Annotated in this window: 50 protein-coding genes (2 of these 50 cut by a window edge); 38 read left to right on the top strand and 12 right to left on the bottom strand. The window is 34.4% G+C overall.

The features are described from left to right. The 3 genes from infB to D9R05_RS08540 form a co-directional block, all read left to right on the top strand. Positions 1-160: the 3' portion of a translation initiation factor IF-2 gene (infB, locus tag D9R05_RS08550; protein WP_121666811.1), read on the top strand. Its footprint begins 2,627 nt before the window's first position; 160 of the gene's 2,787 nt are visible here — the last part of the coding sequence; its start codon lies off the left edge, out of view; its stop codon occupies positions 158-160. Between the two features lie 144 nt (positions 161-304). After that, on the top strand, positions 305-1,141 hold the full coding sequence (locus D9R05_RS08545; RefSeq protein WP_121666810.1) for a hypothetical protein: 837 nt from the start codon (positions 305-307) through the stop codon (positions 1,139-1,141). Positions 1,142-1,433: 292 nt separating this feature from the next. Then, the gene (locus tag D9R05_RS08540; protein WP_162984930.1) at positions 1,434-2,081 is read left to right on the top strand and encodes a hypothetical protein; all 648 of its coding nucleotides are present in this window, start codon (positions 1,434-1,436) and stop codon (positions 2,079-2,081) included. Positions 2,082-2,173: 92 nt separating this feature from the next. On the opposite strand, the gene D9R05_RS08535 is transcribed toward D9R05_RS08540, so the two are convergent. Then, positions 2,174-2,563 (bottom strand): SPOR domain-containing protein, encoded by a 390-nt coding sequence (locus D9R05_RS08535; protein ID WP_121666808.1) that lies wholly within the window; start codon positions 2,561-2,563, stop codon positions 2,174-2,176. Between the two features lie 224 nt (positions 2,564-2,787). Here D9R05_RS08535 and D9R05_RS08530 point away from each other — a divergent pair, with 224 nt between their 5' ends. The 33 genes from D9R05_RS08530 (at position 2,788) to tsaB (ending at position 42,685) form a co-directional block, all read left to right on the top strand. Continuing rightward, positions 2,788-4,176 carry a c-type cytochrome gene (locus tag D9R05_RS08530; protein ID WP_121666807.1) on the top strand — a complete coding sequence of 463 codons (1,389 nt, stop codon included), beginning with the start codon at positions 2,788-2,790 and terminating at the stop codon, positions 4,174-4,176. 32 nt (positions 4,177-4,208) lie between these two features. Continuing rightward, entirely contained in the window at positions 4,209-7,289 is a 3,081-nt protein-coding gene (locus D9R05_RS08525; protein WP_121666806.1) for a TAT-variant-translocated molybdopterin oxidoreductase, read from the top strand. A 35-nt stretch (positions 7,290-7,324) separates the two neighbouring features. Next, on the top strand, positions 7,325-8,812 hold the full coding sequence (gene nrfD / locus D9R05_RS08520; RefSeq protein ID WP_121666805.1) for an NrfD/PsrC family molybdoenzyme membrane anchor subunit: 1,488 nt from the start codon (positions 7,325-7,327) through the stop codon (positions 8,810-8,812). Positions 8,813-8,836: 24 nt separating this feature from the next. Next, a complete protein-coding gene (locus D9R05_RS08515; RefSeq protein WP_121666804.1) occupies positions 8,837-9,361 on the top strand; it encodes a DUF3341 domain-containing protein in 525 nt (174 codons plus the stop codon). A 5-nt stretch (positions 9,362-9,366) separates the two neighbouring features. Continuing rightward, on the top strand, positions 9,367-10,053 hold the full coding sequence (locus D9R05_RS08510; protein WP_121666803.1) for a c-type cytochrome: 687 nt from the start codon (positions 9,367-9,369) through the stop codon (positions 10,051-10,053). Positions 10,054-10,074: 21 nt separating this feature from the next. After that, on the top strand, positions 10,075-11,454 hold the full coding sequence (locus D9R05_RS08505) for a quinol:cytochrome C oxidoreductase (RefSeq protein ID WP_121666802.1): 1,380 nt from the start codon (positions 10,075-10,077) through the stop codon (positions 11,452-11,454). A gap of 31 nt (positions 11,455-11,485) precedes the next feature. Next, a complete protein-coding gene (locus tag D9R05_RS08500) occupies positions 11,486-12,562 on the top strand; it encodes a cytochrome c oxidase subunit II (protein WP_121666801.1) in 1,077 nt (358 codons plus the stop codon). Between the two features lie 36 nt (positions 12,563-12,598). Next, positions 12,599-14,434, top strand: coding sequence for a cytochrome c oxidase subunit I (locus tag D9R05_RS08495; protein WP_121666800.1), 1,836 nt, complete (start codon positions 12,599-12,601; stop codon positions 14,432-14,434). Between the two features lie 73 nt (positions 14,435-14,507). Beyond that, complete coding sequence (gene ruvB, locus D9R05_RS08490) at positions 14,508-15,530, top strand: Holliday junction branch migration DNA helicase RuvB (RefSeq protein WP_121666799.1); 1,023 nt, start codon at positions 14,508-14,510, stop codon at positions 15,528-15,530. A gap of 8 nt (positions 15,531-15,538) precedes the next feature. Further along, entirely contained in the window at positions 15,539-16,462 is a 924-nt protein-coding gene (gene queG, locus D9R05_RS08485) for a tRNA epoxyqueuosine(34) reductase QueG (protein WP_121666798.1), read from the top strand. Positions 16,463-16,517: 55 nt separating this feature from the next. Beyond that, positions 16,518-18,815 (top strand): NADP-dependent malic enzyme, encoded by a 2,298-nt coding sequence (locus tag D9R05_RS08480; protein WP_121666797.1) that lies wholly within the window; start codon positions 16,518-16,520, stop codon positions 18,813-18,815. An 82-nt stretch (positions 18,816-18,897) separates the two neighbouring features. Continuing rightward, on the top strand, positions 18,898-19,488 hold the full coding sequence (ruvA, locus tag D9R05_RS08475; RefSeq protein WP_121666796.1) for a Holliday junction branch migration protein RuvA: 591 nt from the start codon (positions 18,898-18,900) through the stop codon (positions 19,486-19,488). Positions 19,489-19,492: 4 nt separating this feature from the next. Further along, positions 19,493-26,734 carry a T9SS outer membrane translocon Sov/SprA gene (sov, locus tag D9R05_RS08470; RefSeq protein WP_121666795.1) on the top strand — a complete coding sequence of 2,414 codons (7,242 nt, stop codon included), beginning with the start codon at positions 19,493-19,495 and terminating at the stop codon, positions 26,732-26,734. A gap of 32 nt (positions 26,735-26,766) precedes the next feature. Then, on the top strand, positions 26,767-27,147 hold the full coding sequence (gene gcvH, locus D9R05_RS08465) for a glycine cleavage system protein GcvH (protein ID WP_121666794.1): 381 nt from the start codon (positions 26,767-26,769) through the stop codon (positions 27,145-27,147). 55 nt (positions 27,148-27,202) lie between these two features. Beyond that, complete coding sequence (locus D9R05_RS08460) at positions 27,203-27,529, top strand: VanZ family protein (protein ID WP_162984929.1); 327 nt, start codon at positions 27,203-27,205, stop codon at positions 27,527-27,529. A 51-nt stretch (positions 27,530-27,580) separates the two neighbouring features. Beyond that, positions 27,581-28,306: an energy transducer TonB gene (locus D9R05_RS08455; RefSeq protein WP_121666792.1), complete on the top strand. Its 726-nt coding sequence runs from the start codon at positions 27,581-27,583 to the stop codon at positions 28,304-28,306. A 108-nt stretch (positions 28,307-28,414) separates the two neighbouring features. After that, positions 28,415-29,152 carry an energy transducer TonB gene (locus tag D9R05_RS08450; RefSeq protein WP_121666791.1) on the top strand — a complete coding sequence of 246 codons (738 nt, stop codon included), beginning with the start codon at positions 28,415-28,417 and terminating at the stop codon, positions 29,150-29,152. 80 nt (positions 29,153-29,232) lie between these two features. After that, the gene (gene cyoE / locus D9R05_RS08445) at positions 29,233-30,135 is read left to right on the top strand and encodes a heme o synthase (protein WP_262696568.1); all 903 of its coding nucleotides are present in this window, start codon (positions 29,233-29,235) and stop codon (positions 30,133-30,135) included. Further along, entirely contained in the window at positions 30,126-30,707 is a 582-nt protein-coding gene (locus D9R05_RS08440) for a cytochrome c oxidase subunit 3 (RefSeq protein WP_121666789.1), read from the top strand. Before cyoE ends, D9R05_RS08440 begins: the two co-directional genes overlap by 10 nt. Positions 30,708-30,752: 45 nt before the next feature. Further along, positions 30,753-31,739 (top strand): cytochrome c oxidase subunit 3, encoded by a 987-nt coding sequence (locus D9R05_RS08435; protein ID WP_121666788.1) that lies wholly within the window; start codon positions 30,753-30,755, stop codon positions 31,737-31,739. Between the two features lie 20 nt (positions 31,740-31,759). Then, positions 31,760-32,122: a cytochrome C oxidase subunit IV family protein gene (locus D9R05_RS08430; RefSeq protein ID WP_121666787.1), complete on the top strand. Its 363-nt coding sequence runs from the start codon at positions 31,760-31,762 to the stop codon at positions 32,120-32,122. Between the two features lie 79 nt (positions 32,123-32,201). Beyond that, positions 32,202-32,864 carry a TlpA family protein disulfide reductase gene (locus D9R05_RS08425; protein ID WP_121666786.1) on the top strand — a complete coding sequence of 221 codons (663 nt, stop codon included), beginning with the start codon at positions 32,202-32,204 and terminating at the stop codon, positions 32,862-32,864. Beyond that, a complete protein-coding gene (locus tag D9R05_RS08420) occupies positions 32,854-33,570 on the top strand; it encodes an SCO family protein (RefSeq protein WP_121666785.1) in 717 nt (238 codons plus the stop codon). Before D9R05_RS08425 ends, D9R05_RS08420 begins: the two co-directional genes overlap by 11 nt. Next, positions 33,567-34,103, top strand: coding sequence for a DUF420 domain-containing protein (locus D9R05_RS08415; RefSeq protein ID WP_121666784.1), 537 nt, complete (start codon positions 33,567-33,569; stop codon positions 34,101-34,103). The genes D9R05_RS08420 and D9R05_RS08415 overlap by 4 nt, the downstream gene beginning before the upstream one ends. A 10-nt stretch (positions 34,104-34,113) precedes the next feature. Then, positions 34,114-34,335 carry a hypothetical protein gene (locus D9R05_RS08410; protein ID WP_121666783.1) on the top strand — a complete coding sequence of 74 codons (222 nt, stop codon included), beginning with the start codon at positions 34,114-34,116 and terminating at the stop codon, positions 34,333-34,335. A gap of 5 nt (positions 34,336-34,340) precedes the next feature. After that, positions 34,341-34,886 carry a hypothetical protein gene (locus tag D9R05_RS08405; RefSeq protein WP_121666782.1) on the top strand — a complete coding sequence of 182 codons (546 nt, stop codon included), beginning with the start codon at positions 34,341-34,343 and terminating at the stop codon, positions 34,884-34,886. 111 nt (positions 34,887-34,997) lie between these two features. Beyond that, complete coding sequence (locus D9R05_RS08400; protein ID WP_121666781.1) at positions 34,998-35,699, top strand: ABC transporter ATP-binding protein; 702 nt, start codon at positions 34,998-35,000, stop codon at positions 35,697-35,699. Further along, positions 35,692-36,939: an ABC transporter permease gene (locus D9R05_RS08395; protein ID WP_121666780.1), complete on the top strand. Its 1,248-nt coding sequence runs from the start codon at positions 35,692-35,694 to the stop codon at positions 36,937-36,939. Before D9R05_RS08400 ends, D9R05_RS08395 begins: the two co-directional genes overlap by 8 nt. Before the next feature lies 1 nt (position 36,940). Next, positions 36,941-38,206 carry an ABC transporter permease gene (locus tag D9R05_RS08390; protein WP_121666779.1) on the top strand — a complete coding sequence of 422 codons (1,266 nt, stop codon included), beginning with the start codon at positions 36,941-36,943 and terminating at the stop codon, positions 38,204-38,206. 25 nt (positions 38,207-38,231) lie between these two features. Beyond that, on the top strand, positions 38,232-39,350 hold the full coding sequence (locus tag D9R05_RS08385) for an efflux RND transporter periplasmic adaptor subunit (RefSeq protein ID WP_121666778.1): 1,119 nt from the start codon (positions 38,232-38,234) through the stop codon (positions 39,348-39,350). Positions 39,351-39,400: 50 nt separating this feature from the next. Next, positions 39,401-40,735, top strand: coding sequence for a TolC family protein (locus D9R05_RS08380; protein WP_121666777.1), 1,335 nt, complete (start codon positions 39,401-39,403; stop codon positions 40,733-40,735). A 3-nt stretch (positions 40,736-40,738) separates the two neighbouring features. Continuing rightward, the gene (locus tag D9R05_RS08375) at positions 40,739-42,004 is read left to right on the top strand and encodes an efflux RND transporter periplasmic adaptor subunit (RefSeq protein ID WP_121666776.1); all 1,266 of its coding nucleotides are present in this window, start codon (positions 40,739-40,741) and stop codon (positions 42,002-42,004) included. A 3-nt stretch (positions 42,005-42,007) separates the two neighbouring features. Further along, positions 42,008-42,685 carry a tRNA (adenosine(37)-N6)-threonylcarbamoyltransferase complex dimerization subunit type 1 TsaB gene (gene tsaB / locus D9R05_RS08370; protein ID WP_121666775.1) on the top strand — a complete coding sequence of 226 codons (678 nt, stop codon included), beginning with the start codon at positions 42,008-42,010 and terminating at the stop codon, positions 42,683-42,685. Here the strand turns inward: tsaB and D9R05_RS08365 are convergent, their stop codons facing one another. The 3 genes from D9R05_RS08365 to D9R05_RS08355 all read right to left on the bottom strand — a co-directional run bounded on the left by D9R05_RS08365 (position 42,686) and on the right by D9R05_RS08355 (position 46,383). After that, positions 42,686-43,426, bottom strand: a complete 741-nt coding sequence (locus D9R05_RS08365) for a hypothetical protein (RefSeq protein WP_121666774.1) — start codon at positions 43,424-43,426, stop codon at positions 42,686-42,688. Between the two features lie 17 nt (positions 43,427-43,443). Then, complete coding sequence (locus tag D9R05_RS08360; RefSeq protein WP_121666773.1) at positions 43,444-44,277, bottom strand: mechanosensitive ion channel family protein; 834 nt, start codon at positions 44,275-44,277, stop codon at positions 43,444-43,446. Between the two features lie 69 nt (positions 44,278-44,346). Then, on the bottom strand, positions 44,347-46,383 hold the full coding sequence (locus tag D9R05_RS08355; RefSeq protein ID WP_121666772.1) for a thioredoxin domain-containing protein: 2,037 nt from the start codon (positions 46,381-46,383) through the stop codon (positions 44,347-44,349). A gap of 174 nt (positions 46,384-46,557) precedes the next feature. On the opposite strand from D9R05_RS08355, the gene D9R05_RS08350 reads away from it, so the two are divergent. Beyond that, positions 46,558-48,810 (top strand): inorganic phosphate transporter, encoded by a 2,253-nt coding sequence (locus D9R05_RS08350; protein ID WP_121666771.1) that lies wholly within the window; start codon positions 46,558-46,560, stop codon positions 48,808-48,810. A gap of 75 nt (positions 48,811-48,885) precedes the next feature. On the opposite strand, the gene D9R05_RS08345 is transcribed toward D9R05_RS08350, so the two are convergent. Continuing rightward, on the bottom strand, positions 48,886-49,794 hold the full coding sequence (locus D9R05_RS08345) for a NifU family protein (RefSeq protein WP_121666770.1): 909 nt from the start codon (positions 49,792-49,794) through the stop codon (positions 48,886-48,888). A 224-nt stretch (positions 49,795-50,018) separates the two neighbouring features. On the opposite strand from D9R05_RS08345, the gene D9R05_RS08340 reads away from it, so the two are divergent. Further along, the gene (locus D9R05_RS08340) at positions 50,019-51,023 is read left to right on the top strand and encodes a PorP/SprF family type IX secretion system membrane protein (protein ID WP_121666769.1); all 1,005 of its coding nucleotides are present in this window, start codon (positions 50,019-50,021) and stop codon (positions 51,021-51,023) included. A 9-nt stretch (positions 51,024-51,032) separates the two neighbouring features. On the opposite strand, the gene murI is transcribed toward D9R05_RS08340, so the two are convergent. The 7 genes from murI to D9R05_RS08305 form a co-directional block, all read right to left on the bottom strand. After that, a complete protein-coding gene (gene murI, locus D9R05_RS08335) occupies positions 51,033-51,824 on the bottom strand; it encodes a glutamate racemase (RefSeq protein ID WP_121666768.1) in 792 nt (263 codons plus the stop codon). Between the two features lie 79 nt (positions 51,825-51,903). Beyond that, on the bottom strand, positions 51,904-52,413 hold the full coding sequence (locus tag D9R05_RS08330; RefSeq protein ID WP_121666767.1) for an OmpH family outer membrane protein: 510 nt from the start codon (positions 52,411-52,413) through the stop codon (positions 51,904-51,906). Between the two features lie 45 nt (positions 52,414-52,458). Beyond that, the gene (locus tag D9R05_RS08325; protein WP_121666766.1) at positions 52,459-53,286 is read right to left on the bottom strand and encodes an OmpH family outer membrane protein; all 828 of its coding nucleotides are present in this window, start codon (positions 53,284-53,286) and stop codon (positions 52,459-52,461) included. A gap of 38 nt (positions 53,287-53,324) precedes the next feature. Next, complete coding sequence (bamA, locus tag D9R05_RS08320; protein ID WP_121666765.1) at positions 53,325-55,901, bottom strand: outer membrane protein assembly factor BamA; 2,577 nt, start codon at positions 55,899-55,901, stop codon at positions 53,325-53,327. Between the two features lie 7 nt (positions 55,902-55,908). Further along, entirely contained in the window at positions 55,909-56,649 is a 741-nt protein-coding gene (locus D9R05_RS08315; protein ID WP_121666764.1) for an isoprenyl transferase, read from the bottom strand. Then, positions 56,649-57,341, bottom strand: a complete 693-nt coding sequence (gene porG / locus D9R05_RS08310) for a type IX secretion system protein PorG (RefSeq protein ID WP_121666763.1) — start codon at positions 57,339-57,341, stop codon at positions 56,649-56,651. Before porG ends, D9R05_RS08315 begins: the two co-directional genes overlap by 1 nt. Positions 57,342-57,446: 105 nt before the next feature. Then, on the bottom strand, positions 57,447-57,671 hold the 3' portion of the coding sequence (locus D9R05_RS08305) for an NAD kinase (protein ID WP_121666762.1). 660 nt of this gene lie beyond the right edge of the window; only the last 225 of its 885 coding nucleotides appear in the window; its start codon lies beyond the right edge, outside the window; the stop codon is at positions 57,447-57,449.

Here is a 57,671-nt window from a genome sequence, read left to right as displayed (position 1 = left end):
CACTGGAGAGCTTGCTTCTTTGAAGCGATTCAAAGATGATGCTAAAGAAGTAGCAAAAGGATACGAATGTGGTCTACAGGTGAAAAATTACAACGATATTAGAGAGGGAGACGTTGTAGAGTGCTTCAGAGAGGTTGCTGTTAAAAAGAAGCTTAAATAAGAATAAATTTCATTATATAAATTTGAGAAAAGCAGAAGAAATATCTTCTGCTTTTTTTATAATATTACTTTTTTCGACTTACTTTGTCATTCTTAATTATACCGCTTATGAAAAAGTTGAACATTTACAGCATTTTTTTGTTTTTTGTTTTTTGTTTTTGTTTCTTGTAGTAATGATGATAATGCAGAAGCAACTTTAAATGAGCCAAAATTGATTGTGAAGTTTGAGTTTGATGAAAACCAAATTCGATTAGATAATCTTGGTCAGCCAACCGGAATAGTAGAAGGAAATGCAGCGCAGACTCCTGTTTTTAATAAAATGAGTGCGCATTATATAGAGCTGTCTCCTAACGCTGCAACATTATTAGGTGATGGAGAAGTCATTTATAAAGGTGAAGAAACTACAAAAGGGGGAGAACGCGCTATTGATTTTAGTCAAGCTAAATTAATTAGTGATGGAGAAACATTTCTGGAAATACCATTATCTAGAGTTCAACCCGGGCGTTATACTTGGGTTCGTATATCTGCTTCTTATCAAAATGCAAGTATTAATATTTTAAATAATGGCAATGAGTTTGAGGGGACGATAGCTGCATTTTTGGGATACAACACTTATATAAAATCATTTGATATTAAAGGCAATACTATTGAGCTCAATCAAAATAAATTACAAGGGTATTGGGCTTTTGAAGCACAAGACTTTGTTGTTGAAGGGCAAGCTCCAGAAGGTGCTGTAACTGTACCTAATCCATTATTCGAAACCTCACCCATACCACAGGGTTCTTGTGTATTAACCGGAAGATTTGATGATGAATTTGTGATTTCTGGAAGCGAAAAAGAAGATCTTGTCGTAACCTTATCTTTTTCGGTGAATAATAGTTTTGAATGGCAAGAAGTAAACCAAGATGGGAAGTATGAGCCTTCTGCAGGGGAAACTCTTGTAGATATGGGTTTACGAGGGGTGGTTCCTAAGCAGGATTAAATTGTTTTTTTTATCAACATTTCATGACATTTTGATTGCATAGAGTTAATGCGATCATTGAATTAAATAAGTAAATTATACGCTTTATCGATAATTCTTGCCTTCTGGTAGATATTTTAGATCTTTCTTTTTCAGACAACTAACTTCCCTTTATTTTTGAAGTGTTAAAAGAGGTCAACTTAATTTGAAGCTAATTGCGGTCTAAACATTTATAATTTTAAGCTTCTTTTTTTGATTTCTTCTAACTAACCTTTTGTGGGGTTAATTGTTTTAATTTTTAAATGATTGCATGATGAAGAAAGTGATTTTTTGCGCTACGTTTTTTTGTTTTGGTTGCTATGCTTTTGCTCAAAATAACGATTCACAAGTTGAGCAGATTGGAGAAGATAATGATGTGATGGTACAGCAAGCTGGGTCTTCTAACGAAGTTAGAGCCTTTCAGTTGGGTGATGAAAATAGTGTGATTCAAAATCAGACTGGAAATACCAATGAAGCTGAAGCTAAACAAGGGAGTACATTTGCAACTTTTCTTAATAACATTGAGCAAGTTCAATTGGGAGATGATAATTCTGTTGAAGTCATTCAAGAGGGAACCTCCAATATTGCAAAACAATTTCAAACCGGAGATTTCAATGAAGCTTATATAGAGCAAAATGATTTATCGCTGAGTGAAGATAATGAAGCGTTACAAGAACAAGTTGGTAATCAAAATAAAACCAATTCTTCACAAAAAGGAGTGGGTAACTATTCTTCAGAGTTTCAAACCGGAGATGAAAATACTAGTGGAGTGATTCAACAAGGAACAGCACACGAAAGTATGGTGAGTCAAACCGGAAATTTAAATAAAAGTAATGTTAGTCAAACAGGTCAAAACCATAAGAGTAATGTGTTTCAATCTGGAAACACTAATCGAGTGATGATATCGCAAGGAAATAATTAGGTTTAAATATAATTTGTTTTTGTTCGTAAAAATCCGGTTAAAATTTTTTAACCGGATTTTTTAATTTAATTCTAAATTTATAGGAAATAATATTAACCTTTCGGTTTAAAAATAAACGCACTTTTAAAATCTTCTTTTAATTTAATGTAAGCACGTTCAGCTTCTAATTTATTTCTAAAATCGCCTACCCAAACTTTGTAATTTGGTGTTTCAAACTCTATGCTGACAGGCCAGTTTTTATAATTATTTTCAAACTCTTTTTTAACCTTGTTTGCTTCAGAAAGCGTAGATCCGTAAAAAAGTTGAATTTTATAACGATCTCCTAATTCGTTACTTTCAGTCATTTTTGATTGTAATACTAGCAATTCTGGAATCAAAGGGTCTTGTTCAATATTTTTAGTATTGTCTTGCGCTACTGCGTTTAAAGAGAAAACGATGCAAAAGACTAGGAGTAAATTATTTAGAGAAAAATTTGACGTCATGAGATATATGTGTTTCCTGCAAAAGTAAAACTAAATAACTAAACTTCTGGATAGTTTATTATTTAGAAGGAATATAAATTAAGCATTAACAGTTCCCTAACATTCCTAAAATCATCTTTAAGTATTACTTTTGTGCTTGAATTTTTATGATGAAATGGGTTAGAAAATGCTAATGTATTCATTGTAAAAATCATACCAATTAAAGATGTTAATTCAGCTGTAATATGAAAAAGGTGAGTATCCGCCATTCAATTTCAAGAATACTACTTTTCGCGGTAGTACTTTTATTATCATTTTCGCATAATGCAATAGCGCAAGAGGAAACTGCGGCTAAACAAGCTGACGCAGAAAAAACTAGTGAAGCAAAAGCAGAAGCTAGTGAAGCGTCTTCGGGTGATGCGGCGGCTTCGATGGAAGGTGATCCTGCAAAAGGAAAAGAACTCTTCAATTCTCTTTGTGCTGCTTGTCATAAGCGTTACAAGAGATCAACAGGTCCTGCTTTAAATGGGGTTACAGGGCGTCATGAAAAACAGTGGTTGTATCAATGGATTAAAAATAGTTCGGAGATGATTGCTGCTGGAGATCCTGAAGCGGTTGCGATTTATGAAGAATATAATCAAACAGCGATGACTGCATTTCCGCAGTTGTCTAATGCTGATATTGATAATATTTTGGCTTATGTGGAGCAACCGAAGCCTGAGCCGACAACACCTGTTGCTCAAGCTGGAGCTCAAGCCGGTGGTGGATCCGGAGGCGGCTTATCTACAGAAGTGGTTCTAGCGGTTCTTGCTTTTGTTTTGTTGTTGTTGATTGTAGTGTTGGTGTTGGTGAATAAAACCCTAAATCGATTTGCTGAAGCGAACGGAATTGAGGTGGTTAAAACACCTGCGCGTAAACCGATCTGGAAAGCCTTTGTAGAGAATCAATTTTTAGTGTTGGTTTCTTCGATATTTTTATTGTTAGTTTCAGCTTATTTTGCTTACGGATATTTAATGCAGGTGGGAGTTGATCAAGGGTATCAGCCGGTTCAGCCAATTCATTTTTCGCATAGAATTCATGCCGGAGATAATCAAATAGAGTGTAAATACTGTCACTCATCTGCTCGAGTAAGTAAGACCTCAGGTATTCCTTCGCTAAATGTTTGTATGAACTGTCATAAGTCAATCGGTGAGGTTGCAGACGCTTCAAATAAAAACACGTCGGTAACCGAAGAATATTCGAAAGAATTTTATGATGGAGAGATTGCTAAGCTTTACGATGCGGTAGGTTGGGATCCTTCAACACAATCTTATAATGGAGAAGAAAAACCGGTAAAATGGGTTAGGATACACAATTTACCTGATTTTGCATATTTCAATCACAGTCAGCACGTAAGTGTTGCTGGAATTGCTTGTCAGAAATGTCACGGACCTGTAGAAGAAATGGAGGTGATGAAGCAGTTTGCTCCGTTAACGATGGGTTGGTGTATCAATTGTCACAGAGAAACAAATGTTAAAGTTGAAGGCAATAAGTATTATGAGAAAATTCATGAAGAATTGTCTAAAAAATATGGCGTAGAACAATTAACAGCGGCTCAGATGGGTGCGTTGGAATGCGGAAAATGTCATTACTAAAATTAATTTAAGAAGCTAATTCTATATTATATATGTCATCAAACAAGAAATACTGGAAAAGTGTTGAGGAGCTAAAAAATGATAGCCCTATTGTTGAGACGCTTCAGCAAAAGGAATTTGCAGAGGAAATTCCTACAGATGAATTCTTGGGAAATAAGGAGTCTTTGGAGAGTTCGCAAACTTCTCGTAGAGATTTCTTAAAGTTTGTCGGTTTTAGTACTGCAGCAGCTTCTTTAGCTGCTTGTGAGGGGCCGGTTGTGAAATCTATTCCTTATGTAGTTCAGCCGGAACGTATTGTTCCTGGGGTTGCTAATTATTACGCGACAACAATAGCAGACGGATTTGATTTTTCAAGTGTATTGGTGAAAACTCGTGAGGGTAGACCTATAAAAATTGAAAATAATAAATTGGGGAAAGTTAATTCTGGTGCTAATGCTAGAGTTCACGCTTCGGTACTGTCATTATATGATAACCAGCGTGTAAAACGTCCAATGATAAAAGGAGAATCTGTTTCTTGGGAGAAATTCGATAGAGAGATTTCTTCAAGGCTAAATGCTTTAGGAGGAAAAGAGATTGTTTTGTTAACGCAAACATTCGCTAGTCCTTCTACTGATAAGTTGATAGAGGAGTTCTCTGCGAAGTACTCTAATGTGAAGCATGTCGTTTATGATGCTGTTTCTGAAGATGCTGCTTTAAGTGCTTTTGAAGCGAAGTATGGAATGAGAGCTTTGCCAAATTATGATTTTTCTAAAGCGGAAACAATTGTATCTGTTGGTGCTGATTTCTTGGGAGATTGGCAAGGCGGTGGTTACGATGGTGGATATGCAAAGGGTAGAATTCCTAAGAACGGAAAGATGTCCCGTCATATTCAGTTTGAATCGAATATGACTTTATCTGGAGCAAATGCAGATAAGCGTGTGCCGGTAACACCATCAAAACAAAAAGAAATTTTATCGGCTATTTATGGTTATGTCGTTGGTGGGGGTTCTAATAATCTTTCACCGGAATTAGATGATATAGTTGTAAAAGCTGTAGAGCAATTGCGAAGAGCTAGAAGAGGAGCTGTAGTGGTTTCTGGAATTGATGATGTAGATGCGCAATTAGTAGTTCTAGCAATTAATGAAGCTTTGAGTAGTGAGGTGATGAATGTGCAAGATGCGCGTATGATTCGCCAAGGAAATGCAGATGATGTTAATCAGTTTGTTCAACGATTAAATGCTGGTTCAGTTGGGGCGGTAATTATGGCAGGAGTTAATCCTTCGTATAGTTTACCTAATGCTGACCAATTTAATAAAGGTTTAGCTGAAGTGGATTTAGCTGTTGATTTTACAATGAAAGCTGATGAAACGGCTACAAACTGTGAATTTGTTGCTGCAACACCGCATTATCTAGAATCTTGGGGAGATGTGCAATTAACTAAAAATCATTTTAGTTTAATGCAGCCTACTATAAAACCTCTTTTTGATACGAGACAATTTCAAGATGCATTATTAAAATGGACAGGAAATGATATTTCGTATTATGAGTATATCAAAAATAATACAAAAGCGAATTTAGGTATAGGCGGCTGGAACGATGCGCTTCACGATGGTGTTTTTGTAGCTAATGACACAAATGTGCAGTCTACATTTGCAACTACTGCAAATATTGCGTCTTCTGCTAGAAAACTAGCCCAAAGCTCAAAAAGCAATGGTTTAGAATTGAGTTTATATACTAAAACTGCTTTAGGAGATGGTCAGCAAGCTAATAACCCTTGGTTGCAGGAAATGCCTGACCCAATTACAAGAGCTTCTTGGGATAATTACATAACTGTTTCAAAAGCTGATGCAGAGCGTTTAGAGTTAATGAATGAAAACGTAGCTAACGGTGCTTTAAACGGTAGTTATGTAAATGTGAAATTAGGTGATACCGTTGTGAAAAACGTTCCTGTGATTATTCAGCCTGGTCAGGCTAAAGGATCAGTTGGTTTGTCACTTGGTTATGGCAGAAAAGAAGCTATTCAAAAGGAAATGCAAGTAGGGGTGAATGCTTACCCTTTATATAAAGGATTCAATAAAGTTCAAGAGGTTAGTTTAGAGAAAGCTGCGGGAGTACATGAATTTGCTTGTGTGCAGTTGCATAATACGTTAATGGGGCGTGGAGATGTTGTTAAAGAAACTACCTTAGAAATATTTAATACAAAAGACAAGCATGTCTGGAACCATACACCAGAGGTTTCGTTAAATCACGAAGCTACTCCAGTGACATCTCCAGAGGTTGATATTTGGGATGAATTTGATAGAGAGATAGGACATCATTTTAATCTTTCTATAGACTTAAATGCCTGTACGGGTTGTGGAGCTTGTGTTATAGCTTGTCATAGTGAGAACAATGTACCTGTTGTTGGTAAGTCGGAAGTGAGAAGAAGTAGAGATATGCACTGGTTACGTGTAGACCGTTACTATTCTTCTGAAGAAACTTTTGCTGAAGACAACGAAAAGAAGGATAATTTTTCTGGCCTGTGGGGAGAAGATGGATCTCTGGGAGGTTTTTCTGAATTAGAAGAAGCTTCAACTGAAAATGTACAGGTTGTTTTCCAGCCGGTAATGTGTCAACATTGTAATCACGCACCTTGTGAAACAGTTTGTCCTGTTGCGGCAACTTCGCATGGTCGTCAAGGGCAAAACCATATGGCGTATAACCGTTGTGTAGGTACGCGCTACTGTGCAAACAACTGTCCTTATAAGGTTCGTCGTTTTAACTGGTTCTTGTATAATAAAAATGATGAGTTTGACTATCATATGAATAATGATCTTGGACGAATGGTGTTAAATCCTGATGTTACAGTAAGATCCCGTGGAGTAATGGAAAAATGCTCTATGTGTATTCAGATGACGCAAAAAGCAATTTTAGATGCTAAGCGTGAGGGTAGAGAAGTTAAAGACGATGAATTCCAAACAGCTTGTTCTAGTGCCTGTAGCTCTGGTGCAATAGTATTTGGAGATATCAATGATAAAGAAAGTGAAGTAAATGAACTTAAGAAAAGTGATCGTATGTATCATTTGCTTGAGCACGTAGGTACAAAGCCAAATGTTTTCTACCATACTAAAGTTAGAAATACTTCAGAAGTTTAAAAATAGTAGTTTAAAGAATCAATTATAAAAGGATTATGTCTCATTACGAAGCACCTATACGAAAGCCTCTAGTTACCGGAGAAAAATCTTACCACGATGTAACCGTAGATGTTGCAGCTCCGGTTGAAGGTAAGGCAAATAAATCTTGGTGGATTGTTTTCTCAATTGCCTTAGTGGCTTTTCTTTGGGGAGTAGGGTGTATAACTTATACAATCTCAACCGGTATTGGAACTTGGGGTCTTAATAAAACTGTAGGCTGGGCCTGGGATATCACCAACTTTGTTTGGTGGGTAGGTATTGGTCACGCAGGAACGCTTATTTCTGCAGTACTTTTATTATTTAGACAGAAGTGGAGAATGGCAATTAACCGTTCTGCAGAGGCTATGACTATTTTTTCTGTAGTTCAGGCAGGTTTATTTCCGCTGATTCACATGGGAAGACCTTGGTTAGGTTATTGGGTTGTGCCAATTCCAAACCAGTTTGGTTCTTTATGGGTGAACTTTAATTCACCTTTACTATGGGATGTATTTGCAATTTCAACATATTTATCTGTTTCATTGGTATTCTGGTGGACCGGATTACTTCCTGATTTTGCGATGATACGTGATCGCGCTATTAAGCCTTTTCAAAAAAGAATTTATTCTATCCTTTCATTTGGGTGGAGCGGTAGAGCAAAAGATTGGCAACGATTTGAAGAAGTATCTTTAGTATTAGCCGGTTTAGCAACACCTTTAGTACTTTCTGTACACACTATTGTATCTTTTGATTTTGCTACCTCTGTTATTCCTGGTTGGCATACAACAATTTTCCCTCCTTATTTTGTTGCAGGAGCAATTTTCTCTGGATTTGCTATGGTGAATACCTTATTAATTATAATGAGAAAGGTATCTAATCTAGAAAATTATATTACTGTTCAGCATATCGAGTTGATGAATATTGTAATAATGATTACTGGTTCTATTGTAGGGGTTGCCTATATCACAGAGCTTGTTATTGCTTGGTATTCTGGAGTTGAGTTTGAACAGTATGCGTTCTTAAACAGAGCCACTGGACCTTATTGGTGGGCTTATTGGTCAATGATGACTTGTAATGTTTTCTCTCCGCAGTTTATGTGGTTCCCTAAATTGAGAAGAAGTATTATGTTCTCTTTCTTTATTTCAATAGTCGTAAATATAGGAATGTGGTTTGAGCGTTTTGTAATTATTGTAACATCATTGCACCGTGATTACTTACCTTCATCTTGGACAATGTTTTCTCCTACTTTTGTAGATATCGGGATATTTGTGGGTACGATCGGTTTCTTTTTTGTGCTGTTCTTATTATATGCGCGTACTTTCCCTGTGATTGCCCAAGCAGAGGTGAAAACAATATTAAAATCATCAGGAGAAAAATATAAGAAGTTAAGAGCTAAGCACGGCGATGATGTGAAGCTTTACGACGAAACGCTTATACGTAAGCCAAAAAGTAATATTTCAGAAGAGAAAGATTCGGCAGATGATGCTAATAAAGAATCAAATAACTAATAAAATTAAATAATTAAGTAGATAATGTCTTCAAAAGTTATACACGCTATTTATACGGATGACGACTTGCTTATGCAGGCTGTTAAGCAGACCAAAGAGGCTCATTACCGTATTGAAGAAATATATACGCCATTTCCTGTACACGGATTAGATAAGGCAATGGGGTTAGCGCCAACACGAATTGCGATCACTTCTTTCTTATATGGTTTAGTGGGGTTAAGTGTAGCCATTTCTATGATGAATTTTATCATGATTGAAGATTGGCCTCAAAATATAGGTGGAAAACCTAGTTTTAGCTTTTTAGAGAATCTGCCCGCTTTTGTGCCGATTATGTTTGAGCTTACAGTCTTTTTTGCTGCTCACTTAATGGTGATAACATTTTACTTAAGAAGTAAAATCTGGCCTTTTAAAAAAGCTGAAAATCCGGATCCTAGGACTACAGATGATCACTTTTTAATGGAAGTGGATGTAGCAAATCATAAAATTGAAGATTTATCACAATTCCTAAGCAATACTGGCGCGGTGGAAATTAAACTTATAAACAAATAAACCACATGAAAAGTTTATTTAAAATAGCACTTTTGACGATTCTTGTATTTTCAATGGCTTCTTGTTTTGATAAAGACCATAGAAATTATCAGTTCTTCCCAAATATGTATGAATCTGTAGGTTATGAAGCTTACGGAAGTTACGAGGTTTTTGAAAATACTCAAGAAGCTAAAATTCCAGTGGAGGGTAGTATTTCCAGAGGGTGGAAACCATATGCATTTGAGGACACGAATGAAGGCTATGATTCAGCAAAAGCTACACTGGGAAACCCGCTACCTTATACCGAAGATAACGTAAATAAAGGGAAAGAGCTTTATACTATTTATTGTGCAATTTGTCATGGTGATAAAGGGGATGGAAAAGGAACGCTCGCGCAACGAGAAAAAATATTAGGTATTCCAGCTTATAACGATGCCGGTAGAGCAATTACGGAAGGAAGTGTTTACCACGTTATGTACTATGGCTTGAATACAATGGGGTCTTATGCAGCACAGACAAATGAAAAAGAGCGTTGGCAAATAGATCACTATGTAATGGATTTAAAAAGAAAACTTGATGGTGCTCCAAAACGAGAGTTTGAAAAAGAGTCTAGTGTAGTAAATGAGAATGCTATGGTTAATGAGCATAATACACAGCAAGAGCATCATGATGATATGACTGCGAGCCACGATAAAGAAGAAACGAAAGAATAAACAGTTTTTAGAGATTTTAATATGTATACGCTATCTAGTAAATTAAAATTAACGGCAATAATCTTTATGGTTGTTGGAGCTATCGGACTAATATTTAGTTTTGTTACAGCCCCTTCTTCTATACAGGAGGTTAAAGATATTATCGCTTCTCAGGAAGCCCATCACGGAGGTGGACATGGTGAAAGTCATGCTGAAAACACGCATCAGGTAACAGCAGATGCTCACGATAATAAAGCAGGTGGAAACGAACACGGAATGACAGCAGATGCGCATAATGCAGAGGAGGGTCATGACGATGCTCACGCGGAGCATATGCTGCATCAATTACAGAATAAACCTTGGGCAGCCGTTTATGTAGCAGCTTTCTTTTTCTTTATGATTGCCTTGGGAGCTTTAGCTTTTTATGCTGTGCAATATGCAGCCCAAGCGGGTTGGTCCCCTGTTTTGTTTAGAGTAATGGAAGCCGTTACCGCTTATTTATTACCAGGAAGTTTAATTGTGTTTGCATTGTTATTGCTTTCCGGTTTGCATATTAATCACTTATTTGTTTGGATGGATCCGGAAGTGGTAGCTGAAGATGAATTACTTCAAGGAAAATCGAGTTACTTAAATGTTCCTTTCTTTTTAATAAGAGCAGCTTTATATATTATTGGATGGAATGTCTTCCGTTATTTATTGAGAAGAAACTCTCTTAGACATGATGAAGTGGATCATAATCGATTCTTTAGACAAAGCTTTAAGCTTTCGGCTGGATTTTTAGTTTTCTTTATTGTTACTGAATCTATGATGTCTTGGGATTGGATTATGAGTTTAGACCCGCATTGGTTTAGTACTTTATTTGGTTGGTACGTTTTTGCAAGTTTATTTGTATCGGCAATTACAGTAATAGCCTTAATTACTATTTTCTTAAAAGCAAGAGGTTACCTAGACTTTGTAAATGATAGTCATATTCATGATTTGGCTAAGTTTATGTTTGGTATTAGTATTTTCTGGACTTATTTATGGTTCTCTCAATTTATGTTGATTTGGTATTCTAATATTCCTGAAGAGGTAACTTATTTTATAACTAGAATTGAAGATTATAAATTACCATTCTTTGGTATGTTAGCGCTTAATTTTATATTCCCAGTATTGGTTCTTATGAATAGTGATTATAAACGTGTAAACTGGTTTGTAGTAATGTCTGGAATAATAATTTTAATAGGACATTATTTAGATATATATAATATGGTAATGCCAGCCACAGTAGGAGAATCTTGGTTTATTGGTATTGCAGAGATAGCAGCATTATTATTCTTTGGAGGGTTGTTTATTTTTATTGTGTTTAACGCTTTAACAAAAGCACCATTATTGGCAAAACGAAACCCTTATATCAAAGAAAGTAAGCACTTTCACTATTAATTAAATTTGTTTTAAAGAAGATATTATCACGATGACTGTATTTTTAATCATAGTAGTTATAGCACTTTTAGGGATTACTTTTTGGCAAATGTCAAAAATATTAAAACTATCCAAGTCTAGCAGTTCAGACGATTCACAAGTTGCTACAGATAAAGACAATAAGAATCAAGCTTACATTATGTTGGGCTTCGTTATTTTCTTTTACGTCTTTATGTTTTATAACTTTTGGAACTATTCTAAATTCTACTTACCCGAAGCGGCTTCGGCTCATGGATCTGAATATGATACGTTAATGTTCATTTCTATTGGTCTAATTATGGTAGTGCAAGTTATAACACAATTTTTACTTCATTATTTTGCCTATAAATACAAAGGCGAAAAAGGTAAAAAGGCTTTGTTTTTTGCCGATAATGATAAACTAGAATTTATTTGGACAATTATTCCGGTAATTGTTTTAGCCGGATTAATAATCTATGGTTTGTTTACTTGGTCTGATATTATGAATGTTGATGAAGATGAGGATGTAATGGTTGTGGAGATTTATGCTTATCAATTTGGTTGGAAGGCACGTTATTCAGGTCAAGATAATACACTAGGAAAAGCAAACGTTCGTTTTATTGAAGGTGTGAATACACTGGGTATAGATAAAAGTGACAGTTATGCGAAAGATGATAAAATTGCAAGTGAGCTTCATTTACCTGTAGATAAAACTGTATTATTTAAGTTTAGATCTCAAGACGTACTTCACTCTGCTTATTTTCCTTTCTTTAGAGCACAAATGAATGTGGTTCCTGGAATGATTACTCAGTTTAGCTTTACTCCAACGATTACCTCTAAGGACATGAAGAATAGCGAGTACATGGTTGATAAAGTTCGTGAAATTAATGAAATTAGAAAAGATAAGAGTAAGGAATTAATGGCGAAAGGAGATCTTGCTTTAGATCCTTATGAATTTGAATATTATCTTTTATGTAATAAAATTTGTGGTGTTTCTCACTACAATATGCAAATGAAGATTGTTGTTGAAGAAGAAGAAGACTTCAATAAGTGGATAACAGAGCAAGAAAGCTTTGGGGAGACCATGGCGAAGCAAGAAGAAAATAAGTAACATAGAATTAGTTTAAAGCAATATATAGTTTAAGATATGTCAGCAATAGCAAATGCAACAGTAGCGGAAGGTCATCACGGGCACGATGATCATGGACATCATCACAAAGAAACCTTTATAACCAAGTATATCTTTAGTCAAGATCATAAAATGATCGCTAAACAATTCTTGATTACAGGGTTAATTATGGGTACTATCGGTATTCTAATGTCAATTTTATTTAGAATCCAAATCGCTTGGCCGGAAGAATCTTTTAAAGTATTTGAATTTTTCTTAGGAGAAAAATATGCTACAGATGGAGTGATGAATCCAGATGCGTATTTAGCATTAGTTACCATTCATGGTACTATTATGGTTTTCTTTGTTCTAACTGCAGGCTTAAGTGGTACTTTCAGTAACCTTTTAATTCCACTACAGATAGGAGCTCGCGATATGGCTTCTGGTTTTTTAAACATGGTTTCATACTGGTTATTCTTTATTTCGAGTGTAATCATGCTGAGTTCTTTATTTGTTGAATCAGGACCGGCATCAGCAGGTTGGACAATATACCCTCCATTAAGTGCACTTCCTGAAGCTATTCCAGGTTCAGGAACAGGTATGACATTATGGTTAGTTTCTATGGCAATCTTCATTGCCCAGTCACTTATCGGATCCTTAAATTATATTGTTACCGTATTAAATCTGAGAACAAATGGAATGTCTATGACGAGACTTCCACTTACTATCTGGGCTCTTTTTGTTACTGCTATTATTGGGGTGGTTTCTTTCCCTGTTTTATTATCTGCGGCTTTAATGCTGATTATGGATAGAAGTTTTGGAACCTCTTTCTTTTTAAGTGATATTTATATTAAAGGAGAAGTTTTAGCGCACCAAGGAGGTTCTCCTGTTTTATTTGAGCACCTATTTTGGTTCTTAGGACACCCTGAAGTTTATATTGTAATTTTACCAGCATTAGGTATTACATCAGAAATAATTGCTACAAATTCTAGAAAACCAATTTTTGGATACCGTGCCATGGTTGCTTCAATTTTAGCAATTGCATTCTTATCTACCATTGTATGGGGGCACCATATGTTCGTATCCGGAATGAATCCGTTTTTAGGTTCTGTATTTACCTTTACTACATTATTAATTGCTATTCCATCAGCTGTAAAAGCATTTAATTATATTACGACACTTTGGAAAGGTAATTTGCAAATGAATCCCGGAATGTTATTTTCTATTGGATTGGTTTCAACATTTATTACCGGTGGTTTAACAGGAATTATTCTTGGAGACAGTACGTTAGATATTAATGTTCACGATACTTACTTTGTAATTGCTCACTTCCACTTGGTAATGGGTATATCTGCCTTGTATGGTTTATTTGCCGGGGTTTATCATTGGTTCCCTAAAATGTTTGGAAGAATGATGAATAAAAACTTAGGTTATATTCATTTCTGGGTTACAGCAATTGGAGCCTATGGAGTATTCTTCCCGATGCACTTTATTGGGATGGCTGGACTTCCAAGACGTTATTACACTAATACTAATTTTCCATATTTTGATGATTTAGCTGATACAAATGTTTTAATAACTGTATTTGCCATTATAACTGCGTGTGTACAATTGGTATTTATTTATAACTTTATTAGTTCTATTTTCTACGGAAAAAAGGCAACACAGAATCCTTGGAGCTCAAATACTTTAGAATGGACTACTCCGGTAGAGCATATTCACGGAAACTGGCCTGGCGAAATCCCATCAGTATACCGTTGGTCTTATGATTACAGTAAATTAAATGAAGATGAAACAGATTATGTGATTCCTGGTCAAGATTTTGTTCCGCAAAATGTACCACTTCAAAAAAATGAAGAGGAATTAAATCACTAAGTATATAATTCCTTCAACAATACTAAAAGCCTTTTCTCATTCAAGAAAAGGCTTTTTCTTTATCTTTGCTTCTATGAATGAAAACCTAGATCCTACCGGAGAAAATTTTTCTCCTGAAGAAGTTGATGTGGAAAGAGCTCTGCGGCCACTTTCTTTTAATGATTTTGCAGGCCAAGATCAAGTATTGGAGAATTTGCAGATTTTTGTAAAGGCGGCAAACTTAAGAGGAGAAGCTTTAGATCATACTTTATTTCATGGTCCTCCGGGATTAGGAAAAACCACTTTGGCTCATATTTTAGCAAATGAATTGAACGCCGGAATTAAAGTCACTTCGGGTCCTGTACTGGATAAACCGGGAGATTTAGCCGGCTTGTTAACCAATTTAGATGATCGGGATGTTTTATTTATTGATGAAATTCATCGGTTAAGTCCAGTGATTGAAGAATATTTATATTCAGCAATGGAAGACTTCAAAATCGATATCATGATTGAAACAGGTCCAAATGCAAGAACTGTCCAAATAGATTTGAATCAATTTACTTTGGTGGGAGCAACAACCCGTTCAGGTCTGTTAACTGCGCCTATGCGTGCACGTTTTGGTATTTCTAGTCGTTTACAATATTATACTACAGAATTGTTATCTGATATCATTCAACGAAGCGCCGAGATTTTAAAGATGCCTATCAGTTTAGATGCTGCCATAGAGATTGCAGGAAGAAGTCGTGGAACGCCCAGAATTGCAAATGCGTTGTTGCGAAGAATACGAGATTTTGCCCAAATAAAAGGAAACGGAAAAATAGATCTCGATATTTCTAAATTCGGTTTAAATGCTTTGAATGTAGATGCGAATGGTTTAGATGAAATGGATAATAAAATTTTAGCTACGATAATTGATAAATTTAAAGGGGGTCCTGTAGGTATCACAACATTAGCAACAGCGGTAAGTGAAAGTGCAGAAACCATAGAAGAAGTTTACGAGCCATTTTTAATTCAACAAGGCTTTATCATTAGAACGCCGCGAGGTAGAGAGGTTACTGAAGCTGCTTACAGGCATTTAGGAAGAACAAAAGGGGGAAACCAAGGCGGATTATTTTAATTTATATCATGACAAGGCTTGAAAAAAATACAGAGTTTATAAAAGCCGAAGCTAAGCGCCTCGGTTTTTTGTCTTGTGGAATTAGTAAAGCTGAATTCTTAGAAGAAGAAGCACCTCGTTTAGAGCAATGGTTAAAAGAGAATCGCCATGGAGAGATGCGCTATATGGAAAATCATTTTGATAAGCGCTTAGATCCAACAAAATTGGTAGAAGGAGCTAAAAGTGTTGTTTCTTTACTATACAATTATTATCCGTCAGCGACTCAAAATCTAGAAAGTTATAACATCAGTAAATATGCTTATGGTCGCGATTATCATTTTGTTATCAAGGATAAATTAAAAGAATTCATGCAATGTATTCATGATGAAATTGGTGAAGTCGGCGGTCGTGTATTTGTAGATTCTGCTCCGGTTCTCGATAAAGCGTGGGCCGCAAAAAGTGGTTTAGGTTGGATTGGGAAAAACACTAATTTGTTATCCAAAAAAACCGGATCTTTTTTCTTTATAGCAGAGTTAATAATCGATCTTGAATTAGAATGTGATACACCTGTTACCGACCATTGTGGAACTTGTACCGCTTGTATTGATGCCTGCCCTACCGATGCAATTTATGAACCGTATAAAGTTGATGGTAGTAAATGTATTTCCTACTATACAATCGAGTTAAAAAATGAAATTCCAAAAAGTGAACAGGGTAAATTTGAAGATTGGATGTTCGGTTGTGATATTTGCCAAGATGTTTGTCCATGGAATCGATTTTCAAAGCCGCATAATGAACCCCTTTTTAATCCGCATCCCGATCTACTGCATATGACAAAAAGTGATTGGGAAGAATTAACAAAAGAAACTTTTGGGCAAATTTTTAAAAAATCTGCTGTAAAGCGAACCAAATTTTCTGGCCTAAAAAGAAATATTGATTTTTTGAAAAACTAAGTTTTTTCCCTAAAAAGTTCCATGTTACCTTTGTTAGACCTCAAAATAAAAATTTATGAGTAACGAGCGGAAAAGAAGAGAAGCATTAGTTTACCATGCCAAGCCTAAACCAGGTAAAATAGAAGTTAATCCTACTAAAAAATATTCAACTCAAAGAGATTTGGCTTTAGCTTATTCTCCAGGTGTTGCAGAACCATGCTTAGAAATAGCGAAGGATAAAAAGAACGTTTATAAATATACTACTAAAGGGAATTTAGTAGCTGTTATTTCTAACGGAACTGCTGTTTTAGGTTTGGGAGATATTGGTCCTGAAGCCTCAAAACCGGTGATGGAGGGAAAAGCCTTGTTGTTTAAAATTTTTGCTGATATAGATGTTTTCGATATTGAGGTTGATACCAAAGACGTAGATGCTTTTGTGGAAACAGTTAAAAATATTGCGCCTACTTTTGGAGGTATCAATTTAGAAGATTTAAAAGCGCCCGAAGCTTTTGAAATAGAGCGTCGCTTAAAGGAAGAATTAGATATTCCTGTAATGCATGACGATCAACATGGGACCGCGATTATTTCTTCAGCAGCATTGTTGAATGCCTTAGAAATTGCTGATAAAAAAATACAGGATATAAAAATTGTTGTTTCAGGTGCAGGTTCTGCCGCTGTTGCTTGTACCAATTTATACCTATCCTTAGGAGTGAAAAAAGAAAATATTTTCATGTTTGATGTTAACGGCTTGTTACATAACAGCAGAGAAGATTTATCGCCAGTGCAACAAAAATTTACAACAACAAAAAATTACAATTCAATTGCAGATGCAGTTAAAGGAGCAGATGTTTTCCTAGGACTTTCGGTAGGGAATATCCTCAGTCCCGAAATGCTTAAAACGATGAGTCAAAACCCTATTGTTTTTGCAATGGCAAATCCACATCCGGAGATTGAATATGATGTAGCAATAAAAACCCGAGCGGATGTAATTATGGCTACCGGAAGAAGTGATAATCCAAATCAAGTAAATAATGTCTTAGGATTTCCGTTTATTTTTAGAGGCGCTTTAGATGTACGTGCTACAAAGATTAATGAGGAAATGAAAATGGCTGCCGTTAAAGCATTAGCCAATTTAGCAAAAGAGCCGGTTCCCGAACAAGTGAATATTGCGTATGGAGAGACTAAATTAAATTTTGGTAAGGACTATATCATTCCCAAGCCATTTGATTCTCGTTTATTAACAGAAGTGCCCCCCGCTGTCGCTAAAGCAGCGATGGATAGTGGCGTTGCGCAAGAGCCAATTTTAGATTGGAAAAGATATGAAGATGAGTTGTATGAACGTATGGGCAGTGATAACAAAATAACCCGATTGCTATTAAATCGGGCTAAAACAAATCCAAAGCGTGTGGTTTTTGCAGAAGCAGATCATTTAGATGTAATAAAAGCGGCTCAAATTGTTAATGATGAAGGAATAGCAATTCCTATTTTGTTGGGAAGAAAAGAGGTTATTTTAGAGTTGATGCAAGAGCTAGATTTTGATGATAAAAATGTAATCATCATCGATCCAAAATCTGATGAGGAAAAGGATAGGGTAGAAGAATATGCCGATAAGTTTTGGAAAGCCCGATCTAGAAACGGAATCACGCTTTATGAAGCCGTAAAGTTGATAAGAGAGCGTAATTATTTTGCAGCAATGATGGTAAAAGAAGGTGATGCCGATGCTTTGCTTTCAGGATATTCAAGAGCATATCCTACTGTAGTAAGACCAATGTTAGACATTTTAGGAATGGCAAAAGGGGTTTCTAGAATTGCAGCAACTAACTTAATGAATACTTCTCGTGGTCCCATTTTTATCAGTGATACGTCTATTAATATTGATCCAGATGCAAAAGATTTAGCAAGAATTGCTCAAATGACGGCACATACGGTAAAAATGTTTGGGCTAGAGCCTGTCATCGGAATGATTTCTTATGCAAACTTTGGCTCCTCAAAAGACCCTAATGCAAGAAAAGTAAAAGATGCTGTAGCCTTATTGCATGAAAAATCTCCCGAAACAATTGTGGATGGAGAGTTACAAGTAGATTTTGCGTTGAATAAGCAAATGCTTCAAGGTAAATTTCCGTTTTCTAAGTTAGCCGGCAGAAAAGTAAATACACTTATTTATCCGAATTTAGATTCCGCAAACAGTACGTATAAGTTAATTAAGGAATTGAATAATACGGATTCTATTGGTCCTATAATGATGGGCTTGGCTAAACCGGCTCATGTTCTTCAGCTTGGTGCAAGTGTAGAAGAAATGGTTAATATGACTGCTGTAGCGGTCGTAGATGCTCAAGAAAAGGATAAGAAAAAACAGCAATTGATTGAAGTTTAGATAAAGGTGTTAAACTCAATATTTAAAGTTTTTCTATCTTGATAATTTTCCTACATTTGAGGCTTTAACTTTTGATTAACGTATGATAACTCATTTACGAGGAAAATTAGTAGAGAAAAATCCCACAGACCTTATTGTAGAATGCAATGGTGTAGGTTATTTTCTTAATATTTCTCTGCATACATTTGCTCAAATATCCGACAAAGAAGATATTTTTATCTATACTTATTTGCAAGTTAGAGAAGATGCGCAAACATTATTTGGTTTTGCAGATAAAGTAGAACGAGCATTGTTTAAAAAATTGATTTCTGTTTCAGGGATAGGGGCAAGTACCGCAAGAACTATGCTTTCTTCCTTAACCCCAGATCAAGTGGTGAGTGCAATTCATTCAGAAGATGTAGAAGAAATTAAAAGTGTTAAAGGAATTGGTGCAAAAACCGCGCAACGGGTTATCATCGATTTAAAAGATAAGCTTTCTGATATCGGTCAGACAGATGATGTAAACAAAATATTAACATCTAAAGACAATACCCATAAAGAAGAAGCGTTATCAGCTTTAGAAACCTTGGGCTATACCCGTAAACAATCAGAAAAAGTTGTAAAGAAAATATTGTCTAATAACCCTGAAGCTACCGTAGAAGCCTTAATCAAGCTTTCCTTAAAAAACCTGTAAACCCTTGGGAAAAATTAATTGCCTTACTTTTAATAAAAAATCTCTTTTTGCCTTTTTGGCAATTTTCTTGGTTTTTGCTAATACTTTTGCTCAAGAAGATGGAGAAGAAGGCACTGAAACAGAACAAGACTCTACCAAAACAGGATATTATATCGGAGAAATCGAAATGAAAGATCCGTCAAGTATTGTATCAAAATATACATACGACGAAGTTTTGGATCGTTATATTTATACAGAAAAAATTGGGAGTGTAGATGTATCTTATCCATTAGTTCTTACTCCTGAAGAATATCAAGAACGTGTTCTTGAAGAGCAGATGAAAGCTTATTTTAAGCAAAAGTCTGATGCCGTTAATGGAAGAGGTCAAAATTCTGATGAACAGAAAAATATTCTACCGATTTTTTATGTAAATAATAGTTTTTTCGAATCTATTTTTGGAGGAAATGAAATAGAAGTGATACCGCAAGGTTCGGTAGAGTTGGACTTGGGTTTGCTTTATACAAAACAGGATAATCCTTCGCTTTCGCCTAGAAACCGTAGTAATTTAACTTTTGACTTTAATCAGCGAATAAGTTTGAGTTTGCTGGGTAATATAGGAAAGCGATTAAAAATTACGGCTAATTACGATACAGAATCTACATTTGATTTTCAGAACCAGATAAAATTAGAATATACTCCTACTGAAGATGATATTGTGCGAAAAATTGAAGTCGGTAATGTTAGTATGCCTTTAAATAGTTCACTTATTCAAGGAGCGCAAAGTTTGTTTGGGGTAAAAGCTGAGTTACAGTTCGGTAAAACAACGATTACCGGAGTTTTTTCTGAGCAAAATTCAGAGCGACAAACAGTAAACGTACAAGGCGGAGGTGCCGTTCAAGATTTTGAAAAGTTTATTCTAGATTATGATGAAAACCGTCATTTCTTTTTAGCACATTACTTTAGGGATAATTATGATGATGCTTTAGCTAATTACCCTTATATCACCAGTAATATACAGGTGACGCGTATGGAAGTTTGGGTCACGAATCGTACAAATAATACGCAAAGTCTTACCGGTACAAGAAATATTGTTGCTATTCAAGATATAGGAGAGGCTGATCCTGAGAATGTAGGTCTGTTTTTAGATGCAAATGGAAATCCAGTTCAAGGTCCCCAAGGTTTTATAAATACATCAGCAGGTGCTTATCCAGATAATGCTAATAACGATTTTAATCCAATAGGAATCACCGGGCCACAGCAATCTGTTTTAACGCCGGCTATTCGAGATATTTCTTCGGTAGATCAAGGTTTCGGTGTAAATTCTTCTGATGTAAATGAGGGAGTTGATTATGCTAAACTTGAAAATGCACGTCAATTACAACCTAATGAATATACGTTAAATACGCAATTAGGTTATATTTCTTTAAATCAGCGATTGACTAATGATGAAGTTTTAGCGGTATCTTTTCAATATACGGTTAACGGACAAGTTTTTCAAGTGGGGGAATTTGCAAACGGCGGAGTTTCAGCAACACAAACAGGAACTAATCCAAATCCTGATGGACAGGATATAGCAGTTAACCAAAATTTAGTAGTTAAATTATTAAAAAGTCCCGTAACCAATGTAAATGAACCAATTTGGGATTTAATGATGAAAAACATCTATAATTTAGATGCTTATCAGTTAGAGAAAGAAGATTTTAGATTCAATATATTATATACAGATCCGCAGCCTTTAAACTATATCTCTCAAGCACCGGGCTCTTCAACGCCACTTCCTGGTGATGTTGAAGATAGTAATTTGTTACAGGTATTAGAATTGGATAATTTAAATGTAAACAATGACCCTATTGTTGGTGGGGATGGGTTCTTTGATTATGTTCCCGGTATTACAATTGATCCGCAAAATGGACGAATTATTTTTACTACCGTAGAGCCTTTTGGGGAATTTCTGTTTAATAAATTAGATAATACCCCCAATGGAGGAGTAGAAGATTATGAAGATCCTTCAACTTATAATGATAATCAAGAATTTTACGTTTATAGAGAGTTGTATAACACAACCAAGACACAGGCGGAGCAAGAAGCTGCTGAAAAAAATAAGTTTCAATTAAAAGGAAGCTATAAATCTTCAGGTCAAGAAGGAATTCCTATAGGAGCTTTTAATGTACCTCAAGGTTCCGTTACAGTAACAGCCGGAGGTCGTGTTTTACAGGAAGGAGTAGATTATACCGTAGATTATGCGTTAGGACGTGTAAAAATATTGGATGAAGCTTTGTTAGCTTCGGATACCCCAATACAAGTGTCTACGGAAAACAATGCTACCTTTGGACAACAAACTAAACGGTTTACAGGTTTAAATATTGAGCATAAGTTCAATGAAAATTTAATCATGAATGGTACATTTTTAAATTTGAATGAACGTCCTATTACTCAAAAGTCTAATTATAGTTATGAGCCTGTAAATAACTCTATTTATGGATTTAATATTAATTACACCACAGAAGTTCCTTTCTTTACAAGATTAGTGAACAAACTTCCTAATATCGATACCGATGTAGAGTCACAGTTTTCTGTTCGAGGAGAGTTTGCTTACTTACATCCGGGATCTCCAAAAGGTGATAATTTTAATGGAGAAGCCACTTCTTATGTTGATGATTTTGAAGCTTCGCAAACTTCTATTTCTGTGCTTACTCCGTTAAGCTGGCAATTGTCAAGTGCGCCTATAGGTTTTGGAGGAGAAAAAGCAAATAACGATTTAAGTTCAAGTTATCGACGTGCAAAATTAAACTGGTACACGATTGATCCTATTTTTTATAGTAATCAGCGTCCGGCAGGAATTAATGATGATGATTTGTCCCTTTATTCAACACGGCGTGTTTTTATCGATGAAATTTTTCCAAATACAGATGTCGTTCAAGGTCAAACACAGGCGGTTTACACCATGGATTTAGCTTATTATCCATCAGAAAGAGGGCAATATAATTATAATCCGGCTGCTGCGGGTAATAATCAATTACCGTCGCCAGAGCAAAATTATGGTGGAATTATGCGTGAAATTACCACTACAAATTTTGAGCAATCTAATGTAGAATTTATTGAGTTTTGGGTTATGGACCCGTATATTTATCCTGAAAATAATTCTTCCAACGACGGAGTATTAACGTTTAATTTAGGAAGTGTATCTGAAGATGTTCTTAAAGATGGAAGAAAACAATTTGAAAACGGACTTCCTACTGATGGTCAACCCGGAAATACATTAGAAACAGAATTTGGTCGTGTACCTTCTAGTCAGTCATTAGTTTATGCCTTTGATTCAGAGGGACAAGAAAGAATTAATCAAGATGTAGGCTACGATGGTTTAAATGATGATTTAGAAGCAGAGAAATTTCCAGCATTTGCAGGTTTAGCCGATCCATCTAATGATAATTATCAGTATTACCTTAATGCTGAAGGAGGTGTTGTAGAGCGTTACAGAAATTATAACGGTTACCAAGGCAATACACCAACCGATGTTGGTCAGAATAATCGAGGTAATGGTACAGTTCCTTCTGTAGAAGACGTCAATCGTGATAATACAATGAATACGATTGATAGTTATTTTGAATACAAAGTTCCGGTTTTTGATGGGATGAGTGTTGATAATAATACAAGCTCTATTGCCGGCATAGATGAAGATTATATTACTGACGTAAAAACGGTGAATACTACTTTGCAAAATGGAGACCAGTTACCGGTACGTTGGGTTCAGTTTAAAGTGCCGCTTAGAACTTCAAGTGAGTATTCAGTAAATGGAATAGCAGATTTAAGATCGGTGCGTTTTATGCGTATGTTTTTATCAGGATTTCAAGAGGATATTGTGTTGCGTTTAGGGACATTAGATTTAGTTCGAGGAGATTATAGACGTTATAATCAAGCGGTAGTTCCGGATGGTACAGATCCTGATAATGAGCCTAATACGACTTTAGAAATTACTGCGGTAAGTGAAGAGCAGACTTCAGATTATGTAACCCCTCCAGGAGTAATTAGAGAAGAAACCATCAATAACAATCAGACGATACGTGAAGATGAACAATCATTATCGTTAACCGTAAAAGATTTAGGTCCGGGAGACTCTAGAGCAGTTTACAAAAATTTTCAGGTGGACATGCGTCAGTATAAAGACTTGAAAATGTTTTTGCACGCAGAAAGTCTTCCTGCTCCAGAACCACAATTATTAGATGGTGAATTAACTGCTTTTATTAGAATGGGAACCGACTTTACCAATAATTTTTATCAGGTAGAAATTCCATTAAAAGTAAGTGATTTAAATTCAAATCAACCGCGTGATGTTTGGCCTATTGAAAATGACTTAAACTTACCGTTAGAGTTATTACAACAAATAAAATCATTAGTCATAGGTAACGACACCTATAGTAGTGCCGATTTAAATTTCTTTACAGAAGATTTATCACCTTCGACAAGCAGTAGCGGAGTAGGCGAATTGCGTGTTGGAATTAAAGGAAATCCGAGTTTTGGAAATATTCGAGTAATTATGCTTGGATTAAAAAATAGTGGTCAGACTGATGCTACTGGAGAGGTTTGGTTTAATGAATTGCGCCTTTCCGATATGAAAAATGAGGGCGGTTGGGCTGCAGTTTTAAACATGGATACGAATTTGGCTGATTTTGCTTCTATTGCTGCTACCGGAAGAAGAAGCACCATCGGTTTTGGTTCTATAGAACAAGGTCCAAATCAACGTAGTCGAGAAGATATAAAACAATATGACGTTGTTACGAATTTAAATATGGGGCAATTGCTTCCGGAAAATTGGGGGATAAAAGTTCCATTTAGTTATAGTAGAGGGGAGGAGTTGATTACACCGCAATATGATCCTGAGTATTTAGATTTGGAGTTAGAAACCTTGCTTGATAATACAAATGATGAAGCGCGGCGAGATGAATTACAAGAACGTGCTGAAGATTATACAAAACGACAAAGCGTAAGTGTGATAGGTTTGCGTAAAGAGCGTACAAATCCTGATGCTAAACCGATGCCGTATGATATTGAAAACTTTAGTTTTTCCGGAACTTATAATCAAGAGGATCATAGAGATTTTGAAATTGAAGAGTCGTTAGATCAAAATGTAGATGTAGGAGCGACCTATAATTATAATTTTGCTCCTTTAAAAATAGAACCATTTAAGAATATCTCGGCTTTAGACAGTAGTGATTATTATCAGCCGATTAAAGATTTTAATGTAAATCTTTTGCCTACAAGTTTAGCTGCAAGCTCTAACATTAGAAGGCAATATAACGAGCAGATTTTTAGAGAAATTAATTTACCTCCGGGCTCAATAGGTTTGCCTAAACTATATCAACGAAATTATACATTTGATTGGCAATATACCATTAACCATAAACTAACTGAATCGCTTCAATTTACGTTAAGCACTAATAATAATAGAATTGTTAGAAATTATATAGATGAAAATAATGTTCAAGATAATTCTATAGGCGTTTGGGATGAGTTTTTTGATGTCGGTCAGCCTAACCGCCACCTGCAAAGTCTTCAGGTAAATTATGATATTCCGTTTGATAAAATTCCTGCCTTAGAGTTTTTAAAGACACGTTATTCTTATACTGGTGATTTTCAATGGCAAAAAGGCTCAGAGATCAGAAACAGTATTCCTGGAATTCCTAATTTAGGAAATACAATCCAAAATTCTAGTACACACCAAATCAACAGTACTTTTGAGATGAATACTTTGTACCGCTATATTGGTTTAACAAAGAAGAAGGGAAATCAGAATAACAGAAGATCTTTAGGGAATCAATCTGGAAATAAATTAGGCTTTCAACGGAATAATAATACTACAGCAAATGCGAATCAGCAAGATGATGAGCTTTCTGCCGGAGATAAAACCGTTAATACCTTAATAGATATTGTAACAGCAGTTAGAAGATTAACGTTTAATTATGACGAGACCAAGGGGATGTTCTTGCCGGGATATACCAATGATATCGGTTTTATTGGGACCTTAAAACCAACCGCAGGATTTACATTTGGTAGTCAGTCTGATGTTCGAGAAATTGCAGCAAGAAATGGCTGGTTAACCAGTTATCAGCAATTTAATGAACAATACCAAGAGACGGAAGTGAAAAACCTGAGCTTTCAAGCAAACATAGATTTGTTACCGGATCTTACCATAGATTTAAATGCCAATAGAACGTACTCAGAAACCTATACCGAGAATTATCGTGTCAATCAAGATGATTTACAGTATAGATCGTTGACACCAAATACGTTCGGGAACTTTAATATTTCTACCATAATGATTGCATCTGCTTTTGGAGAAAGTACACAAGAAAATTCAGATGCTTTTCAAGACTTTAGGGATAACCGACTTACGGTAGCTAATCGTTTAGCCCAACAAGCGGGAATAGATACAAGTAATCCTGATAATTTAGATGAAGACGGCTACCCAATAGGTTTTGGTAGAACCAGTCAGCAAGTTTTATTACCTTCTTTCCTTTCTGCTTATACCGGCAAAGATGTAGAAAAAGTAAGCTTGAGTTCATTTAGAGATACACCATTACCTAATTGGAATGTTAAGTATACCGGATTAATGCGTTTAAAATGGTTTAAAGATAAATTTAGACGATTTAGTATTCAGCATGGCTATAGTTCTTTGTATAACATCAATCAATTTCAAAGTAATTTAGATTACGATAGAAATAACCCTTACGGTAGTTCTAATTTAGATCAAGCCGGAAACTTTAAAGATGAATATTTTATTTCAAATATTAATCTTGCAGAACAATTTAGTCCGTTAGTTAAAATAGATATGGAACTTAAAAACTCTATAAAAATTTTAACTGAAATCAGAAAAGATAGAATGTTGTCGTTGAGTTTTGCCAACAATCTTTTAACGGAAACCCAAGGAAATGAATATATTGTCGGATTAGGTTATCGTATTCCTAATTTAAAAATTGCCACTAATATTGGTGGTCAGCGCCGTGTATTGAGCAGCGATTTAAATTTTAAAGCTGATGTTTCTTTTAGGAGAAATGAAACAATAATCCGATATTTGGACGTTGATAACAGTCAAACAACATCAGGTCAAGATATTTGGTCTATTACATTTAATGCAGATTATGCATTATCAAAAAATTTGACGGCTATTTTTTATTACGATCATAGCTTTTCAGACTATGCAATATCTACAGCATTCCCGCAAACAACAATTCGTTCGGGAATAACTTTACGATATAATTTTGGAAACTAAAAATTTTAAATAACTAAACTAAATAATACACTATGAATGTTCCAAACGAATTAAAGTACACCAAAGATCATGAATGGATAAAGATTGAAGGTGATGTTGCGACTATTGGTATCACTGATTTTGCTCAAGGTGAATTGGGAGATATTGTATATGTTGAAGTAGAAACCGTAGATGAAACTTTAGAAAAGGATGAGGTTTTTGGAACCGTTGAAGCGGTAAAAACAGTATCTGATCTTTATTTACCACTTTCAGGAGAAATTATTGAGTTTAATGAAACCTTAGAAGATGAACCTGAAAATGTAAATACAGATCCTTACACTGAAGGCTGGATGATTAAAGTAAAAATATCTAATCAAGATGAAATCGATGATTTACTAGATGCTGAAGCCTATAAAGAACTTATTGGATCCTAGGATATCTTTATTTATTGCGATTTCTTATTCAGTTTTTCTATTGGTAATTTCGCTCATGCGAACTACAAACATGCCAAAACCTGAATTTGATCATGCAGATAAAGTATTTCATTGTTTTGCCTATTTTGGGTTAACCCTATGTTGGTACTTATATTATTTTTCCAGGAAAAGTACCAGCATTTTAAAAAAACAGGCTTTATTTGTAATTTGTTCCTTGAGTGCGGCTTTTGGCATCTTTATTGAAGTTGTTCAAGGAGTATTTACTACATATAGAAGCATAGATGCGTTAGATGTATTAGCAAATATTACAGGAATTGTACTCGCTTTTTTATTGATTCTAAGTTTAAAAAATAGACTCGAAAAAATTAAAAGGCAATTATAATTTAGTTTTTTATAAAAAATAATTACATTAGCAATCCGATAATAAAAAATTATGGAACCAAAGAAAAATCCAAAAAAAGACTTAAGAAGGAAAAGTGTTATGTTTTTCCAGATAGGTCTAATTGTGATGCTGTTTCTGACTTGGCGCGCCATAGAGTGGAAAACTTACGAAAAAGAAGAGTTTGAAAAGCAAGTTGTTAAGTTCGATCAGCTAAACGAGGAGGAAACTGTTGTAATGCCTCCAAATCAGCCGCCACCACCGCCACCACCGCCACCGCCACCAGCACCTGAAGTAATTGAAGTTGTTGAAGATGAGGTAGAGGTAGAAGAGCAGGTGATAGAATCTACAGAAGTAACGGAAGAACCCGAAATTGTAGAGGTTGCCGAAGTAGAGGAAGTCTCTGATGAGCCTATCGAGGACGTACCTTTTACAGCTATTGAAGATGTACCAATCTTCCCTGGTTGCGAGAAGTATAAAAGCAACGATGAGCGTAGAAGATGTATGAGTGAGAAGGTGAGCGACTTTGTAAACAGTAAATTTAATACAGAGTTAGGGTCAGAATTAGGACTTTCTGGAGTAAATAGAGTTTATGTTCGTTTTAAAATTGACTCTAAAGGAAAAATTGTTGATGTTCAGGCTAGAGCACCACATCCAAGATTGCAGAAAGAAGCAGAGCGGGTTGTGAATATGCTTCCTAAAATGATTCCTGGTAAACAACGAGGAAAAGCAGTTGGTGTACTTTACTCACTTCCAATTATTTTTCAAGTACAAGATTAATATTTAGCATATTATATATTTAAAAAACCTCTCATTATTTGGGAGGTTTTTTGTTTTTGGCAACATAATTGTATTTGTGTTAATCTATTAACATAAAACTATCATATTATGAAAAGTCAAGAGCAAAAACCAACACTGAGAACACGTTTTGTTTATTTTCAACTGGGCTTGATAGCGGCCTTTTTATGTGCTATTTTTTTTATAGAGCATAAAACTGAAGTGAAAGAGGAGGTTGTAACAGATGTAATTTATAGGCAAAGTTATGTTGAGCCTTCATCTAATATCGCTTTTAAAAAGGAAGAGCCTAAGAAAATTGAACCTAAAAAAGACCCGGTTGTTAAAAAACAAACTAAGGAAGATGATGATTTTGTAATTGATGACGATGATTTATTTGATGATAAAGAGGCATCACCAGAGAGTCCGAAAGATGATTCTGTAGATAAAGTACTTGCGGGATTAGATGATCCGATTGATAATGATGTTATTCAGCCTATAAATCATTTAATTGTTGAAGAAGCACCGGTTTTTCCCGGTTGTGAAATTTATGAGGCTAAAAAGGAACGTTCTCAATGCTTTTCAACTAAAATTGCAAAACTTGTACAGCGAAAATTCAACCATTCCATCGCTGAAGATTATGGCTTGTCGGGAGAACAGCGTATTTATGTGACATTTACTGTTAATGAAAAAGGAAAGGTTGTAAATGTGAAAGCAGTTTCTGAAGCAGATGTTTTAGCAAAAGAGGCTGAGCGTGTTGCAAGGTTGCTACCTGATATGAAGCCTGGTAAACAGCAAGGAAAGAATGTGCCTGTTTCGTATAGTTTGCCTATTACTTTTACCCTAGAATAATAGCTTTTAATATTTAACCTTTTTTCTCGCTTGCTAAAAGCCTTTTTAAGAGTATCTTTGCATCCTGAAAAATGGAGGTATTGAGTAAAACCCTTACAAATACAGTTGAAACGGATGTAATTTCTGATTTTAAAGAGATTACAAAAATGCGTTTAGCAATAAGCGTAGTGTTTTCTTCCGTGGCAGGATATTTTTTAGGTGCAGAAGTTGTCGACTTTGTAGTAGTACTTTTGTTGGCAATCGGCGGTTACTTAATGGTTGGTGCTTCTAATGCATTTAATCAAGTTATTGAGCGCAAGTTTGATGCTAAAATGAATAGAACAAAGAACCGGCCTATTCCTTCAGGAAGAATGTCGGTTACTACAGCTACTATTATTGCAAGTGTTTTTACGGTTTTAGGAATAGCTGTTCTTTATATAATAAATCCAATTACAGCAATTTTTGGGGCAATTTCTATTTTTTTATATACTTGCTTATATACGCCCTTAAAAAGAAAAACGCCTTTATCGGTTTTTGTTGGGGCTTTTCCAGGAGCAATTCCTTTTATGTTGGGTTGGGTAGCAGCCACTAATGATTTTAGTATAGAGCCCGGTACGCTCTTTATGATTCAGTTTTTTTGGCAATTCCCGCATTTTTGGGCTTTAGGGTGGTGGTTGTATGATGATTATAAACGCGGTGGTTTTTTTATGTTGCCAACGGGAAAGCGTGATAAAGGTACCGGAATACAAATAATTTTATATACAATTTGGACAATTGTAGTTTCTCTAGTTCCGGTATTTGGCGTGACGGGGAGATTATATTTAACCCCTGTTTCAGCAATATTGATTTTTATGCTTGGTTTAGGGATGTTGCATTATGCAATCAAATTGTATAAAAATAAAGATGAAAAAACTGCTAAGCAACTAATGTTTGCTAGTGTTTCGTATATAACCTTATTACAAATTATTTACGTTTTAGATAAATTTATTCGAGTATGGATTTAACGCAAGGTACCGAAGAAGAGAAAAGGAGAAGGTCAAAAAAAATGATGCTTTGGTTTGCTATAATAAGTATGGCCATGATGTTTGCCGGTTTAACAAGTGCTTATGTTGTGAGTAGAAACCGTGAAGATTGGATGAAAGATCTTGAAATGCCACAGGCGTTTATTTGGAGTACGATTGCAATCTTGATAAGTAGTTTTACATTTCATTTTGCGAAAAAAGCTATACTTAAAAATAATAGGAGTTTAGCTACGAGTTTATTATTAACCACTTTTGGTTTAGCTATAGTTTTTGTGGTTTTACAGTTTAGCGGTTTTCAAGAATTTATTGATGAAGGGTTATATCCGGCAGGAAGTGCAAGTAATATAAATGTGTCATTCAATTATTTAATCATATTTTCGCATTTACTGCACCTTGCGGCAGGATTAATTACATTACTGGTTGTAATTTATAATCATTTTAAACAACGCTATAAATCAGGGCAAATGCTTGGTATAGAACTCGGTGCAACATTCTGGCATTTTGTAGATATTTTGTGGATTTACCTGTTTTTGTTTTTATATTTCTTTAGATAATAAAATTAACTATTTTTGCATAATCTTTAACAATAATTTTTCTTTATGGAAGCTACTGTTGTAAAAACAGGAACCGAGGGTAAAACCTGGGGCGGTGGATCTAAATCGCCATTAAAAGCTAGCTACGGTAAAATGATGATGTGGTTTTTTATCACTTCAGATGCTTTAACATTTTCAGCATTTTTAGCGGCTTATGGTTTCTCAAGGTTCAAGTTTATAGATTCTTGGCCTATTGCCGATGAAGTATTTAATCACTTTCCATTTTTACATGGTGTAGATGCACCAATGTATTATGTGGCTTTAATGACATTTATACTGATATTTTCCTCAGTAACTATGGTGCTAGCTGTAGATGCGGGTCATAAAATGCAAAAAGCTAAGGTTACCCTTTATATGTTTTTGACCATAATTGGCGGACTTATTTTTGTTGGTTCGCAAGCATGGGAGTGGAAAAACTTTATTAGTGGTACATATGGAGCTGTTGAAACTAAAGGAGGAAATATTGTTCAGTTTGTTGATACAGAAGGTGAGCGTATTGCTATAGCAGATGTGGCTAAAGTTTTACCAGAAGAACGTGTTTTGCACGAGCGTAAAAACGGTCTTTGGTACACAACCGATGGAGAGGCACTGCCTAGCTTTAGTATTAATGAAGTGAAAGAAGGTTTTAAATCTCACGAGGATTTTTTAGTCCGTGTTCAGAAACTAGACGAAAACGGAGCTAAAACAATCTTGTCTAGAGAAGAGTCTTTAGCAATGATTAATGATAATGCGATTCGTGTAGTTGAAGGAGCGAACCTAACCAGAAACGAATACGGTCCGCCTTTATTTGCAGACTTCTTTTTCTTTATTACAGGTTTTCACGGATTTCACGTTTTTACCGGTGTAATTATTAATATTATTATTTTCTTTAATGTTATTATAGGAACCTACGAAAGAAGAAAAAGCTACGAAATGGTTGAGAAAGTTGGACTTTATTGGCACTTTGTAGATTTAGTTTGGGTATTTGTATTTACCTTCTTCTATTTGGTTTAATTTTTTTTGAAATATAGACAATGGCACATTCAGCATCACATAACGATAATTCAGCAATCAAAAGAATTTGGAATGTTTTTATAATCCTTTCAATTGTAACAATTGTAGAAGTTGTTTTAGGGATTATAAAACCAGCATTTTTAATTGACAATACTTTTATTTATATGAAACTCCTTAACTGGATTTTCATTGTGCTTACTATTTATAAGGCATATTATATTACTTGGGCTTTTATGCATATGGAGCACGAGACAAAAGGCTTACGGAGAGCTGTAGTGTGGACAGCCGTATTTCTAGTGTCTTATCTGGTTTTTATTTTATTAACAGAAGGAGACTATATTTACGAAGTCTATAAGAGCGGTCACGTAGCCTGGAACTTCTAAAAGTTAAAAGATTTAAAAAGACGGTTTATTAAAATCGTCTTTTTTATTTTTGCACAACTTAAGGATTAATAATTGTCCTATGAAAAAATTTTTTGTGCTTACAGTGCTTTTTGCACTTCCTTTAGTTGCTTACCTATTTTTTTCTTCAGGGGTAAATAACTTCGCAAAACTTCCTGTGTTAACAGAAAACATTGCTGAACTATCTAATTTTAAAACCTTGAAAGGGAAAGATATTCAGTTAAAAGATAAGATTACAATTCTATCTTTTTACGGATCAAGCATAGAAAAAATGGAAGGAAATGCGTTTAATTTAAACGAAAAAATATACGATAAAAATTTTAAGTTTAAAGATCTTCAGTTTGTGGTATTAGCTGAAGAGGGTACGCAAAGTGAAGCTGAAAAATTACTACAAGAAATTTCTACAACCGTAAGCCCTGAAAAGTGGAAATTCGCTTTTGGATCTTCGTCTGAAATTAAAAGAGTCTTTAATTCATTAGAGACATCATATCAACTGAACAATCAAACTGCAACTCCTTTTGTTTTTATCATAGATAAAGAGAGAAATTTAAGAGGAAGGCCATTAGATTCAGAAGAAACTGAAGAGACCGTTTATGGTTACGACACGCGTTCTGTAGCTGAAATCACAAATAAAATGGTAGATGATGTTAAAGTAATTTTGGCTGAATATAGACTTGCGTTAAAAAAGTACAATAGAAATAAAGCTATTCAAAATGAAACGTAAATATTCTTACATAGGTTTAGCAGTCATTATTCTTGTTTTTGGCGTTATTGTAATTCCAAAAATAGTTGAGCGTTTTGCTAATAACGAAATCGTTGAAAACGATCGGTTAAGTTCCTCAAAAAGTATTGGTCAAGAAAGCGATCAAAAAAACAAAGATGAACTGGCTTACATTATTTTGCACGGTGAGAAAAAACAAGTGCCTGCTTTTAAATTTGTAGACCAACACAAAGATACAATTACCAACAAGTCGTATAAAGGAAAGGTTTATTTGGCAGAATTTTTCTTTACAACTTGCCCTACAATCTGCCCGGTCATGAATGAAAATATGACTAAGATTGAAGAACACTTTTCTGAACGTCCTAATTTTGGAATTGCTTCTTTTAGTATTAATCCAAGTTACGACACTCCAGAAGTTTTAAAAGAATATGCAAAAAAATATGACATAAAAAACCCTAATTGGCATTTGTTAACCGGTGATCAAAATGAAATTTTTGAATTGGCAAATTCGGGCTTTAATTTTTATGTTGCCAGCAACCCAAAAGCAGAAGGTAATTTTCAACATTCAGGTTATTTTGCTTTAGTAGATCAGGAAGGCTTTATTCGCTCTCGAAAAGATAAATTCGGAAACCCAATAATTTTTTATAATGGTTTGGAAGAAGACGATTTAGCTATGTTAAAAGAAGATATCAAAAAATTATTGAAATGAAAGCACAGGTAAAAAACGATAAAATTGCTATTCCTGTAATTATAAGTTTGTCTCTTATAATACCGCTCGTGGTATTAATTTTAATGAACTTACCTTCACGTTACGACTTGTTAGGTTTAGAGTTAGGGACGTTTCCTTTATTTCATGCCGTTTTAAATGCTTCAACAGCTGTCTTACTTTTATCAGGTTATTTTTTAATTAAATCAGGTGATAAAATAATGCATCGCAATGTAATGATAACTGCTTTTGGTTTATCTGCTGTGTTTTTAGTTAGTTATGTTATTTCTAAAATCAGTAACGACCCGGTTCCTTATGGAGGCGAAGGATTTATGCGTCCTGTTTATTTTTTCATTTTAATTTCGCATATCATTCTTTCGGCTATTATAGTTCCTTTGGTTCTATTTACGATGTATCGTGGTTTAACGGGAGAATATCAGAAACATAAAAAAATTGCTCGGTGGACCTTTCCTATCTGGATGTATGTGGCGATTACAGGTGTTTTGGTATACTTATTTATGCTTCCGTATTATTAAAATATAAGCTATGAAAAAATTACTATGCTTTATCTTTTTGGCGTTAGCTTCTGTGCAATTACAAGCACAATGCGCTATGTGTAGAGCTGTACTTGAAAGTGAGACCGATGGTGGTGCAGCAGAAGCTATTAATGATGGAATTATGTATCTAATGGTTTTTCCTTATTTGCTGATGGGAGGAATTGCATTTTTTGTTTGGCGAATGGCTCGCGATCGAAAAAAAGCTCACTAATTTTTATGAAACACATTTTACTTTTTTTAATTTTCTTGCTGACCTTTTTTTCTGGCTTTTCTCAAACCAATCAGAAAATGAATACAGAAAAAGTATGGCGTCTTAATTTTTTATTGCCTGGTGCTGAGTTAGAACTTCCGTTAAGCAATAAAACAACGTTTTCCATAAATCCGGAGCTTGGTTTTGCAGTTGGTTTTTCTGCAGGAACCAATAGAGAAACCGAATTTAGTTATGCGCTTTTACCGCAATTGGATTTAAAATATCGTTGGTATTATAATTTTGAAAAACGAAAAGAAAAAGGGCTAACGGTAATTAATAATTCGGCTAACTTTTTAGCTTTAAGAGCAGTGACCGGTTTTCCATCTATTGCTGAAAAGGATTTTGAAAATTATGATGAGCTAAATCAAGGTTTTCATGTAATGTGGGGCTTGCAACGAAGTTTTAATTCTTTTCAACTAATGTTTGCTACAGGTCCGGGAGTGGTGTTGGGTTTTGAGGGTGATGCCAATTTCACGCTTGGTATAGAATTGAATTTTGGATTTGATTTCTAAAACAAAACAGTAAATTCAAGGAAAAAACTCAGAATTTAATGTAACGATTTTACTTTTCAACAGTCATATTAATACATCACCATATTCTTTAATTTTTAAGTCTAAGATAATATGATTGAAATAAAAGACTTGCATAAGTCCTATCAAACCGGAGCAACTTCACTTCACGTATTAAAAGGCATCAATTTTAATGTCAAAGAAGGCGAGCTGGTTTCAATCATGGGTTCTTCAGGCTCTGGAAAATCTACTTTGTTAAATATTTTAGGAATGCTCGATGAAGCCGACGCCGGTTCATATACCTTAGATAATGTTCCTATCAAAAATCTTAACGAAAAAATTGCCGCGCAGTATCGTAATAAATTTTTAGGTTTTATTTTTCAATCTTTTAATCTGATTGGTTACAAATCTGCGCTAGATAATGTAGGAATGCCCTTGTATTATCAAGGGATGAAAAGAAAAGAACGCGTAGAACGATCTATGGCCTATTTAGAAAAAGTAGGTTTAGCAGATTGGGCTAGTCATTTACCGAATGAGCTTTCCGGAGGACAAAAACAGCGTGTGGCGATTGCGCGTGCTTTGGCTAGTGATCCAAAAGTTCTTTTGGCCGATGAGCCTACAGGAGCTTTAGATACTAAAACTTCTTATGAGGTAATGGATTTAATTCAAGGAATTAATGATGAAGGGAAAACAATTCTCGTTGTTACGCACGAAGAAGATATAGCACATATGACGAAGCGTATCGTCAATCTAAAAGACGGTGTTATAATAGATGATTCTTTTGTAAATCAAGTTAGAGCCAAAGCGAATGTTTAGTTTAGAACGCTGGGAAGAAATATTTGAGACCATTAGAAAAAACTTGTTGAGGACTATTTTGACAGGTATTTCTGTGGCTTCCGGTATTTTTATTTTGGTGATTTTATTAGGGGTAGGCGAAGGAATGCAAAATGGTATAGAAAACCAATTTCAAAATGATGCTGCTAACCGTATTTCAGTTTGGACGGGCCGGACTTCTGTAGAGTATAAAGGCTTAAATCCCGGACGGAGAATTCAATTAAAAAATGATGATTATAGCTTTACAGAGAAAAAATTTGCAGATGAATTAGAATATAAATCAGCTTTATATAGAATTTGGGGGAGTTTAGTAAGCTACAAAAAAGAATCGGGGAGTTATAGAGTTGAAGGTGTGTTGCCAGATTATCAATTTTTAGAAGGAGAAGATATGATAAAAGGGCGCTATTTAAACTATAATGATCATCAAAAGTATAGTAAAGTAGCAGTTATAGGAAAAAAAGTTGCTTTAGATCTTTTTAAAAATAAAGAAGACGCCATCGGGAAGCTCATCGAAATTACCGGCATTAATTTTAAGGTAGTCGGAGTATATTCAGATCCCGGAGGAGAGCGGGAAGAAGCACGCGTTTTTATACCGCTTTCTACTTCGCAGCGTGTGTTTAATGCAGGAAATAACTTACAAGGTTTAGCTTTTACACTTCCAAAACAAGATAATTTTGAAGAAGCTTTGGCAATTTCAACAAACTTCACAGAAAAATTAAAAGATCAATTAAAAAGATCGCATACAGTAGCCCCTTCAGATGAAAGTGCTATTTCAATTAATAACTCCTTAGAAAATGCAAAGCGTATTTATGATATGATGAATATGATTAAGCTTTTTTTCTGGGGCGTTGGTATTGCAACAATTTTGGCAGGTGTAATTGGCGTGAGTAATATTATGCTTATTATCGTAAAAGAGCGTACTAAAGAAATAGGAATTAGAAAGGCTTTAGGAGCACAACCTTTTTCTATAGTAACAATGGTGTTGCATGAGTCTATTTTTGTAACCACAATAGCCGGTTTTTTAGGGCTATTAGGAGGCTTAATTTTATTAGAGTTTGTAGGTCCAATGGTGCAAATAGAATTTCTTAGAAATCCAACGGTTAATTTTAATGTAGCTATTACCACGCTAATCATTCTAGTTTTAGCAGGAGCTATTGCCGGATTTTTTCCAGCCTGGCGTGCAGCGAGAATAAAACCAATAATCGCTTTAAGAGACGAATAACATGTTTAGCAGAGATAAATGGAATGAAATAATAGAATCCCTAAGTTCTAATTGGTTTAGAACGATACTCACAGCCTTTGGGGTTTTTTGGGGTATTTTTATTCTAGTTATTTTGCTTGCTGCAGGAAAAGGATTGGAAAATGGGGTGAAACAAGGTTTTGGTGGTATGGCTACCAACTCTATGTTTATGTGGGCGCAAACACCATCTAAACCTTATAAAGGTTTGCCAAAAGGACGTCGTTATAATTTTAAAATTGATGATGTAACTGCTATTAAAGATAATGTTCGCGGACTTAAATTTGTTTCTCCTAGAAATCAATTAGGTGGTTTTGGCGGAAGCAATAATGTTATTCGGGGATTGAAATCAGGAGCATTTAATGTATATGGCGATTATCCGGAAATTATTCAGCAACAACCTATGGACATAACTTCCGGACGTTTTTTAAATTATAACGATATTGATGATAAGCGTAAGGTGGCAATTATTGGAGAAGCGGTAAAAACTACTATGTACGATAGTGGTGAAGAAGTTTTAGGGACTTATCTTAAAATTAATGGAGTTAATTTTCAGGTGATTGGTACGTATAAGAAAAAAGGGAATGGAGGAGGAAATGCTGAGGAAGCACAAAAAGAAATTTATGTTCCATTTACGGCTTTTTCGCAAGCTTTTAATCAAGGAGATTTAGTTGGTTGGATGGCAATTACGGCCGATAGTCAACATTCAATTACAGCATTAAAGTCCGATGTTTTTGATGTTATAAAAAAAAGACATAATATTCATCCCGAAGACACTCGTGCTATCGGAAATTTTGATTTATTCCAGGAGTTTAATAAAATAAACGGATTGTTTATAGCACTTAAGGGAATCGCTTACTTTGTGGGCATTTTAATTTTATTATCGGGAGTAATTGGGATCAGTAATATTATGCTAATTGTTGTAAAGGAACGCACCAACGAAATAGGTGTAAGAAGAGCGCTTGGTGCTACACCGTGGTCTATTAGAGGGCAAATTTTATTAGAGGCAATTTTTTTAACTTTAATTTCAGGAATGACTGGGATTATCGCAGCAACGGGAGTTCTAGCAATAGTAAATTCTTTTCTCGATAAAAGTAATGCTTCAGAAATGATGTTTATAAACCCTAGTGTAGATTTAGGTGTGGTAATAATAGCATTAATAATATTAATAATTTCAGGTTTATTGGCCGGATTTATTCCAGCTCAAAATGCAATTAAAATTAAACCTGTAGATGCATTACGTACAGAATAATTAAAAAATAATCAATCTAAAAATAATGAAAAGAGCATTAACCATTATCGTTTTAATTCTTATTGTCGTTGCTTTTGGCGGCTCCTTGTATTATTTATATCAAAAGAATAATGAGAGTCCGGTGGTTTACAAAACAGAACAGGCAAGCCTAAAAACAATTATTAAAGAAACTGTGGCTACAGGAAGTATTGTGCCCAAAGAAGAGATTTTAATTAAGCCTAATATTTCAGGAATTATAGATAAAATCTACATTAAAGCAGGAGATACCATAAAAGCGAACGATTTAATAGCGCAGCTGAAAGTAGTTCCTGATGTTTCGAGTTTAGCAAGTAGTAAAAATCAAATTACTTCAGCAAAAATAGCCTTAGACAATCAAACTAGAATGTATAATCGCCAGAAAGAATTGTATGATAAAGGGGTGATTTCAGCTAATGAATTTGATCAGGCACAAGTTACTTATCAACAAGCTCAACAAACCTATGATGCTGCTAAACAAACCTACGAAATTATTAAAACAGGAACATCAAAAGGTTTAGGAAGTGCTGCCAATACACAAATTAGATCTACCATATCAGGGATGGTATTAGAAGTTCCTGTAAAAGAAGGAAATCAGGTTATTGAAGCGAATAATTTTAACGAAGGAACTACAATTGCTACCTTAGCAAATGTAGATAAAATGATTTTTGAAGGGAAAGTAGATGAGTCTGAAGTAGGGAAAATAAAAGAAGGCTTGCCTTTAGAGATTACCGTAGGCGCTATTGAAAATAAAAAATTTGATGCCGTTTTAGATTATATAGCTCCTAAAGGAATTGATGAAAATGGCGCAATTCAGTTTGAAATTGAGGGAACTTTGTCTAAACAAGATACCACTTTTATTAGAGCGGGATTAAGTGCTAATGCGTCTATTATTTTAGCAAAAGCTGAAGATGTTTTGGCTATCAAGGAAGCCCTTCTTCAATTCGACAATAAGACCAAAGAGCCTTATGTGGAAGTGAAAATTGGAGATCAAGAATTTAAGCGTCAAGATGTAGAATTAGGAATCAGCGATGGTATTTTTGTAGAAGTAAAGAGTGGCGTATCAAAAGAAGATGAAATTAAAATATGGAATCCCGTAAAGCCTACAGGTGGTTTTAATAAAGGCTAGTGTAACAAATTAAAAGATAATAGACTAATTTATTAGAAAGCAAATAACAAATGAAAAAAATAGCCATAATAAGCATATTTTTTAGTATACTTTTTTCAGTACAAGCTCAGGAAGAAAAAAAATGGACTTTACAAGAATGTGTAGAATATGCTTTAGAAAATAATATTTCTATAAAACAATCAGAATTAGATTTAGAAGCCTCTAAGTTAAATAAAACGGATGCTATTGGTAATTTAATTCCTACTTTAAATGGTTCTGCATCCTATAGCACAAATACAGGAGCGAGTATAAACCCAACCACTAACCAGTTTGAAAACGAAACTTTTTCATCCTTTACAACAGGTATAAGTTCTAGTTTGACCCTTTTTGATGGGCTTCAAAATATTCGTCAATTACAAAGAGCAAAACTATCTCGATTAGCAACTCAATATCAATTAGAACAAATGGAGAGTGATATAGCTTTGGCAGTGGCAAACTCTTATTTGCAAGTTTTGTTGAATAAGGCAAACCTCGACGCTATAAAGTCACAAAATTTAGTTACTCAAGATCAATTACAAAGAACCCAAGATCTTGTAGATGCAGGAACTTTACCCCAGGGAGATTTATTAGAAATAAAAGCAACAAATGCTAATGAACAACAGCAAATTGTTAAGGCGCAAAATGATGTTAAAATTTCATTGATTAGTTTAGCGCAGTTATTATTAATTAAAGATTACCAATCATTTCAGATTGTTGATGAAGGCTATGAGATTATTTCTACAGAAATTGTAGAGCTTACTCCACAAACACTTATAGATAGTGCTGAAGCAAGTAGGCCGGAAGTTAAAATTGCAGAGAAGAATGTTGAGTTGGCTCAAAAAGATGTGCAAATTGCTAGAGGAGGATACTATCCAAGACTTTCCGCTTTTTTTAATTACAACACTCGATTTGCAAATAATGATTTTTTAGATAGAAATTTTAATGAGCAATTATGGCAGAATGATGGTTTGAGTTATGGAATTCGTCTAGATATTCCTATTTTTAATGGGTTGTCAACAAGAACAAATGTTCAACGAAATAAAATAAATTTAGAGCGTACAGAGTATCAACTAGAACAAGCAAAACTAGATTTAGAATCTAATGTGTATCAGGCTTATGTAGATGCAAAAGGAGCAGCGAAAGCTTATGATGCTTCTTTAAAGGCGCTAGAATCTCAAGAATTAGCATTTGAATATGCAACAGAAAGATATGATGTCGGCTTAACCAATGCATTTGATTATAGCCAATCTAAACAACGTTATGACAACGCAAAAATAAATGTCAATCAAACCAAATACGATTATATTTTTAAATTAAAAGTTCTAGAACTCTATTTTGGAATTGATCCTGAAGAAATAAAGCTATAAGCTATGAAAAAAAAGAGTATTATAATTATTATCAGCATTGTAGTTGTTGCATTAATTCTACTTGTTGTAGGTAAAAAATCGGGCTGGTTTGGGAAAACCGGAAATTTCAAACAGGTTGAAGTTCAAGAAATAACGAAAGCTGATATTACTGAAACGGTTGCTGCAACGGGTAAAATTCAACCAGAAGTAGAAGTCAAATTATCTTCAGAAGTTTCAGGAGAAATTATAGAACTTCCGGTGAAAGAGGGGCAGCAAGTAGCAAAAGGAGATTTATTAGTAAAAATTAATCCAGATTTATATCAATCAAGTGTCAATAGATCGCAAGCCAGTTTAGAAAATATAAAAGCCGCTTTAGCTCAAAGTGAAGCAAGTTTAAGGCAAGCAAAAGCTAATTACGAGCGAAACAAAACTTTATTTGAAAAAGGGGTGATTTCTAAGTCAGAGTGGGATGCAATTGTATCTGATTATGAGGTTGCTCAAGCTGCTAAAAAATCTGCATATTACAATGTACAAAGTGCTCGTGCTTCAGTTACCGAAGCACAAGACAACTTACAACGGACTACAATTTATGCTCCTATGAGCGGAACTATATCTAGGTTAGATGCGGAGTTGGGAGAGCGAGTAGTAGGTACGCAACAAATGGCAGGAACTGAAATTTTGCGTGTTGCTAATTTAGCCGAAATGGAAGTTGAGGTAGATGTAAATGAAAATGATATTGTTAAATTAAATATTGGAGATTCTGCTGTAGTTGAGGTGGATGCTTATTTAGGGAAAAAGTTTGAAGGTTTGGTTACTTCCATATCTAATTCAGCTAACGAAGATTTAACAGCAGATCAGGTAACTAATTTTAAAGTTAAAATTAGAATTTTAAAGAAATCCTATCAAGATTTAACCGAAGGAAAACCAGAAAGCTACTCTCCATTTAGACCGGGAATGACAGCCACGGTTGATATTATTACAAATAAACGCAGCAATATAATAGCGGTTCCTATAAGCGCGATCGTGATAAAAAGTGATACTACTAGTGCTAAAACCAGACAGTCTAAAAGTAATATAGATTCAGAAAAAACATTTGAATGCGTATTCTTGAAAAATGGTGATCAAGCAACATTACAAGTTGTAGAAACAGGAATTCAAGATGATAGTAATATAGAGATCACAAAAGGGCTTTCAGAAGGTGACAAGGTGATAACCGGGCCATACAATACGGTGACTAAATTATTAGATTCCGGAGATAAAGTGGAAGAAAAAAATGCACAAAAAAAATAAGATTTGGCAGTAATACTTTGTATTGAAACAACCACAACCAATTGTTCGGTTGCTATTAGCAAAAGTGGTTTGTTACTCGGTTTAAAAGAATACGATTCTTCAGGATATTCTCACGCAGAAAAACTACACGTATTTATCAATGAATTATTAACGGAGTGTGGTTTAACTATAGATCAGTTAGATGCAATTGCTGTAAGCAAGGGTCCCGGATCTTATACCGGTTTGCGTATTGGTGTTTCTACCGCTAAAGGATTGGCATTTTCCTTGGCAATTCCATTAATTTCTGTCGCAACATTGCAATCCCTTGCTAAAAAAGTAAAAGCAGAAAAGAACAGTGCAATCATAGCCATGTTAGATGCACGAAGAATGGAAGCATATACAGCCGTTTTTGATGAAGATAATCAGCAATTGTTAAATACGGAAGCCACAATTTTAGAAAAAGATTCTTTTGAAGAATTATTTACAGCGAAGGAAAATATCTATTGCGTGGGGAATGCTGTTCAGAAGTTTGCTGGATTATTAGGTGAAAATTCAACGATTAGTTTTACGGAAGCAAATCCTTCTGCAAGAGAAATGGTTAGTTTGGCTTTTAATAAATACAAAATAAGCGACACAGAAGATGTCGCTTATTTTGAACCTTATTATTTAAAAGATTTTATTGTTACTAAAAAGAAGGTTTAATTATAAAGTGTTGTAATAATTAACTAATTGAATTAGATCTTTTTGTTCATCTTCTTCTCCTCTGAACTTTAGTCCATTCTCTTTAATATAATCTTCTAGTACTTCATTATTATTAGCGAAAGCATCAGCTGCTTTTCTTTTATGAGCTTCTATAACTTCCATATTGCCATTGCTACTAATAAAGTAATGTATGTTGTTATCTAATTTAGCTTTTTGACTACTTGAATAAGTACTTCTAGCTTTTTTAGCGGGAGAATAATCCTGAGTAATTCTTTTGTAGAGAGAAACTCCATTGTCATCCTTAACTAAGACTTCTACATACCCATTGTTAACTCCTTTTATTCTTATCGGCAAATTTTGAAGGAACATAAATTCTCGGGTACCAATATTTATGACATATTTCTCTGACCGTTTCAATACCATAGCTTCATCACTTCTAGGATTGTTTTTAACTTCAAAAACATCATCAAAAATACGATAGCGTAAATAGCCCTTTATTTTTTTATCTTTTGCTTGATCTTCAATATAGCCCGATTTAAAGTCTTCATTTAAGTAAGGGCTACCATTTAAATCTTCTGTGTTGATAAATTGTCCGGCTATTTCGATTCCTCTATTAGACTCGATAACCTTATTTAAGATAGTTAAATCTTGTAAGTTTCCGACTTGGGTTACTTGAGCTTTAGCATCTGTCACAAAAACTCCCAAACAGATTATTAAAATTGTAAAAAAGCATTTTCTCATAAATTTAGTTTTAATTATTAATCTTTACTATGATCGTAAAAATGAACATCTCGTTGTGGATAAGGAATACCTATTCCTGCTTCATCTAAACGTAATTTTGCATTCTCGATAGTGTACCAGTGGCAATCCCAGAAATTTTCGTTAGTGGCCCAGAATCGCGCTGATAAATTTACTGAATTGTCTGCTAATTCAGTAACAACAACTTGAGGAGCCGGATCTTTCATCACTCCTTCTTGTTCATTCATGATATCTAATAAGATATCTTTAGCTTGTTTTATATCTGCATCATAAGATATGCCAATTGTTATCGCATCCTTTCTTTTTCCTTCTACAGTATAGTTTATAACATTATCGTTAGAGATTTGTCCGTTAGGAATAACCGCTAACTGATTTCCAAAGGTATTTAATTTTGTATAGAAAATCGTTATTTCTTTCACTGTTCCTGAAACTCCTTGTGCTTCAATCCAATCTCCAATTCTAAAAGGTTTTAGCATAATTATTAAAACTCCGCCAGCAAAATTCGCCAAAGAGCCTTGTAATGCTAAGCCAACTGCTAAACCTGCGGCACCTAAAATTGCAATAAATGAAGTGGTTTCTATACCAACTTGCGTGATAGCAGTTATAAATACCAAAATTTTTAAGGTCCAACTAATAATGTTGGTCACAAAACCTTCTAAAGCTTTGTCATAATCTTTTCTAGCAAAGATCTTTTTTACATAGCGAACAATAATGTTAGCTACCCACCATCCTATAATAAGAATAAGAATAGCAGCAATAAGATTGGGTAAGAAGTCTAAAAACTTCTCAAAATACTCATTGGCAATTTCTGAATAAGAGTCAATTTTTTCCATGGTTGATTTATTTTAAATAAATAAAAAAAATTTAGTTGAATTTTGAACTATTAGTCTTGTTAAAATTTGTTAACTACTTTGGTTTAAAATATGAGAAATGATTTGTTTATAATTTTTTGAAGGCAAAAAACATCGCGCGTCTTCGCATAAATGCATTTCGTTTTTAGAAACTTCTTGCTTTTCTTGAAGGATCGGTATTGTTGTATTTTCAGCAGTTTTTTTATAGGCTTTAATAATATTTGGTAAATAATACTTGCTGACTTTTTCTATATTTTCTTTCGCATTATCTCCTCTGAAAATTAACTCGTAAAACGGAGTGGAAAAATCGAGTTGAACTTGCAACCAGTTGCTGTAACCACTTGGGTAATTAGCAATTCTTGGTTCCACATGCTGATATAAATTTAAAGCGATCTTCTTGTAATTTGGATTCCGAAAAAATTTAGAAAGTTTAAAAAGGTTTTTTGCCATTGCAGAATTTGACGACGGAATTACATTGTCTTCTATTTCTATGGTTTTTATAAATAATTCTGAAGTTTTATGAGAGGTGTAATAAAATGCATTAGCTTCTTCGTTTAAAAAATTATCTAAACAATAATCGGTTATTTGCTTTGCTTTTAAAAGGTGTTGTTCTTCAAAAGTGATTTCGTATAATTTAATGAGTGCTTCAATAAAAAACGCATAATCGTCTAGGCAAGCTTTAATTTCAATATTATTTTGTTTAAAGCTTCTAATAAGCGCTCCGTTTTTTTGTACACGATTATTTAAAAGAAAGCTCATATTTTGTTTCGCCTTTTCTAAATAGTCTTCGTTCTGAAAAATTGAATAGGCATCGCAATATGCACTTAGCATAAGGGCGTTCCAAGCGGTTAGAATTTTTGTGTCTAATGCAGGTTTTGCTCGTTTTTCTCTAATTTGAAATAACTGCTCTTTAGCTTTCTCAACTTTTTCTGCAATGGTTTTTTCGCTCAACTTAAATTTTTCGGCTATTTTTTTTACAGAAGAAATTCTTCTCAATACATATTGGTTTTCTTCCCAATAGCCCTTTTCATTTACATTATAATATTCTGCGAAAAGCAAAAAATCAGTTCCTAAAATTTGTTGGAGCTCGTTTTTTGTCCACGTGTAAAAAGCACCCTCTTTGTGTTGATTATTTTCTGTTAAACTATCGGCATCTAAGGCTGCATAAAACCCTCCATTTGGTGCAGAAAACTCTCGGTCAATAAAGGAAAAAGTTTCTTCTAACGTTTTTTTAAACAGCGGTTTTTTGCTTACTGCATAAGCTTCTGCTAATAGACTCAACATTTGTGCATTATCATAAAGCATCTTTTCAAAATGCGGAATATGCCATTTTTCATCTACGGCATAGCGGGAAAAGCCACCTCCAATCGCATCGTAAATTCCGCCATAAATTATTTTATTTAGACTAAACGAAACAAAGTCAATCAGCTCGGGCTTATTTGTTTGCACTGCATAGCGTAATAAAAATTGATAATTATTGGGCATTAAAAATTTCGGAGCGCCTTTCATTCCTCCGTAGGTGTAGTCAAATTTAGATTTCCAAGAAGGTAAAAGTTTATTTATAAAATCAATTTTTACCGGTTGTTTTTCTTCAATTGGCTCGATTAGATTGATTTGCTGAAGCCCTTTTTCTAGCTTTTCAGCATATTCTACCATTTTATCGGGGGATTTTTTATATAAATCACTTAATTGATGTAAGGTACCTGTCCATTGTTTTTTGGGTAAATACGTTGCTCCCCAAACCGGTCTGCCGTCGGGAAGGCAAACTACGTTTAGTGGCCAGCCACCGTGACCAGTCATAGCTTGCAGTGCCTGCATATAAATATGATCTAAATCGGGTCGTTCTTCTCGATCAATTTTTATGTTGATAAAATTTTCATTCATAATTTTCGCAACTTCCTGATCTTCGAAACACTCATTTTCCATGACATGACACCAATGGCAAGCAGAATAACCTATACTAATTAACAGAAGTTTTTTTTGATTGAAGAATTTTTTATCCCAAGCTTGCCAATGAACAGGGTTTTTGGCGTGCTGAAGCAAGTATGGACTGGATTCTTCGGCTAAATTATTTTGTAAATTTTTCATTTAAGTAGCAATGTTTAGGAGAGTAAGGTAAAAAAAGTATCTTTATAAACAATTTTTTCAATTAATGCATTTATTTTTGCCGAAGTGTAAAAGTTTAATGTTTTGGTAACAATAGAAATAGAAACATTATCGATTAAAAATTCATTTTTGCAGATTTATAGATAAAGACTTTTTATGGAAAATATGTACTTGGTAATGTTGGTAATTTTATTTGCCTTAGCCATTACCGATTTGGTTGTAGGGGTTAGTAACGATGCAGTAAATTTTTTAAATTCTGCTATTGGTTCTAAAGCTATATCAATGCGAACTATACTTATTGTTGCCAGTTTAGGTGTAGCCATTGGTGCAATTTTTTCTAGTGGAATTATGGAAGTTGCCCGTAAGGGTATTTTTGTTCCCGGCCAGTATTATTTTGATGAGATCATGATCATTTTTATGGCGGTCATGATTACAGACGTTTTGCTGCTAGATTTCTTCAATTCTCTAGGTTTACCAACATCAACCACAGTTTCTATTGTTTTTGAATTGTTAGGAGCAGCGGTAAGTATTGCGGCAATAAAAACTTATAACGCCTCAGATGATTATGCTACTATTTTAGAATACATCAACACTTCTAAAGCTACACAGATTATTGTAGGAATATTACTTTCTGTGGTCATCGCCTTTACAATTGGTGCTATCGTGCAGTATTTGTCTAGGTTGGTTTTTTCATTTCAGTATGAGAAAAAGATTAAACATGCCGGAGCTATTTTTGGAGGGTTATCGATGACGGCAATTACGTATTTCATATTCATAAAAGGACTAAAAGGGATTTCTTTTGTTTCGACTGATACCATAACCTATGTAAAAGAGCATACCTTATTGATTACAGGAATTAGCTTTTTAATTTGGACAGGAATTTGCCAATTTATTATGTCTGTTTTTAAAACAGATATTTTAAAAACAATTATTATAGTAGGTACATTTGCTTTGGCTTTAGCCTTTGCAGGAAATGATTTGGTTAACTTTATTGGGGTGCCTATTGCTGCGTGGCAATCTTTTATGTTGTGGACAGAGTCAGGATTGGGAGCAAATGAATTGCTGATGTCTCAACTTTCAGGAGAAGTAGAAACACCTGAGTTTTTATTGATTATTGCCGGTTTGGTGATGGTGGTAACTCTGTGGATCTCAAGTAAGGCGCGCTCTGTAGTAGATACCGGAGTAAATTTAGCAAGACAAGGAGATGGAGCTGAAAAATTTAAACCCAATAATTTATCGCGCGTAATTGTGCGGTACTCTATGTTAACCGGAAATGTAATTTCTTCAGTTTTGCCAAGTAGAGTTAAAAATAAAATTGAAACAAAATTTGAGCGTACCGATGAAATGCTGCTTGATAGAAGAATAGACGCTCCAGCTTTTGATAAAGTTCGTGCTTCTGTAAACTTAGTAGTAGCTAGTATTTTAATTTCAATTGGTACTAACTTAAAATTACCACTTTCTACTACGTATGTTACTTTTATGGTAGCAATGGGTACATCTCTGGCCGATAGAGCTTGGGATAGAGAAAGTGCTGTATATCGTGTTGCCGGCGTTGTAAATGTAGTAGGAGGTTGGTTTGTTACCGCTTTAGTTGCCTTTACGGCTGCCGCTTTATTTGCTGCTGCAATTTGGTATGGAGAGATGACGGCAATTATAGCTTTAGTCGCTTTGGCGGTCTTCTTACTTGTGAGAAGTGCTATTGTTCATTCTAAAAAAATGAAGGCAGAAAAAAGTAAAAAACGTTTTAATAGGAGTGATATTATAACCATTAATGAAATTACTATTGAAACCTCTCAAAATATTTCCAGTGTAATTAACGGAATTAACAAGCGTTACAGCAAAGTGGTTGATCATTTAGGTTATCACGATTTAAGTAAGCTGAGAAAAGACGTTAAAAAACTCAATAAATTAGAAGATGAGGTAGATGAGTTAAAAGACAATGTTTTCTACTTTATTAAATCCTTAGAAGATAATTCTGTTGAGGCAAGTAAGTTCTATATCTTATTTTTAGATCATTTGCAAGATATGGTTCAGTCCATTAGTCAGATTGCGAGATCTAGTCACAGACACGTGAATAATAATCATAAAAACTTAAAGTTTAATCAGATTAGAGACTTAAAAAGTATAGATCGTGAAATGGAAGTCTTATTTGATGAGATTATTGAAACTTTTGATACACAAGCTTTTGGGAATATCAATAAATTAATTGAAGATAAAAAAGTATTGTTAGATAAAGTATCTGGATTAATTCAAAAGCAGATAGATCGTATTAGAACTTCAGAAACGAGTCCAAAAAATACGAAGCTTTATTTTGGATTATTGCTTGAAACTAAAGATTTAATAACCTCTAGTATGAGTTTGTTAGTATTATTTCAAGATTATTATGAAGATGCAAAAAGAGAATTTTAAAGCATAAAAAATTGATGCAAAAAAAGCGGAAATTCGATTTAAGAATTTCCGCTTTTTTTTTGGTATAAAAACTTACTATCCGTTGATAGCTTCTACGCTTTCCACTTTACCGTGTAACATTTCTTTCAGCATATTTTCGATACCATTTTTTAAGGTAAATGTAGAAGAAGGACAACCACTACAAGCTCCTTGTAAAATCACTTTTACACGTTTTTCATCAGCATTATAAGATTCAAATTTAATATTTCCTCCATCACTTGCAACAGCAGGTTTTACGTACTCCTCTAATATGGAAACAATTTGTTGAGAGGTGTCATCTAGATTTTCAATCGCTATTTCTTCTTTCTCAATAGAGTTTGTGGTGTCTGTTTTTTGAACATTTTCTTTTAAAATTGTTTTACCTTCTTGCAAATAGTTTCGGATAAATTCTCTTAACTCTAAGGTAATATCTTCCCATTCTGCAATATCATATTTGCTAATGGAGATGTAATTTTCATCAATAAAAACCTCTTTTACAAAAGGGAAATGAAATAAAGACTGTGCTAGGGGAGCGTCTGCAGTTTCATCAATACTTTTAAATTCTTGAATACTGAGTACTAATTTTTTATTAGCTACAAACTTCATTACTTTCGGGTTTGGCGTGCTTTCTGCATAAACCGTAATAGGAATATTTTTCTTTAAATCTTCTGAAGATTTTACAATTACTCCTCCATTATTTAAGTATTCTTCAATTTGAGAAGCCACCTCTTTTTCTACCTCATTCCACTCGATTATGTTAAATTTTTCGATGGCCACAAAATTTTGTGCGATAAATACCGTTTTAACAAAAGGAAGGTGAAATAATTGTTGCGCCAACGGAGAATTTGAAGCTTCATCAATGTTCTTAAATTCAAATGTTTGGTGCTCTACCAAGAAGCGGTTGGCTTCAAATTTAACGATAGAATTATTGTTAGTTGGTTTTATTTCGATATTATAGCTTTTCATAACTAAAAATTTTTACGCAAAATTACTAAAAGAAATACAATGAAATGAATATATTTACGCCTTATTATTTTGAAAAGCAGTTAGAAAATTGTTTTTCTTAACAGAAAAATTGTATTTTTCGCTGCTGAAAACAACAAGATCAACTATTGATGCGTTTTAATTTTGATTTTGTTTTAATTTTATTAAGTTTATTTTTACTTTTTTGAAGAGATAACCCTTATAATATGAAGTCTATTAAAGCATATTTACTATTTATAGCAATTGCATTTTTACCCTTATTAGCTTTTTCTCAAGAACGAGGTATTCCTGTATATTCAGATTATCTAACTGATAATTTGTATTTAATCCACCCATCGATGGCTGGAGCTGCCAACAGAAGTACAATTCGTTTAACTGCTAGGCAACAGTGGTTTGATGTAGATGACGCCCCAAGCCTACAAACGTTAAGCCTTAATGGGAAGTTGAATGATAAAATTGGAGTTGGAGGTATTTTGTACAATGATAGTAATGGTAACTTCTCTCAACAGGGAGCTTATGCTACATTTGCATATCATTTGTTGTTATCAAGAGACCGTATCGCTTTAAATCAGTTATCATTTGGGTTAAATGTTGGTGTAATGCAAGAAAAATTAGATGAAACTGGTTTTGATCCAACAGATCCAGCTATTGCCGGAATTGAACAAACTGACTCTTATTTTAATGTAGATTTTGGAATGTCTTATTATTATTTAGATTTCTACTCTCACTTTACCGTAAAAAATATTATTCCTCAAAATCGTGATATTTTTGATGATATAGAAACCGATAATCAGCGTCAATATTTATTTTCTTTAGGTTACGTGATTGCGCCATACGGTTCTGATTGGTCTTTTGATCCTTCGGTAATGTTTCAGTATAAAGAGGAAACAAGTGAAGCTTCAATAGATGCTAATTTCAAGGTATATAGAGATTTCGATTTTGGTAGTCTATGGGGAGGTCTTTCTTATAGAAGAAGTTTTGATGGGGCAGAATACACCGAAGACTTATCTACGGTAAACAATCAAAAATTACAATACATTACACCTTTTATAGGTATTAATTATAATGATTTCATGTTTGCTTACACATATACCTATCAAGCAAATTCTGTAGTATTAACAAACACAGGTTTTCACCAAATTACGTTAGGATATAATTTTGGAGAAAGCAACGAACGTTACCACTGTGATTGTCCAGCGATTAATAATTGATGATTTTATTTAAAAATCAAGATAATTTATTGTAAACCTTTTTTTAGAATTATTTTCGAGTAACTGTTCTAATACTTTTGTTGAAGTATTGCTAAAAAAAACAGGAGCTTTAGGAGGTAATTCTGAAAGAAGGTTTAAACTTTTTAAGACGGTTTTGGTTTGTTTTGCCACCGCTTCTCCAGAATCTATAATACATACCTCTTTTGGTAGTATTTTTTTAAGCTGAGGTATTAAATATGGGTAATGACTACAGCCTAAAACGAGTTGGTCAATGCCTTTTTCTAGCATTGGCTTTAATAGGCTCTCTAAATTTTTTCTGGTACTCTCTTCATTTTGCTTGCCAGCTTCAATTGCTTCAACTAATCCGCTCCCAATTACTTCAATTACTTCTATTCCTTTTGTAAATAAATCTGCCGTTTCTAAAAAAAGTTCACTAGATAATGTTCCTTTTGTAGCTAAAATACCAATTACCTTTTTTTGACTGTGTAAGGCTGCCGGTTTAATGGCAGGTTCAATACCAATTATCGGAAAATTGTAGTTGCTACGTATTTCTTGAATAGCGTTGGTTGTTGCGGTGTTGCAGGCAACTACAATTATCTTACAACCTTTTTTTAACAGTAAATCAGTATTTTTAAAACATAAATCAATTATTTCTTGCTTTGTTTTATAGCCATAGGGAGCGTTTTTACTGTCAGCTAGATAGATTATATTCTCTTGCGGTAAAAGTTTGTGTATCTCTTTAAAAATCGATGTGCCACCCACACCGGAATCAAATATGCCAATTGGATTTTCTTTATTCATTTCTTTAAAATTTATTCCATAAAAAAAGCACTTCTGTAAAAATAAGAAGTGCTTTAATATATGTAAGAAATTTAGGCTATTAAATTCCTAATTCTTTTTTAACGTCAGGCATTAGGTTGTAACCGTCTGCTAGTAAAACCCCTGTTCCTGTAGTAGAATCTAATACATAATTAAATCCTTTATCACGTGCAACTTTTTGAATCGCTGTACGTGCTTTCTCGTACACAGGACGCAATAATTCAGTTTCTTTTTTCTGAAGATCTTCTTGTGCCGTTTGGCGATACTGCATTATTTTTTGCTGTGTTGTTTGCAATTCTCTAGCACGCTCAGCATTTTCCTCTTCTGTTTTTTGAGCTGCTTCTGCTTGATATTTTTTGTTTTTATTTTGAGCTTCTTTTAAAAGGTCATCTATATCACTTCTATACGTGTTTTGTAATTTTTCTAACTGTGTCATTGCTGCTTGGTAGCCTGGCATAGATTCGATTAATTCTTGAGTGGCAATGTGTGCTACTTTAGAATCTTGTGCTTGAGTTGCAAGTCCTGCAAAAATAAATGATACGGCTATTAAAAATGTTCTGAATTGTTTCATTTGTGTTGAATTAATTTGTGTTATTAATTGTTTGATTATTTATGTTTAGTTATTATTACGTGGTGCTTCTCTTGCTTTTTCTATAGAATCCCTTCTCCGTTCTCGTTCTTCTAACATACGCTGGCGGCGCTCTTCGTATTCTTTTCTTTTGGCTTCTCTAATAGAATCTCGTTCGCGTTGTCTCTCATTCATTTGTGCTTCTCGTTCATCTATTATGGCCTGTTTTTCTCGCTCTCTTGTGGCTTCTTCAATCTTATCTTCTTTTGCTTGCTTTACTGATTTGTAGCGTTCTGGTGTTGCATTTTCTACCTCACCTTCTTCAGATCGACTTTCTTCGCGTTCTAATTTTCTTGAAGATCGATTAATCATAGCTAAAACCTGGTCGCTTATATCGTGACGCTTTGCAGAAAAAAGCATTAATGCATCAGCAGAATTTTCATAAATAAAATCATATTCACGAGTTGTGCCAATTTCTTGTATCGCATTAAAAACTTGATCTTGTACAGGTTGAACTAATTGTCTTTTTTGAGTGATTAAAGCTCCTTGCGGACCAAATTTTTCTTGTTGATATTTTACAATTTGTTCTTCTTCGTATGCTATTTCTTCTTTTCTTTCTTCAATCAGTTCTTTGGTTAATAAAGCGCGCTCATTTTCTAAGTTTTGCTTCATGTCTTCCACTGTTTTTTTCTTGGCTTCAATTTCGGATTTCCATTTTTGAACTCTACCTGTTAATTGTTGTGAGGCTTGTTGGTATTCAGGAACGTTATCTAAAATATAATCCATATCTACATAGCCAATTTTTAAGCCTCGTTGTGCTTGAAGCTGAATGCTTGAAACTGCTAGTATAATTAATATTAAAACCTTTTTTTTCATCACTTAATAGATTTGTAGAAAATATCGTGCCAATTTAATTAAAATTGTTGACCTATAATAAAATGTGTCTCCCAACCATTTGGTCCGGTATTGGTTCCCGGAATAGGATCAAACCCATAACCGAAGTCAATTCCTAACAAACCAAATGCGGGCATAAATATACGAACTCCAAATCCAGCTGAACGATTTAATTGAAATGGATTAAAATCTTTAAAGCTGTCATACGATGCTCCTGCTTCAGCAAACGTAAGTCCGTAAATAGAAGCTGATGGGTTTAACGTAATAGGATAACGCAATTCTAATGAATATTTATTGTAGATAGTTGCTCCGTCATTTCTAGTGGCTCCACTTGTAGGATCTCTATCTATTGGTGTTAAGGATTGATTTGGATAACCTCTTAAACGGATAGTTTCTCTACCATCTAAACTGTAACCTCCTAAGCCATCACCCCCTAAATAAAAACGCTCAAAAGGAGGAACTCCACGATCGTTATTATAAGCTCCTAAAAATCCGTATTCAACATTTGCACGTAAAACTAAATCTCCTACAATTTTATTGTACCAATCTCCTTTAAATTTAATTTTATAGTATTCTAACCATTTAAAACGTTCTTGATCAATTTTGGCTAAATCTGCCTCTCCATTGGTCTGATAAGCAGGATCATTTTCTAAATTTGCATAATCTACACCATTCCAAACCGAGTAAGGTGGGGTGAATTTTGCAGTTATGCTAAATTTAGATCCTCCTACCGGATAAATAGGATTAGTATGTGTATTATCTCTTGTTAAGCCGACCGTTATAGCGAAATTATTTGCATAACCATCAGGGAAGTTAAATAAGCCAATATCATAATTATTTAAGTTATAATGTTGAAAACTTAAAGCGGTAGAAAGTGTAAAATAATCATCAGGTACTGTTAAACGCTTTGCTAGACCAACAGAACCTCCGGTAATTAAAAATTTACGATCGCGGTCTGCTTCTCGTTCAAAAGAATCATAGAAATATTGTACTGTATGCGAGAAAGATGTTGTTAACCTAATCGGTTTTTTTCCACCTAACCAAGGTTCAGAAAAGGATAAACTATAGGTTTGATAAAAACTTGCTGCTTGTGCACGAATAGAAACGGTTTGTCCATCGCCCATCGGTAAAGGTTTATAAGCATCTTTATCAAAAATTCCTTTTAAGGAAAAGTTGTTAAACGAAAGTCCTAAAGTACCAACAAAGCCACCGCCACCGTAACCTCCTTGTAGTTCAATTTGGCTGGCACCGCTTTCTTTCACAGTATACTCTAGATCTAAAGTCCCGTCGTTTGGATTAACATTTTTAAACTCTGGAGATAATTTTTGCGCATCAAAAAAACCGAGTTGTCCTAATTCTCTAACCGATCGTACAACTTCTTGTTTACTGTAACGCTCTCCTGGTCTTGTTCTTAGGTTACGATAAATAACGTGGTCGTTAGTTTTATCGTTTCCTTTTACTACAATTTTGTCGAAATAAGCAACCTTTCCTTCTCGAATACGTATTTCGAAATCGATAGTATCATTGTAAACTTTTGTTTCTACGGCGTTTATTTGCGAGAATAAATAACCATTATTTTGATAAAGATTAGTCAAATCGTTAGCATCTGGACGCGTTTGATCTGCAATTCTTTTTTCTAATAAAGTTCCGTTGTAGGTATCACCCTTAGAAATTTGTAGAACCTGTTTTAGCTGTCTATCGGTATAAACACTGTTTCCTAGGAAAGAAATATCACCAAAGTAATATTTATCACCTTCTTCTACTTTTAAATTAATAGCAATAGTTTCATTATCTTTTTTAATAATTGAATCTGAAACAATTCTGGCGTCACGGAAACCTTCGGTTTTATATTCACTAATGATTTCTTTTTTATCCTCTTCGTAATCTTCTTCAATGAATTTAGAGCGTTTCCAAAAACGGAAAAAACTCTTTTGTTTGGTAGACATTTGGCGTCTTACCTTTGCATCATTAAAAACCGTATTCCCTTCAATAGTAATATCACTAATTTTTACTTTTTCGCCTAAATTAATGCGAACATTCATATCTACTAAGCGCTTATCGCGACCTTCGACAGTATCTTTTACAGGCCTGGTATTTATGAGAACATTCGTGTTTAGATAGCCTTCTGAGGCATAAAACTCTTTAATTTTATTACGGGTTGTGGCAACTAAGTTTTCTGTTACTTTAGATCCCGGTTCTAAATCATAATCTTTAATAAATTTAGATTTGTGTTTCTTTTTACGATTTCCCGTGATCTTAACTTCGCGGAGTTCTGGGACTTCTTGAATTTCTAGTTCTAGATTTGCCGTGTCACCTTCTATGCTGGTTACGTATAAATTAATATCACTAAAAAGTCCTAAATCCCATAGTTTTTTTATGACATTACTGATTCTATCACCCGGGATATAGATTTTTTCACCTTTACGCAGACCGGTAAATGCAATAACAGTTTTTTCGTTATAATTGGTATCTCCTGTAACCGTTATTTCACCAACAGTATATTGCTTTCCGTTAGCAAGCGGGATGTCTTCTTGCGCCGATATTAATTGGCTGAAAGCAAAGAAACCTATAAAAAGTGTAAGTATTTTTTTAGTCATCAATGCGTTAACTGAGTTGCTCACTTGTTTTTCCAAATCGTCGTTCTCTGTTTTGATAATTTACTATGGCTTCTACTAAATCTTCTTTTCTAAAATCGGGCCATAAAGTTTGGGTGAAATATAATTCGGCATAAGCAATTTGCCAAAGCAAAAAATTACTTATGCGTTGTTCGCCACTTGTTCTTATTAATAAATCTACATCGGGTAGATTTTTTGTATACAAATGTTTTTGTATCGTGTTTTCGTCAATTTGCTCTACTGTGATTTCTTTATCTTGTATAGCTTTATTAATTTCCTGAAAACAGTTTATTAATTCTTCTCTAGAGCCATAGCTTAAGGCTAAGGTTAAAGTCATATGATTATTCTCGGAGGTTTTTGAAATAACTTCCTGTAATTCTTTTTGAGCTTTTTCGGGCAAATTTTTTAGACATCCAATTGCATTGAGCTTAATGTTATTGTTCATTAAGGTTTTTATTTCCTTTTTTAAGGAAGAAACCAATAACTTCATTAAAGTTCTTACCTCAATTTTGGGTCTGTTCCAATTTTCAGTAGAAAATGCATAGAGGGTTAAATTTTTAATACCGATTTTGGCACAAGCTTCTACTGTCTCTCTAACCGCTGTAGTTCCTTCTTGGTGTCCAGCCATTCGTAATAAACCTTGTTTTTTAGCCCAACGTCCATTACCGTCCATTATAATGGCAATATGCTTAGGGAGTTTGTCGGTATTTAGTTGTTTTGTGAAATCCATTAAAAACTACAATAACAAGGTTTACGACCAAACGTATACGTTAAGGTAATGCCGGTAAACATATACCAATCGTTTGTATTTGGGTTTCCAAAGCTCGGTAAATTTTGTCCGCCATCAAATTCTTTGGGAGTACTTCCGTCAATATTATCGGTAAATGTATAACGAGCACCAACTTCTAGGGCAAGTACCCAATGGGTATCTAAAGTTCCTTTTATACCAATTACCATAGGAATAGCCATATTGATGCGGGAATCGTTTCTAGTTAGTACATCTCTGGCATTTAAATAAAAATCGTCATATTTTATTCCGGTTAACCCGGTGTACAAATATGGACTTACTTGACTTTTAAAGTCATGTAAATTCCACTCCCAAAAAGTATATTCAATTCCTAAGGAAGCTTCGGTGATGCTATTGTTAAATGAGTAGCCTCGTGCTTTTCGTCTTCCATCATTTGCATTTGCATCATCTGCTTCTAAATCAGCATGAATAACGCTTAATCTAAAGGAATGTCGTTTACTTCTATTCCATTTAAAAATCCCTCCAAAAGCCAAAGAGTTTGGGTTGATGTAATTTGTTGAGCCAACATCGCCTATAAAATTAGCGCCACCAAGGTAAGCCCCAATTTCATAAGTTTGTGATTGTAGTTGGCTTGTAAAAAAAAGCATCATTATGACTACCGTTAAATACTTCATAGATTTTCAAAAGTTTGCAAATATATGAATTAAGTTTTCTCTAACTTAATTTAATAAAGATTTGTATTCGGTATGGTAAACAAAATTCCCTGATTTTTATTGTTTTTAATTGCGTTTATCTTCACCCCAGAGTAATTTTTTGCGGAGGGTTTTGATAAAACTATCTTCGTGAAGTAAAACAAGTCCTATGGAAAAGGGTGCTTTTTTAATAGTAATTTTTGTGTTTTTGCTTAAGCTAGTAATACGCGAATCTAAAGAAACCAAATAATCTTCTTCTCTACCTGAAACTTTTAGATCAATTTCTATATCATCTGGAATAATCAATGGTCT

Source organism: Mesonia aquimarina, assembly GCF_003667275.1.
Taxonomy (GTDB): Bacteria; Bacteroidota; Bacteroidia; order Flavobacteriales; family Flavobacteriaceae; genus Mesonia; species Mesonia aquimarina.
Note: the sequence above shows the minus strand (reverse complement) of the source record. Positions and strands in the feature narration are given on the sequence as shown.

Bases quoted from the DNA above. Each gene is read 5' to 3' on its own strand.
- D9R05_RS08450 (WP_121666791.1), top strand. From the start codon at position 28,415: ATGAAAAGTCAAGAGCAAAAACCAACACTGAGAACACGTTTTGTTTAT.
- queG (WP_121666798.1), top strand. From the start codon at position 15,539: ATGACAAGGCTTGAAAAAAATACAGAGTTTATAAAAGCCGAAGCTAAG.
- D9R05_RS08380 (WP_121666777.1), top strand. From the start codon at position 39,401: ATGAAAAAAATAGCCATAATAAGCATATTTTTTAGTATACTTTTTTCA.
- D9R05_RS08345 (WP_121666770.1), bottom strand. From the start codon at position 49,794: ATGAAAAGCTATAATATCGAAATAAAACCAACTAACAATAATTCTATC.
- D9R05_RS08525 (WP_121666806.1), top strand. From the start codon at position 4,209: ATGTCATCAAACAAGAAATACTGGAAAAGTGTTGAGGAGCTAAAAAAT.
- D9R05_RS08540 (WP_162984930.1), top strand. From the start codon at position 1,434: ATGAAGAAAGTGATTTTTTGCGCTACGTTTTTTTGTTTTGGTTGCTAT.
- D9R05_RS08480 (WP_121666797.1), top strand. From the start codon at position 16,518: ATGAGTAACGAGCGGAAAAGAAGAGAAGCATTAGTTTACCATGCCAAG.
- D9R05_RS08390 (WP_121666779.1), top strand. From the start codon at position 36,941: ATGTTTAGCAGAGATAAATGGAATGAAATAATAGAATCCCTAAGTTCT.
- D9R05_RS08350 (WP_121666771.1), top strand. From the start codon at position 46,558: ATGGAAAATATGTACTTGGTAATGTTGGTAATTTTATTTGCCTTAGCC.
- ruvB (WP_121666799.1), top strand. From the start codon at position 14,508: ATGAATGAAAACCTAGATCCTACCGGAGAAAATTTTTCTCCTGAAGAA.
- D9R05_RS08510 (WP_121666803.1), top strand. From the start codon at position 9,367: ATGAAAAGTTTATTTAAAATAGCACTTTTGACGATTCTTGTATTTTCA.
- nrfD (WP_121666805.1), top strand. From the start codon at position 7,325: ATGTCTCATTACGAAGCACCTATACGAAAGCCTCTAGTTACCGGAGAA.
- D9R05_RS08505 (WP_121666802.1), top strand. From the start codon at position 10,075: ATGTATACGCTATCTAGTAAATTAAAATTAACGGCAATAATCTTTATG.
- D9R05_RS08395 (WP_121666780.1), top strand. From the start codon at position 35,692: ATGTTTAGTTTAGAACGCTGGGAAGAAATATTTGAGACCATTAGAAAA.
- D9R05_RS08405 (WP_121666782.1), top strand. From the start codon at position 34,341: ATGAAACACATTTTACTTTTTTTAATTTTCTTGCTGACCTTTTTTTCT.
- D9R05_RS08325 (WP_121666766.1), bottom strand. From the start codon at position 53,286: ATGAAAAAAAAGGTTTTAATATTAATTATACTAGCAGTTTCAAGCATT.
- D9R05_RS08340 (WP_121666769.1), top strand. From the start codon at position 50,019: ATGAAGTCTATTAAAGCATATTTACTATTTATAGCAATTGCATTTTTA.
- D9R05_RS08420 (WP_121666785.1), top strand. From the start codon at position 32,854: ATGAAACGTAAATATTCTTACATAGGTTTAGCAGTCATTATTCTTGTT.
- porG (WP_121666763.1), bottom strand. From the start codon at position 57,341: ATGAAGTATTTAACGGTAGTCATAATGATGCTTTTTTTTACAAGCCAA.
- D9R05_RS08385 (WP_121666778.1), top strand. From the start codon at position 38,232: ATGAAAAGAGCATTAACCATTATCGTTTTAATTCTTATTGTCGTTGCT.
- D9R05_RS08415 (WP_121666784.1), top strand. From the start codon at position 33,567: ATGAAAGCACAGGTAAAAAACGATAAAATTGCTATTCCTGTAATTATA.
- ruvA (WP_121666796.1), top strand. From the start codon at position 18,898: ATGATAACTCATTTACGAGGAAAATTAGTAGAGAAAAATCCCACAGAC.
- murI (WP_121666768.1), bottom strand. From the start codon at position 51,824: ATGAATAAAGAAAATCCAATTGGCATATTTGATTCCGGTGTGGGTGGC.
- D9R05_RS08360 (WP_121666773.1), bottom strand. From the start codon at position 44,277: ATGGAAAAAATTGACTCTTATTCAGAAATTGCCAATGAGTATTTTGAG.
- D9R05_RS08400 (WP_121666781.1), top strand. From the start codon at position 34,998: ATGATTGAAATAAAAGACTTGCATAAGTCCTATCAAACCGGAGCAACT.
- D9R05_RS08515 (WP_121666804.1), top strand. From the start codon at position 8,837: ATGTCTTCAAAAGTTATACACGCTATTTATACGGATGACGACTTGCTT.
- D9R05_RS08495 (WP_121666800.1), top strand. From the start codon at position 12,599: ATGTCAGCAATAGCAAATGCAACAGTAGCGGAAGGTCATCACGGGCAC.
- D9R05_RS08440 (WP_121666789.1), top strand. From the start codon at position 30,126: ATGGATTTAACGCAAGGTACCGAAGAAGAGAAAAGGAGAAGGTCAAAA.
- D9R05_RS08375 (WP_121666776.1), top strand. From the start codon at position 40,739: ATGAAAAAAAAGAGTATTATAATTATTATCAGCATTGTAGTTGTTGCA.
- gcvH (WP_121666794.1), top strand. From the start codon at position 26,767: ATGAATGTTCCAAACGAATTAAAGTACACCAAAGATCATGAATGGATA.
- D9R05_RS08455 (WP_121666792.1), top strand. From the start codon at position 27,581: ATGGAACCAAAGAAAAATCCAAAAAAAGACTTAAGAAGGAAAAGTGTT.
- D9R05_RS08535 (WP_121666808.1), bottom strand. From the start codon at position 2,563: ATGACGTCAAATTTTTCTCTAAATAATTTACTCCTAGTCTTTTGCATC.
- D9R05_RS08435 (WP_121666788.1), top strand. From the start codon at position 30,753: ATGGAAGCTACTGTTGTAAAAACAGGAACCGAGGGTAAAACCTGGGGC.
- D9R05_RS08500 (WP_121666801.1), top strand. From the start codon at position 11,486: ATGACTGTATTTTTAATCATAGTAGTTATAGCACTTTTAGGGATTACT.
- D9R05_RS08410 (WP_121666783.1), top strand. From the start codon at position 34,114: ATGAAAAAATTACTATGCTTTATCTTTTTGGCGTTAGCTTCTGTGCAA.
- bamA (WP_121666765.1), bottom strand. From the start codon at position 55,901: ATGACTAAAAAAATACTTACACTTTTTATAGGTTTCTTTGCTTTCAGC.
- D9R05_RS08430 (WP_121666787.1), top strand. From the start codon at position 31,760: ATGGCACATTCAGCATCACATAACGATAATTCAGCAATCAAAAGAATT.
- D9R05_RS08330 (WP_121666767.1), bottom strand. From the start codon at position 52,413: ATGAAACAATTCAGAACATTTTTAATAGCCGTATCATTTATTTTTGCA.
- D9R05_RS08365 (WP_121666774.1), bottom strand. From the start codon at position 43,426: ATGAGAAAATGCTTTTTTACAATTTTAATAATCTGTTTGGGAGTTTTT.
- D9R05_RS08530 (WP_121666807.1), top strand. From the start codon at position 2,788: ATGAAAAAGGTGAGTATCCGCCATTCAATTTCAAGAATACTACTTTTC.
- D9R05_RS08460 (WP_162984929.1), top strand. From the start codon at position 27,203: ATGCGAACTACAAACATGCCAAAACCTGAATTTGATCATGCAGATAAA.
- D9R05_RS08315 (WP_121666764.1), bottom strand. From the start codon at position 56,649: ATGGATTTCACAAAACAACTAAATACCGACAAACTCCCTAAGCATATT.
- D9R05_RS08425 (WP_121666786.1), top strand. From the start codon at position 32,202: ATGAAAAAATTTTTTGTGCTTACAGTGCTTTTTGCACTTCCTTTAGTT.
- D9R05_RS08355 (WP_121666772.1), bottom strand. From the start codon at position 46,383: ATGAAAAATTTACAAAATAATTTAGCCGAAGAATCCAGTCCATACTTG.